The sequence below is a fragment of the Bacteroidota bacterium genome (genome assembly GCA_016699695.1).
GTDB lineage: Bacteria > Bacteroidota > Bacteroidia > Bacteroidales > UBA10428 > UBA10428.
The window spans coordinates 2,941,242-2,998,912 of sequence record CP065006.1 but is presented as its reverse complement, the minus strand read 5'-3'; the positions used below and the strand labels follow the sequence as shown (position 1 = coordinate 2,998,912).

General features: G+C 42.0%; 41 protein-coding genes and 1 tRNA gene (2 of these 42 cut by a window edge). 20 read left to right on the top strand and 22 right to left on the bottom strand.

Going from position 1 to position 57,671, the window contains the following annotated elements:
- From IPM71_12585 to IPM71_12565, 5 genes are all read left to right on the top strand, one after another.
- Positions 1 to 132, top strand: the final stretch of a protein-coding gene (locus tag IPM71_12585; GenBank protein ID QQS50410.1) for a TonB family protein. It extends 2,205 nt beyond the left edge of the window; only the last 132 of its 2,337 coding nucleotides appear in the window; its start codon lies beyond the left edge, outside the window; it ends in the stop codon at positions 130 to 132.
- Between the two features lie 167 nt (positions 133 to 299).
- Positions 300 to 2,798 carry a response regulator gene (locus IPM71_12580; GenBank protein QQS50409.1) on the top strand — a complete coding sequence of 833 codons (2,499 nt, stop codon included), beginning with the start codon at positions 300 to 302 and terminating at the stop codon, positions 2,796 to 2,798.
- A gap of 304 nt (positions 2,799 to 3,102) precedes the next feature.
- Positions 3,103 to 4,185 (top strand): ketoacyl-ACP synthase III, encoded by a 1,083-nt coding sequence (locus IPM71_12575; protein ID QQS50408.1) that lies wholly within the window; start codon positions 3,103 to 3,105, stop codon positions 4,183 to 4,185.
- A 109-nt stretch (positions 4,186 to 4,294) separates the two neighbouring features.
- A complete protein-coding gene (locus IPM71_12570; GenBank protein QQS50407.1) occupies positions 4,295 to 5,557 on the top strand; it encodes a tetratricopeptide repeat protein in 1,263 nt (420 codons plus the stop codon).
- A gap of 2 nt (positions 5,558 to 5,559) precedes the next feature.
- On the top strand, positions 5,560 to 6,420 hold the full coding sequence (locus IPM71_12565) for a hypothetical protein (GenBank protein ID QQS50406.1): 861 nt from the start codon (positions 5,560 to 5,562) through the stop codon (positions 6,418 to 6,420).
- Between the two features lie 158 nt (positions 6,421 to 6,578).
- On the opposite strand, the gene IPM71_12560 is transcribed toward IPM71_12565, so the two are convergent.
- From IPM71_12560 to IPM71_12545, 4 genes are all read right to left on the bottom strand, one after another.
- Complete coding sequence (locus tag IPM71_12560) at positions 6,579 to 7,565, bottom strand: PorP/SprF family type IX secretion system membrane protein (GenBank protein ID QQS50405.1); 987 nt, start codon at positions 7,563 to 7,565, stop codon at positions 6,579 to 6,581.
- An 89-nt stretch (positions 7,566 to 7,654) separates the two neighbouring features.
- The gene (locus IPM71_12555; protein QQS50404.1) at positions 7,655 to 8,704 is read right to left on the bottom strand and encodes a gliding motility-associated C-terminal domain-containing protein; all 1,050 of its coding nucleotides are present in this window, start codon (positions 8,702 to 8,704) and stop codon (positions 7,655 to 7,657) included.
- Between the two features lie 41 nt (positions 8,705 to 8,745).
- Entirely contained in the window at positions 8,746 to 9,675 is a 930-nt protein-coding gene (locus tag IPM71_12550) for a hypothetical protein (protein QQS50403.1), read from the bottom strand.
- Between the two features lie 258 nt (positions 9,676 to 9,933).
- Positions 9,934 to 17,622 (bottom strand): hypothetical protein, encoded by a 7,689-nt coding sequence (locus tag IPM71_12545; protein ID QQS50402.1) that lies wholly within the window; start codon positions 17,620 to 17,622, stop codon positions 9,934 to 9,936.
- Positions 17,623 to 17,803: 181 nt separating this feature from the next.
- Between IPM71_12545 and IPM71_12540 the strand changes: the two genes are divergently transcribed.
- Positions 17,804 to 18,589 (top strand): DUF4382 domain-containing protein, encoded by a 786-nt coding sequence (locus IPM71_12540; protein QQS50401.1) that lies wholly within the window; start codon positions 17,804 to 17,806, stop codon positions 18,587 to 18,589.
- 69 nt (positions 18,590 to 18,658) lie between these two features.
- Here the strand turns inward: IPM71_12540 and IPM71_12535 are convergent, their stop codons facing one another.
- From IPM71_12535 to IPM71_12525, 3 genes are read right to left on the bottom strand one after another with little or no spacing between them, the layout of a single operon-like run.
- Entirely contained in the window at positions 18,659 to 20,050 is a 1,392-nt protein-coding gene (locus IPM71_12535) for an NAD(P)(+) transhydrogenase (Re/Si-specific) subunit beta (GenBank protein QQS52837.1), read from the bottom strand.
- Between the two features lie 42 nt (positions 20,051 to 20,092).
- On the bottom strand, positions 20,093 to 20,413 hold the full coding sequence (locus tag IPM71_12530) for an NAD(P) transhydrogenase subunit alpha (GenBank protein QQS50400.1): 321 nt from the start codon (positions 20,411 to 20,413) through the stop codon (positions 20,093 to 20,095).
- Between the two features lie 4 nt (positions 20,414 to 20,417).
- On the bottom strand, positions 20,418 to 21,545 hold the full coding sequence (locus IPM71_12525) for a Re/Si-specific NAD(P)(+) transhydrogenase subunit alpha (GenBank protein QQS50399.1): 1,128 nt from the start codon (positions 21,543 to 21,545) through the stop codon (positions 20,418 to 20,420).
- Positions 21,546 to 21,774: 229 nt separating this feature from the next.
- Between IPM71_12525 and IPM71_12520 the strand changes: the two genes are divergently transcribed.
- The 4 genes from IPM71_12520 to IPM71_12505 all read left to right on the top strand — a co-directional run bounded on the left by IPM71_12520 (position 21,775) and on the right by IPM71_12505 (position 27,785).
- On the top strand, positions 21,775 to 24,606 hold the full coding sequence (locus IPM71_12520) for a 2-oxoglutarate dehydrogenase E1 component (GenBank protein QQS50398.1): 2,832 nt from the start codon (positions 21,775 to 21,777) through the stop codon (positions 24,604 to 24,606).
- Between the two features lie 71 nt (positions 24,607 to 24,677).
- Positions 24,678 to 25,925, top strand: a complete 1,248-nt coding sequence (gene odhB, locus IPM71_12515; GenBank protein ID QQS50397.1) for a 2-oxoglutarate dehydrogenase complex dihydrolipoyllysine-residue succinyltransferase — start codon at positions 24,678 to 24,680, stop codon at positions 25,923 to 25,925.
- A 135-nt stretch (positions 25,926 to 26,060) separates the two neighbouring features.
- On the top strand, positions 26,061 to 27,185 hold the full coding sequence (locus tag IPM71_12510; protein ID QQS50396.1) for a diaminopropionate ammonia-lyase: 1,125 nt from the start codon (positions 26,061 to 26,063) through the stop codon (positions 27,183 to 27,185).
- Between the two features lie 117 nt (positions 27,186 to 27,302).
- Complete coding sequence (locus tag IPM71_12505; protein QQS50395.1) at positions 27,303 to 27,785, top strand: DUF2062 domain-containing protein; 483 nt, start codon at positions 27,303 to 27,305, stop codon at positions 27,783 to 27,785.
- Here IPM71_12505 and IPM71_12500 read toward each other — a convergent pair.
- Together IPM71_12500 and IPM71_12495 are read right to left on the bottom strand one after the other, a co-directional pair.
- Positions 27,769 to 28,434: a DUF2490 domain-containing protein gene (locus IPM71_12500; protein QQS50394.1), complete on the bottom strand. Its 666-nt coding sequence runs from the start codon at positions 28,432 to 28,434 to the stop codon at positions 27,769 to 27,771. The genes IPM71_12505 and IPM71_12500 overlap by 17 nt on opposite strands.
- Before the next feature lies 1 nt (position 28,435).
- Positions 28,436 to 28,834 carry a hypothetical protein gene (locus tag IPM71_12495; GenBank protein QQS50393.1) on the bottom strand — a complete coding sequence of 133 codons (399 nt, stop codon included), beginning with the start codon at positions 28,832 to 28,834 and terminating at the stop codon, positions 28,436 to 28,438.
- A 247-nt stretch (positions 28,835 to 29,081) separates the two neighbouring features.
- On the opposite strand from IPM71_12495, the gene IPM71_12490 reads away from it, so the two are divergent.
- Entirely contained in the window at positions 29,082 to 29,570 is a 489-nt protein-coding gene (locus IPM71_12490) for a DUF2062 domain-containing protein (GenBank protein ID QQS50392.1), read from the top strand.
- Here IPM71_12490 and IPM71_12485 read toward each other — a convergent pair.
- The gene (locus IPM71_12485; protein QQS50391.1) at positions 29,506 to 30,636 is read right to left on the bottom strand and encodes a glycosyltransferase; all 1,131 of its coding nucleotides are present in this window, start codon (positions 30,634 to 30,636) and stop codon (positions 29,506 to 29,508) included. The two genes, IPM71_12490 and IPM71_12485, sit on opposite strands and share 65 nt — an antisense overlap.
- Positions 30,637 to 30,834: 198 nt before the next feature.
- Here IPM71_12485 and murB point away from each other — a divergent pair, with 198 nt between their 5' ends.
- A complete protein-coding gene (gene murB, locus IPM71_12480) occupies positions 30,835 to 31,845 on the top strand; it encodes a UDP-N-acetylmuramate dehydrogenase (protein ID QQS50390.1) in 1,011 nt (336 codons plus the stop codon).
- On the opposite strand, the gene IPM71_12475 is transcribed toward murB, so the two are convergent.
- The 4 genes from IPM71_12475 to IPM71_12460 all read right to left on the bottom strand — a co-directional run bounded on the left by IPM71_12475 (position 31,846) and on the right by IPM71_12460 (position 36,620).
- Positions 31,846 to 32,547: a PorT family protein gene (locus IPM71_12475; protein QQS50389.1), complete on the bottom strand. Its 702-nt coding sequence runs from the start codon at positions 32,545 to 32,547 to the stop codon at positions 31,846 to 31,848.
- Between the two features lies 1 nt (position 32,548).
- Positions 32,549 to 33,961, bottom strand: a complete 1,413-nt coding sequence (locus tag IPM71_12470) for a phosphoglucomutase/phosphomannomutase family protein (GenBank protein QQS50388.1) — start codon at positions 33,959 to 33,961, stop codon at positions 32,549 to 32,551.
- Between the two features lie 176 nt (positions 33,962 to 34,137).
- Positions 34,138 to 35,184: an endolytic transglycosylase MltG gene (gene mltG, locus IPM71_12465; protein ID QQS50387.1), complete on the bottom strand. Its 1,047-nt coding sequence runs from the start codon at positions 35,182 to 35,184 to the stop codon at positions 34,138 to 34,140.
- A 32-nt stretch (positions 35,185 to 35,216) separates the two neighbouring features.
- Positions 35,217 to 36,620 carry a nodulation protein NfeD gene (locus IPM71_12460; protein QQS50386.1) on the bottom strand — a complete coding sequence of 468 codons (1,404 nt, stop codon included), beginning with the start codon at positions 36,618 to 36,620 and terminating at the stop codon, positions 35,217 to 35,219.
- 284 nt (positions 36,621 to 36,904) lie between these two features.
- Here IPM71_12460 and purB point away from each other — a divergent pair, with 284 nt between their 5' ends.
- Both purB and IPM71_12450 read left to right on the top strand, forming a co-directional pair.
- Positions 36,905 to 38,254, top strand: coding sequence for an adenylosuccinate lyase (purB, locus tag IPM71_12455; protein QQS50385.1), 1,350 nt, complete (start codon positions 36,905 to 36,907; stop codon positions 38,252 to 38,254).
- Entirely contained in the window at positions 38,251 to 40,107 is a 1,857-nt protein-coding gene (locus IPM71_12450; protein QQS50384.1) for an ABC transporter ATP-binding protein, read from the top strand. Before purB ends, IPM71_12450 begins: the two co-directional genes overlap by 4 nt.
- A gap of 139 nt (positions 40,108 to 40,246) precedes the next feature.
- Here the strand turns inward: IPM71_12450 and IPM71_12445 are convergent.
- Positions 40,247 to 40,334, bottom strand: a tRNA-Ser gene (locus IPM71_12445).
- A gap of 443 nt (positions 40,335 to 40,777) precedes the next feature.
- Between IPM71_12445 and IPM71_12440 the strand changes: the two genes are divergently transcribed.
- The 6 genes from IPM71_12440 (at position 40,778) to IPM71_12415 (ending at position 47,137) form a co-directional block, all read left to right on the top strand.
- Positions 40,778 to 41,050 carry an HU family DNA-binding protein gene (locus IPM71_12440; GenBank protein QQS50383.1) on the top strand — a complete coding sequence of 91 codons (273 nt, stop codon included), beginning with the start codon at positions 40,778 to 40,780 and terminating at the stop codon, positions 41,048 to 41,050.
- Between the two features lie 76 nt (positions 41,051 to 41,126).
- Positions 41,127 to 41,807 carry an RNA methyltransferase gene (locus tag IPM71_12435; GenBank protein QQS50382.1) on the top strand — a complete coding sequence of 227 codons (681 nt, stop codon included), beginning with the start codon at positions 41,127 to 41,129 and terminating at the stop codon, positions 41,805 to 41,807.
- A 192-nt stretch (positions 41,808 to 41,999) separates the two neighbouring features.
- Entirely contained in the window at positions 42,000 to 42,701 is a 702-nt protein-coding gene (locus tag IPM71_12430; GenBank protein ID QQS50381.1) for a response regulator transcription factor, read from the top strand.
- A 45-nt stretch (positions 42,702 to 42,746) separates the two neighbouring features.
- Entirely contained in the window at positions 42,747 to 43,577 is an 831-nt protein-coding gene (locus tag IPM71_12425; GenBank protein ID QQS50380.1) for a hypothetical protein, read from the top strand.
- 117 nt (positions 43,578 to 43,694) lie between these two features.
- Complete coding sequence (gene htpG, locus IPM71_12420) at positions 43,695 to 45,740, top strand: molecular chaperone HtpG (protein ID QQS50379.1); 2,046 nt, start codon at positions 43,695 to 43,697, stop codon at positions 45,738 to 45,740.
- A gap of 203 nt (positions 45,741 to 45,943) precedes the next feature.
- The gene (locus IPM71_12415) at positions 45,944 to 47,137 is read left to right on the top strand and encodes a pyridoxal phosphate-dependent aminotransferase (protein QQS50378.1); all 1,194 of its coding nucleotides are present in this window, start codon (positions 45,944 to 45,946) and stop codon (positions 47,135 to 47,137) included.
- A 63-nt stretch (positions 47,138 to 47,200) separates the two neighbouring features.
- Here the strand turns inward: IPM71_12415 and IPM71_12410 are convergent, their stop codons facing one another.
- From IPM71_12410 to IPM71_12380, 7 genes are all read right to left on the bottom strand, one after another.
- Positions 47,201 to 50,506: a GAF domain-containing protein gene (locus IPM71_12410; GenBank protein ID QQS50377.1), complete on the bottom strand. Its 3,306-nt coding sequence runs from the start codon at positions 50,504 to 50,506 to the stop codon at positions 47,201 to 47,203.
- A 32-nt stretch (positions 50,507 to 50,538) separates the two neighbouring features.
- Positions 50,539 to 50,757, bottom strand: a complete 219-nt coding sequence (locus tag IPM71_12405; GenBank protein QQS50376.1) for a transposase — start codon at positions 50,755 to 50,757, stop codon at positions 50,539 to 50,541.
- A 122-nt stretch (positions 50,758 to 50,879) separates the two neighbouring features.
- Entirely contained in the window at positions 50,880 to 51,509 is a 630-nt protein-coding gene (locus IPM71_12400) for a hypothetical protein (GenBank protein QQS50375.1), read from the bottom strand.
- A gap of 173 nt (positions 51,510 to 51,682) precedes the next feature.
- Entirely contained in the window at positions 51,683 to 55,075 is a 3,393-nt protein-coding gene (locus IPM71_12395; protein QQS50374.1) for a GAF domain-containing protein, read from the bottom strand.
- A gap of 437 nt (positions 55,076 to 55,512) precedes the next feature.
- On the bottom strand, positions 55,513 to 56,655 hold the full coding sequence (locus IPM71_12390; GenBank protein ID QQS50373.1) for a WD40 repeat domain-containing protein: 1,143 nt from the start codon (positions 56,653 to 56,655) through the stop codon (positions 55,513 to 55,515).
- 4 nt (positions 56,656 to 56,659) lie between these two features.
- Positions 56,660 to 57,460: a DUF3108 domain-containing protein gene (locus tag IPM71_12385; GenBank protein QQS50372.1), complete on the bottom strand. Its 801-nt coding sequence runs from the start codon at positions 57,458 to 57,460 to the stop codon at positions 56,660 to 56,662.
- 66 nt (positions 57,461 to 57,526) lie between these two features.
- On the bottom strand, positions 57,527 to 57,671 hold the 3' portion of the coding sequence (locus IPM71_12380) for an O-acetyl-ADP-ribose deacetylase (GenBank protein QQS50371.1). The gene runs 359 nt beyond the window's last position; 145 of the gene's 504 nt are visible here — the last part of the coding sequence; its start codon lies beyond the right edge, outside the window; the stop codon is at positions 57,527 to 57,529.

Genomic DNA, 57,671 nt, shown 5'->3' with positions numbered 1-57,671 from the left:
AGAGGTGCACATCCTTTGCTCGACCAGGAAGCCATAAGAGTAATGAATAATACACCCCGATGGACTCCCGGTAGCCAAAATGGAAACCCAGTTAAAACTAGTTTTACTATCCCCATAAAGTTTGATTATTAAAAATAGCACAATACTTTTCTAATAACTTGTAACCCCTAATGCATTTGATTTACAGTTTTTTACAAAATCAAAGCGCATTGGGGGTTCATATTATTCCTTAAACTGTTAATATCTCCGCTGCAGAGTTAGGGAATAAGCCCTAAAATATTTCTATTTTGCCTGCCGGTATGATTATAAGGCAAATTCTAATAGCTCTATCGCTCTTTTGCGCTCAACCTGCAGGGTTCGCAAACCATCCAGACAGTTTTCCAATCGGTCGCACCAGCGGCGATATGAAAGACAGTGTAGACTATTATCTTCTTACCAGCGAAAAATTTATCGATTCCAATCCTACTTTTTCCTCCTCCAATGCAGTAAAAGCAAAAGAACTATCAGCGCGCTATAATTTTCCAGAAAGACTTGCCTATGCATCGCAACTTATAGGACAAGCCAAAATTAATGTGCAGGAATATTACGAAGCCGAGAAATATTTATATACTGCTTGCAATTATTACGATAAAACGAGCCAGGACCAAACTTTGGCAGAAATCCATTTTTTATTAGGGTTGACTCAATATTATCTAGGCAAATACGAGGTTTCACTTCAAAATTATCTGAAAGCCGAGCGTTTGTTTGAAAAAACCAACAAAAAGGAAAAGCAGGCGCTTACCTTTCAAAATATTGGATTGCTTAATAGCAGGATGGGACATTACGCTGAGGCTCAAAAGAATTTCAAGCTGTCGCTTAATTTGTATGCGCAGTTAGATAAAACAGCTAATATGGCTGAGGTTTATCAAAACCTTGGAATTGTGAGTTATACCCAAAAGCAAGATTCATTGGCCATTGCTTATTACCAAAAAGCAATTGACTGTAACTTTCAAACAAACGACCTTAACGGCATAGGTATTAATTATACCAATATAGGATTGGTTTGGCTCGACAAAAAGAAATATGCCACCGCTTATGAGCAATTCGAAAAAGCATACACCCATTTTTCAAAAACAGGCTCAGAGATAGGGCGCATGTGGGCATTGAACAATATGGGTGCAGCAGCTGCGCATTCAGACCGACCAGGGGAAGCCCTTCGCTGTTTTGAGAAAAGCCTCGAATTGGCAAAAAAACTGAATCATACCGAAGGTTTACTCAGTAATTACAGTGACTTGGCGAAACACGCAGAACAAGCAGGGCAAATTCCTAAATCCTTAAGCTATCAGAAGCTTTACAATCAGGTAAACGACTCTGCACTAAGAGCCCAGGCTCAAAGCAAAGTAAAAGAACTGGAATTGCTCTATCAACTAGAAAACAAGGATAAAAATATTCTTCAGGCTGAAGTAAAATCTAAACAGCGAATCACCCAATTATTTGCCATAATCAGCATTTTACTCATTGTAGCCTTTGCCCTAATAATAGTAACATCGGTTTACTATCAGAAACGAAAAGCCGAGAAGCGATTGGCGCAACATAAATTAAATCTCGATACCCTTACCGAAAAGCGCTCCGTAGAACTTCACAAGCTGGAAACAGACAGAAGAATTGCAGAAGAATCGGACAAATTGAAATCGGCCTTTTTGGCCAATATGTCTCACGAACTGCGCACCCCGATGAACGCCATTATTGCTTTTTCGAATTTCCTGCGCGAACCAGACTTAAACAACGAACAAAAAGAAGAATACCTCGATCATATTACCACTGCAGGCGATTCGCTGCTTAGCTTGATAGACGATATTATCGACATTGCAAAAATCGAATCGCAACAATTAAAACTCTTTATTCAACCCACCAACATTAGTAAATTGTTGCAGGATTTGTATAAAGTTTATAGCCAGATAAAAACCCAGAAACACCACAATCATTTAAGGTTTAAGCTGAATATTGCCGACAATTACAGCTATATTATCAATACCGATGGAAGCCGGCTAAAACAAATTCTCTCCAACCTTCTCGAAAACGCCTTTAAATATACCGAACAAGGAGAAATTGAAATTGGGTTCGAAACATCCGATGCATCGGTTACATTTTATGTTTCCGATACCGGAATCGGGATACCGAAAGAAAAACACGAATTAATCTTTGACCGCTTCTATCAGCTAAGATCGGCTAATGAGCGCCAGACAATAAAAGGAGCCGGATTAGGGCTTACTATCAGCAAAAACCTTGTGATGCTTATGGGTGGTAAAATATGGCTCAATTCTGAACCCGGTAAAGGCAGCAGGTTTATGATTCGTATTCCAGTAGAATCGATTAAAAAGCAAGTGAATATTACCTATAAAGAACAGAAAAAAGAGGTTGATTCAATTCGTAATAAATACAATTTCAGCAACCTTACGATTTTAATAGCAGAAGATGAAGACTTGAATTATAAAGTACTCGACACTTGTTTATCGCAAACCAAAGCCAATATTATCAGGGCAATCGATGGTAAATCGGCTGTAGAGATTTGCCACAATCAGAAAGTTGACATTGTACTAATGGATATTCAATTGCCCGGAATGGATGGTTATGAAGCAACACAGCATATAAAAAGCCTTAATAACCGCATACCAGTTATCGCACAGACTTCTTTTGCGATGAAAGGAGAAAAAGAGAGATGTCTGCAGGCTGGCTGCGACGATTTTATTACCAAACCGCTCAACATAGAGCTATTACTCCAAAAGATCCAAAATCACATGCTGATTAAAGTAAAATGAAGATTCATAATTTCACCCTAATGTATATTCTCGGGTGTTTTTAACAAACTCAAACTGTAAGCGAAGGCTTATTAACACCAACTTTGAAACCAGCTAATGAGATGAATGAAACATATGCAATAGCCATGAAATCAGCGATACTCATTTTAACAATACATAAAAACAAGGAAGAACAGGAATATAAAAGCGCATTTTTTTATCCCTAATAAGAGCTCGTTTAACCCATATTAACCAGATAAATTCTTTCGTTCAGCGAATTATAACTAATTTCGCATCCATCTATAATTAAAAGTCTTTCTATTAAATGAATCAAATTTATTCCGTCATCATTGGAACTGGAAGTTATATTCCGGAGCGCGTAATAAAAAACACGGATTTTGTAAACCACAATTTTTTCGACGAGAGCGGTTCGAAAATTGAATCACCCACAGCGGAAATTATTGAGAAATTCACGCAGATAACCGAGATCAAGGAACGCCGGCATGTGGAACCTGAATTAACCACCTCTGACATGGCAGCTTTTGCTTCGCAAAAAGCAATTGAAAAAGCAGGAATCGATGCAGAAAGCCTCGATTACATCATCTTAGCGCACAACTTTGGTGACCTCAAGCACAACTCTACCAGTTCTGATATTCTGCCAAGTCTTGCCTCAAGGGTAAAAGAAATATTGAAAATAAATAACCCCAAAACTATTGCCTACGACATCATTTTTGGATGCCCGGGTTGGGTTCAGGCTATGATTCAGGCAAACTATTACATTCGTTCTGGCGATGCCAAACGTGTATTGGTAATTGGGGCCGATATCCTTTCACGCATTTCCGATCCGCACGATCGCGATAGCATGATCTATGCCGATGGAGCCGGAGCAACCATTCTTGAAGCCCGTGAAAGTGATGTACCAGTTGGAATTTTATCACATTCGGCACGAACAGATGCCAACGGGCAAACCTACAACCTGTTTTTGGGCAAATCTTACAACGAAGAACATAGTCAGGAAAAAGTTTACATCAAAATGTTCGGTCGGAAAATATACAACTATGCACTTACTCATGTTCCTCCGGTTGTAAAAGAAAGCCTCGAAAAGGCAAACACGAAGCTGCTTGACATCAAAAAAATACTCATTCACCAGGCCAATGCCAAAATGGACGAAGCAATACTGGTAAGGTTATTTAAACTGTATGGCGAAACCCACATTCCGCAAGGCATTATGCCCATGACCATCGAAAAGCTGGGGAATTCGTCGGTTGCTACGGTACCTACCCTGCTCGATCTTATCTTGCGGGGCGAATTGCCTAATCAAAGCATCGGGGCAGGTGACAAAATTGTACTTGCATCGGTTGGTGCTGGTATGAACATTAACTCCGTGGTTTATCAATTCCCGGCTTAAGCACTATTTAAGACCCTAAAAAATCCTTTTCACAGGAATAATTCGAAAAGCTGTCATATCCGACAGCTTTTTTTTATCTTTATATACCATCGCTTAAAAACAATGTAATATGAAGAAATCATTCTGGTACCTTATAGCCCTTCTTATTCTTGCACTTTTGGTAGTGCTAATTATTTCAATTAAATCGTACAAAGAAAAAACAGCCACCAAATATGTATTGGAAGGGATAACCCAATTCGAAGCCAAAGATTTTACCTCGGCACAGGCATCGTTCGAAAAGGCCATTAAACTAAATAAACAGCTTTACGAAGCCTACCTGAACCTGTCAAAAACTCAACTCGCACAGGAAAATACCAACGAGGCCATGGCTGTTCTTCAGCAAATGTTCCTATTATTTCCTGATAAGGCGGAGGCATTTTCCATCGAGGGGCAATGCTACCTGAAACTTCAAAAACTTGATTCCTCCCTGGCTTCTTTTAACAAAGCTATAGAACTCGACTCAATGTTAGCTGAAGCCTTTTATTATCGCGGCGCAGTAAAGGCAAGCATGGGTAAACTGGATGAATCGCTTCTCGATTTTAAAAAAGCACAGGAACTCGATCAGAATAAAGTGGAGTATTACGAATCGAGCCTGAGCATCCGCACCGAACTGGCCGATTACAAAGGCATTGTGGCCGATTACAACAAAATCATTGAGCTGGACCCCTCCAACACCGAGGCTTTTTATCAGCGTGGGTATTTCAAACTAAACCTGAACGACTTTGAAGGGGCACTGAATGATTTTGACAATGCGCTTAAACTCGATAATAAACTGGCCAAAGCACATTATTACAAAGGCCTCACCTATGCAAAAAATGGTCGTTATGCCGAGGCTGTTGCAAGCTTCAGAGAAACCATTCAACTAGAGTACAAACTTCACGAAGCATATTTTAATCTTGGACTGGCGCTGCTTAGCGCACAAAAACCTACAGAGGCAAAAGGCGCTTTTAGAAGTAGTATTCAGGCAAATCCGCAAGGCGAAAGGGCTCTTCAGGCAAATTTAAACCTGGGTGTGGTTGAAATGATGAACAATAATTTCGCCGGTGCAATAAAGCACTACACAATAATGCTCGAAGCCTATCCGGGTAATCCTGAAGCGCTTTTTAACAGGGCTTATGCTTATGGAAATTCAAAACAATACGATAAAGCCATCAACGACCTTAGTCAATGTCTTAATACCAACTACAAAACTGCCGATGTGTATTACCTGCGAGCCGCCTATTACATTTCCGCCACTAATTATGATTTGGGATGCCTGGATGCCGACAAAGCTCTTAAACTCGGACATCCCAAAGCCCAGGAATTATTGACCATGTACTGCTCAAAACAATAACTATGAAAAGCTTTCTACTTTCTATTCTCTTTTCTGCTTTGGTGCTAATTCCAGCATTGGTTTCGGGCACCGACGACTCTACTCTGTATGTTAAAACTATTTATCAGCACGAGATATTCAATGGGCGCAATACTGCGCGTAAAGCAGCCATTAAACTGGAAATGAGAGATGCTACAGGCGAACTCTTCCGTGAGTCCTATTTCAATGCAAACACCAAGGCTGAAGAATACATTTTATACTACTACTACAATGCCGACAAAACTATTCGGCTGGTGGAAAAGAACAATCCACTCGAACAACTGATTGAGTATTATACCTACAACTATAAAAAGGGTAAACTTCAGAATATAAAACACTACCAATACCAGGCTGATACGAAAACCTCCTCGTTGATGGATACGCGTAATTACATCCGTAAAAAAAACACCCTGACAATTCACTCTCAAAACGCTGGCGGGGTTTCACTTAAAACTGAGGTAATTACCTACAACAAAATGCAGGAAATTCGCAATGAAATAACCAACCACCTGGCTGATTCTGCCTATAAAACCATATTTAATTTTGAATACAACGACACCCTTCTAACCAACAAATACGAAACAATCATCTCAAAAAATCAGGATTCAATAAAGTACTGGCACAATTACATTTACAACGCTGCTAACCAGCTCGAAAAGATTAATACTTATTTGTTGCCTGCGAATGAAAAAATACACTTCTATACTGTTTTCAAATACATGCCGGGAGGGAGTCTCGAGAATGAGCGTCGTGTAAATGGTACGAATGATTTCTATCTTTATAATTACACCACCAAATACACAGTTTATACCCGTCAATTGCCCCGAAAGGATCCGGTTTTTTAAGGTTTCTATCCATCTTTTAAAAGGTGTTGGTATTGCTAAGCAGGATAATAAACAAGCTGCCAGTAGAGTTAAATGATGGAGAAAAATAGCCAGAATATTCTTCAACCTCAAAAAGAGGATATTACATAGTTGGCAACCAAAGAAAAGTAAATGGAATTTTAATACCGGTTCAACCAGCGGTAACGGCGGGCATTGTCGCCAAAACGAACAGCAGCCATAATTTCATGCGAACCATAACTATATTTCTGAATGCTGCTTAGGCTGTAATCGAACGAATACCCAAAAAAGTATTTATCGACCCGCACCCCACCATACAGAATGATGGCAGCACCACGGCCATTGAGGCTTTCAGTGGAAACCGACGATCCGCCACCTGTGCGGTAGGCCATTCCTGCCCAATAGTCCTCGTTAAAGTAGGCCGTAAGATTCAGATCGAGCTGAGTTGCCACATTCTCACTAAACTTCAAATTAAAAGAGGGTTCCAGAAAAAGCGCACGATCGACCTCATATCGATAACCACCCATAAGCATATATTGGCGTTCGAGTTTTACATCCGAACCATCGCGGTTGTTGAGTTTAAAGAAACTTTCGAAAAGATTATGAACTGAGAAACCACCATAAAAATCTTCGGCAGAGAAATACGAACCAAAATTACCATCAATCACATAGCCATTGGTGCTGGTGATATCCAGAAGGTAATCAGGATTTTCAACTTCCATCTTATCCTTGTCGAGGTGGTATTGCAAGCCGATAAGACTGGCCCCAAACGAAAGCTGAGACTGGTTCATCCCGATGTGATAGGCATAGGTACCCTGAAAGCCTGTTTTGTTAAAGGCACCCAGGTTATCGGTAAATATGTAGCCACCTACTCCTACTTTTCCACCACGGGTCATAGCCTTGCGGCGCTTAACCACATTTTTACCCCGCGAGATATGACTGCTGCGCACCAGCCGGGTTTGTCCGGATACAGCCAATGTACCAGGTGAACCTTTCAGGTTGGCCCATTGCTTGCGTGCCGTAAGGTTAAAGGAAGTATACCCTTCGTGGCCAGCCACAGCGGGGTTTAACAAAAATTTATTGGTCCAGTATTGCGAATACACAGGAAATTGCTGCCCTTTTCCCGGCACAAACAGAAAAGCAGCCAAGACTATAAGCGTAAATTTAAAATGCTGTATTTTCACACTACTTTCTCCCTTCTAAAATTGACTAAACAACATGTGTGTTGTTTCATTTTTTAGCGAACAAGGTTTACAGTGCCGGTAATGGCCTCAAATCCGGCATAATTTAGTTCCAATACAAAGAAATAGGCATCCATAGGCATGGGTCGTCCTTTTGAGGTACCATCCCAAGGCTCTCCAGCCACATTTTTGGAGCGGTATACCAATCGACCCCAGCGGTCGAACACTTCCAGCACTGCATTCGGAAACTGATCCATTTTATGGTCGCGCAAAATAACCCAGGTATCGTTCTCACCATCGCCATTGGGAGTAAAAGTATTGATCATACCATCGAAGATACGGGCCAGACTGCAAGGAAATACCAGCATAGTATCGTACCCGGCACATCCAAATTCGTTGGTTACCCTAATACGAATGGTGTCGGTGTACTCGTTCTGCTGATAAATATAAATGGGGTTGTTAACAAAGTTATCGGTATTGGTGGTCCAGTTGTAGGTAACAAAATCGCCGGCATCAAGCACCAACGGCTCCTCAGCGTTACAAAAAACCGTATCGTTGCCCAGGGTTACTACTGGTGTGGGGTTGGAGACAAACTCAACCGAATCGTAGCGGGTGCATCCCAGGCCATCGGTTACCAATACCCAGATATTTTCAGTAGTATCGGCTGTATAGAATGAATTGGTACTTCCATCGTGCCATAAGTAGGTGGGCACTCCAAAGTAACTGCCGGAAGCATCAAAGTCGTACGATTCTCCTTCGCAAATCTCGTAATTATCAACACCCAGGTCTACATCAGGGGCCTGCACTACTACATCGCCCATTACAGGAAGTCCGAGACAACCTGCAGCAGACAATTCTACTACCTCCATCTGAAAATTACCGGTGGCATATCCCCATTCTACCAACAACGAATCTGTGCCACCTCCCTGCACGATAATACCGCCAGAAAGGGCCCAGATAAAGGTAGAACCAGGCAAGCCGGTAACACCATACAAATGTCTGCTTTGAGCACAGACAGTCCCCAAATCTGAGGACTGTCCGGTGCTTTTGGCAGATAGTATGCTTAATAAGGTAATAACAAGTGCTATGTGTCTGATTAAGCCCAAAATGAGAAATGTATTATGAATACGATTTGCTTTTTTGGGAATTAATTAGCCCACAAGTTCGAAATGTGATAAATAGGTCCGGTAACCGGTACTGGGTTGACTGTAATCACAAGAGTTTCAGCAGTGGTATCGTACCAAGTCCATCCAGTAGCTGCTTGAGTTGGGTTTGCTATATAATCACCTTTACGGCTAATGCGGTCGGTTACACCGCTAATGGTATAGGTATAACGGGTAGGATAATCAACTCCATCAGTAATACACACAAATCCACCCGCAGGCAAAGTAAGGTCATGGGTAGTACCTGTTACCGCTTGCTGATTACCGGCAGTTCCCAGATAAGGTTGGGTTAGAGCAGCAATGTTACCCCAGGTACCATCGCCATTTTGGTTAGTATCGACAGTGAGTGCATATTGTATCTGAAAGCTTGGGGTTGCAGCAAGAACAGCGTTAGCCAAGGTTGCTTGTGCATTGTCGGTACCTAAACGAAGATCTGTTTCGCAAAGATTAAATGGTGCAGCGGCTGAACCAAATATTCCACCTCCATCTGCTGCTGTAAAAGTAACAGTAGAACCAGGAATCACTTCGATGGTAATGGTTTGTCCGCCATCGTCGCAGGATAAGCCTGTGTTGGTTTCTACAACAGTAGTAGTGTAATTACCAGCGGCAGGAGCTGTAAACAGAATAAAGTTTTCGTTCGCTGCAGCTTTAGTAAAAGCTGCTTGGGCAGAGGTCCAGGTCCAGCGTTGGTTTACACCAAGGTTAGTATTGGTGGCAGCATCGTAACTTGGAGAAAAAACAGGGTCGGGCAACACATAGTAACGCATAGTTACACCGGTTGTTACCGTGTCAATTTCTTCAGGTCCACCTACTACTGCCTCAACATAGTCAGTCAGGATTTGTGCATTCACGCTAAGGCCAAAGAAAGTAATGGCCACTGCGGTAAGGACTTTTTGTGTAATTCTTTTGTTCATAATACCTATTTTTGGTTCAACAATAATGATTTACTGTTTTTATTATTCTTTCCTTTTTACTGGGTGAACAATAAAAGGTTACAGCGCTAATTAAATTTAAAGAATATTTTAGATTATTCAGCTCTTTTTTTTTACTAAACTGTTAACTTTTATTTTTTCTCAGAACTATTAAGATAAAAGTAACGTAAATCTCCCTCGCATGTATGGGTAATATTACTTATATGCAGGATATATCTACTCATTTCTTGCATTCTGGCTTTAATTTTCCCATGTGTTGCTAATGTGGTGTGCCGGTCCGGTTACCGGAAGCCTGTTTATTGTGACCGAAAAAGAGTCGGTACCAATGCAGACCCCATCGGTCTCTTCGATACTTATTGTAAATACCCTGGAGAGGGTACCTGCCGGAACCAGGTTGCTCCACAGAACATCCATGGAATTTAAGCCTTGCGCTGTTTGCAAGCTTCCACCTGTTACCGACCATAAAAAAGTATTGGCGTTAGCCGGAGTGGTGTAGGTATCGACAGACTGCTCACACGACACGGCTGCTCCACTTATAAGCGGAGTTGGCACTACCCTTATCACCTGCGATACAGGCACAACCCCCAGGTTGGAATTACACCCTGCCGAACTGGTAACAACTACATCAATTGTGGTTGTACCTACCGGCAAGGTAGCCGTAGTGTAGGTGGCAATGGTACCCGATTGCACTTCCAGGGCTGCTACATAAAAAGCATAGTTAACCCCACCACCCGCTGTAAACACAAGTGTTGTGCCTTCGCAGGATGGGTTTTCTGACGAGCTGAGCGTAGGAATGGGCGTTGCATTAACTGTTATTACTGCATCTGTGTTTCCAACCACAATACCCGCCGTGGGAGTGGCATCGCTCACAGCCGTGAGTGTATAGGTGGTAGTAGTTGCAGGTGTCACAGTATGCATATGCGGACTGGCTGCAGCTACGTATGTCGACCCGTTGAGTGTATAGGTCCAGGGTGCTGTGCCACCTGTAAAGGCAAGCAGAAGGTTGGTCGATGCTCCGGAACAAATAGCCACATCGCCGCTCACGATAGAGGCAGTAATAATGGTTATTGCCTGGCTCGAACCAAGAGTAATATATTGATAGGTATTGTAATTGATGTTGGAATTACACACGATATTACCACTGGTTGCTGTTCCGGTAATGGTATAAGTGCCTCCTACCTGAACCCACTGAGTACCATTCCATCCGACTATAATCAGGTCGGAAAGGTTCGAAACTGCATTGGCCACATCGCTGGAGCCATCGAGGTAAAGTTTTACTTCAGCCTGGGCACCCCCTGCTACGTCTACCGACCAATATTCGGTCTGGCTAACCGTATTGACTCCGGTTCCCAAAGCACTACCCAGGGTGGTTTGCGGGTTGCTGAAAAAATATTCAGTCGACACATCGGTATCCACCCCTGTAATGCCAGTGATGTCCAACACATCCATCAAGCCAAAATTTCCGGATTTACCTACCGGGAAACTGAAATCGTCACCACTGCTCATTACTTTCGTAAGCGGACCATTGATGAAGGCAGAAGCAGAACCGGCTGCCGGAGAAATGGCCGATGTTACCCCAATCCGCAGGGTATCGGTGGCCGATGTAGTAACGATGCCGTTTGTAAGGTAAAGGGTGCCGGCTATGTTTACCGTACCGGATGAGATGGTGATTCCTCCCGGATTATTTACTACCATCGAATGCAACTCATTGGCACCTGTGAAGAAACCGGTAATGTTCTGGTTTACGGTCGAAATAAACGAAATGCGGTTCGCCAGGTCTGTGCCGGCATCGAATGCACCGTTGACCCTGATCAGGTCGCCCCGAAGGGAAATATCCTTGTTGTATTCATTTTTTACAGTAAGGGAAGAGAGGCCATCGATGCGGAAATCGCCATTGAGCTCAATGTTATTGTTAGGTAGCCGGCGCAATTCAGAACCACTGAAGGTCACATTGTTCATCAGTGCCTGTCCGGCCATGGTTTCGTAGGTAGTAGTGCCTCCATACTCAATAGTTCCTCCTGCTGCCGAAAAGAATTGATCATATACCCCGGCAGGAATGCTACCATTTTGGGTATAGATGGAACCTGTTCCGGTTACTTCTCCAAAACGATGCCCGTAGGTAAGGTTTACCTCCACCCTGCCAAACACAGCAGTTGAATAAGATGAAACAAAATTAGATGGAGTATTTACCGTATGAGTAGCATTGATACGTGTAATGGCTCCACGCGGACCACCGGCTACATTGGGGGTCCAGATCGTTCCGGTAGGCCAGGTGCCAGAGGTATTGGTCTCGTAGGCAGGTACCTGGTCGGGAATGGCTCCATTAAATGATGAACCATCGACACCAGCAGTATAATCACCGCTGATCTGATTGTCATCAACACCTGTAAAATCGAATACCAGCCACTCGTTGATTTCATCCACCTTGTCCACATCGTCGAATTTGTTCCAGTTTCCCGAACCGTCGTTTAACAGGCGGGCGGTGATATAGTCGTAAACGTCATAAGGTGCAGTCACCTCAACATCGCCGGGTTCGTAATTAAAATAGGCTGTAGCACTGAATCCTGTAATATCCTGGGCCCTTAAAACCCAATGGTATTGCAAGACATTATCGGCATCGACAATTTCGGGGCTTGGGGCTTCACTGTCTTCCTGAATGCTTGGGTGCAGTTCATCGGCAGCCTTTACAGTAATATAACCTGTTGCACTCGCATTGGCACTGATATCGAACGTTACCGGAGTATATTTTCCACCCGAACCAATAGGGTAAACAAAAGTGCGAGCTCCCGAAGGCAGGTATTTACGCACTCCATAATCGGTAAACGACACATTGGTCTGAATCATGTTGGTAGCAGAAAACGGGTTGTCCTCTTCGATTACCGCATTTACCGTGAGTGTAAGCAGGTTACGACCAATGGCAAACACGCCTGAGCTAAGCTTAAGGGTGTCAGTAACCGTAAAGTTATTCCCCAGAGGTAAAAATACACCCGCGGGGTTATTCACGGTAATCTTTCCAAATACACCAGAACCGGTCAGATCCTGCTCGGTAGTGCCATTAAAGTAAATACCTTCTCCGCCCTGGGCACCATGCAGGTGGGTACCATCGAAGTTACAGTCGCCCAGTAGGGTAACCGTGTTCGAACTATCGCGCAGGCTACCTGCCTGTATATCGAAGGTGTTGGTAACCGTAATGGCTGCATTCCGCAGGGCTAGCCAGAGTTCGGTGGAACTGGTTTTGGTGAGGTTATAAAATGAAGTATTGCCCACAATACGCTGGTTACTAATACCACTGAAAAAAGTTGTATTTCCGGCAGGTACAAAATTACCGCTGTTATAGAGGTTTCCGCCGAGAATAAGATTTAAACCGTTGGCATTAAAAGTAGCCCCCGACTGAATGGTGAGATCGCCCAAAAGAGTGAGTGGAACAATGTTCTGAATTACTGTTGGATTGTTTCCGCTGCTGTTATTCACTACTAAATTCTGAAGCGCAGGCACTGAATAAATTCTCATGCTCTGTGCGGCAGGGGTGGTGGCATTTCCAAAGGTAATGGTAGCGCCGATACCAATTGTTGTGTTAGTCGGATCGAGGTACAAGGCCGGAGCTGCTGGGGCTGTCTGTGCCCTTACAATGGTAATGTTAGCTCCTGCAGCCTGAGTAAAACTACTGCCTGTGTTCAGCACCTCCAACAATCCGCGACGGTTTTCGGGGGCATTGGTTTCGCCTATCACCACCGTTGAATTGGCATGGTTCTGTGCAAAGGTCAGGATTCCATCGTCGGTAATGGTATTGCGGCGTATTTGCGAACCCACACGTAGGGTACCCTGGTCGATCTGAATGCTGGCCGACCCGGAGGCTGAATACCGGATGTAGTTGTTCGATCCCCCGTTGAGCAACCACTGGCTGTTATCGCCCACACGCATCAGACCATCGAGAAAAATACCCGTATTGGTTCCCGAGGCACGCACGGTAGCATTTTGTACCGTGAGACTGCTGGTTGAAGGGATGGCAAATTCAGCTCCTCCGCTTGTAAGAGTAATATCGGTACCTGAACCTAATATAATTAGGTCACCACTAATTAGCTCCAAGGCCTTTGAACCCCCGTTTGTGGGTCCCAGTAATCGAAAGTCGTTATTGAATGTAAAGGAATACCCGACAAGTTTTTCTATAACCAAGCGATAAAGGTCTGTAGCAGGTACACCAGTTTTGCTAAAAGTGCTATTTTCTTCACCGTTTAAAGTTAATACTGCATTATTGGCAGTTCCGGTTCCATTATACAAATCAAGCACACCAACTCCTTGTATAATATCGCCAAAAACTATTAACTGATGTTCTAGGCTTGTTGGAGTAGTATTTACAACCTGCACCTCGCGATAACTTGTTGGCACATAAGCTGCAGCCGACTTAGTAAAATCAAGATCGCCTTCGATTGAAAGTATACGATTTACACCTGAGGTAGGAAACTGTATTTTTGCATCACCCCAATCACCAATATAACAGTTACCTGCAACACTGATATCGCCAGCTGCACCGCTGTTCAACAATAAAATGGAGTTACCTCGTGGATTTAGGTTGTATTTGACATAAATATCCTGCGGAAATATCAAACGAAAGCCTGCAGTATTAGTTTCGGTTGCCAGGTTTGGAAATATAACCTGACTAGTAGGCATCACCACATTATCGTTTTCCGCAACAAATAGGTACCAGCTATATTTTTGGTCTGCGAATTCACCAAAATCACCTGTTACTGTTGGATTATTTGCATTACCCCACCATTGAGTGAACATTCCAGTACCAACTACTTTTCCAAAACCAAAGTTAAAGTTTCCATTAATTTGAACCCGTGGTATATCTTCAAAACCATTAGCCCCTGAAGTTGTATCATGCACAAACTCTAGCCGACCAATAGTGAAACCTGCTGAGGTGGCATTTATTCGATGTCCCCTTCCAACAACACAAACATCCGTTGCACCCGGAAGTGCCCCTCCCGGCCCTCCTCCACTTAGAGGTGGCCCATCATGTGAAGTGAGCGACCACGTCGATTGAGCGTGCCAGTTCATAGCAGCGGTACCAACAATCCATTGGGGACCTACACTATATAAGGTCCTTCGGTTATTAAACTGTCCGGCATTTCCACTGGTAAACTCACCATCTACAAAGCCAAAGCTTGTGTGATTGAATCGTACAATATTATTTGGACCTTCGACATCTGTTCTATACCATTCGCTGCCAATCAAACCATGATCTCTATGTGGACCTGCCTTTGTAAGTCCGGTTGGAAGATAAAAACGGTAAATAACTTCCCCAACAGGAACAGCATCAAAGCCAGATTGTTCTGATACCCAATAATAAGCTAATGCCCCAGCAGGAGCACCTGGGTGAATTGAATTTACTGGTGTTACTCTTACAGTTCCTGAATATGAAGTTGCCCCAAAATTATAACCATCGATGAATATTTCTGCACGGGAATATCCTGTTGGTGAACCAACAGGTATTGTTGCAACAAGGGTATTTGCTCCATAATTTCCTGTGAGTGAAAATGATACGGTTAGTCCTTTGTCTGATGCATTACCGGCTGTCTGAAAGTATCTTGTTGCAGAATATCCTGATATAGTGCCGATTACAGTCAGATTATAAATATCGAGCACAAACATCCCATTGGTTAAAGTTACATTGGCACAATTAATATCGCTCTGAAGAATTGCTCCATTTGCATCATCGAGTTCTATGTGGCCAAAACTTTGTTCCTTTAAAGCAGATCCACTTAATATATGTTGAGAAGATCCACCGGTAAGTTCAATTCTGCCAGGCGAAGCGGCGTCAGCAATAATTTCGCCATCCACTATTTCAATATCTCCATTCAAAGCAAGAGTATATCGATAGGTATTCAGGCTTCCCCTTGTTATTTTGATATTATTCAAGACAGTTAAAGCTGTATTTGCAGCAGCTCCAGCAAGTTCGGAACGACCTGAACTGGATAGCTGGGTTGTATAGAAACCAGAAGGATTAACTTTATCTTTCTCTATGGTTAAATTATAGAAAACAAGATCAGATGGTGTAGTTGTATTAAGGATATTTATCAGAGAGTTTCCGGCTCCTGTAAAATAGGTTGTATTATTACCATGGTTAAAAGTTGCCCCATCAGAAAAAATAAAATCACCCCCTATAAAAAGATCAAAGGAATTTGCGGAAAATGTTGACGTCCCATCAACAGATAAATCGTTCAGCACCTTAAGCGGACTGTATTGCACCACCGTAGTGGCATTGGTAATAGTAAAGTTGTACACCGTGGGAATGATATACACTTCCGTAGAAGCACCTACATCGCAAATCACCTCGCCCCCTGTAACATAATAATTCCCTTCGGCACATTGAATATCGATAGCCCCATAAACATACCCGGTTTGTGCCTGGGCAAAAAGCTGACCACCCGACATGCTAAAATACATATTCGGGTCATTCAGGCTGAAAAGGGCTGCTGTACCGGAAATTTCTCCATTGGCCCGGGCCCTGAAAATACCCCCCGATTGCACATAGCTGTAATAACCTGTGCCGGCTGCACCCGATAACCGGAGTTGCGAAATAGAGATTTCGCCTCCGCTGATTTGTACCGAACCTGCAGCTTCGGGGCGATAGATGAGGCCGGCACTGTTAGCCGTAGAAAAGAAACCATTCTCAACCACCAGGTCGCCATAGACCGAAACTCCCTGGTTACCAGTATTTACATCAATATTCAAAGGTTGCGTATGAGAAAAGCCAGTCCATGAAAATCCTGTCTGGGCAGTAGTGTAAACCTGCACATTTTCGCCATCGAGTACCAGGGCCGCATTGGCACCAATCGACCAATCATTGCCCCCTTCAGAAAGAGAGGGTATCACAATCTCGCCCTTTAGACGTAAAGTGCCTGCCTGCACCCACAAGGCTTTGTCGTGTTGCGGATGTGCCACGGTGCGAGTATAAGCGGCTGAATTGGGCCCGAACAGAGCAAAATAAGCTTTATTGTGCACATAAAGAGAAAGCTCATAAGTTTTGTCGGTGCCCTTGTTTACATGCAAGTTGTACACGTCGGTAGTATTGTACACTTTAAAGTAATTGTCGGCTGCTCCTGTAAAATGAAGGGTTACAGCCCCTGTGGTTGTCTGGTTTAAGTAATCGGGCACTGTTTGGTTGGTTAATCTCACTGCTCCATAACTCACAAAATCGCCCCCGATGTAAAAATCGTGAAAACGGTTGTTATAATTCTGTGCCCCATCATAGGCATTTCCGGTGCCTACGCCAATGGAAGCATCGGCAGAAACTGTTACATTGCCTGCCACATTCAGGTCGAGCAGTGCAGTTGATAGGTTGTTGTTGATTTTAAGCCGTCCCTGAACGAGCGACAAATTGCCATTGATGGTATAATTATTTAAAAGAATGACGGAATCGGTAGGATTGTCGAGTTCTATTTCTACATCATAGAAAGTACGGGCAGCAGACAAGGTATAGTTGGCCGAGTCGAACACCACAGTTCCCTGTCCAAGACCAGCAGAAACAAAATGGCTCGCATCTCCAGCCGGAAAGTTATCGGCCTTGAGCACAATTTTACCACCACCCCGAATTTCGCCAAAACTATGTCCGGTGGTAGCATTTAATTCAATTCGACCGTTCACAGTAAGTCGGGCATTGTTTTTACTATTGGTAGTAACCAGCACATTGTGCCCCGAATTGACCACCACCCGATGGCTGGTACCTGTAACCGCAGTGGTAGGAGTATAATTGCCCGGATTTTTGGGCAGCGAACCCGAGGGGTCAAGTGTCCAGATTGTGGGGTCGTCCCAGTTGCCCGAAGCCAGTGTGTACCAAGTGGTATCCTGCCCATAGGCTGAAAAGGTCCATAAAAAAATAAATAAACTCAGGGAAACTATCCTTTTAATCGATTGAAAATATGTCATACACACTAAGCTTTTAAAGGCTGTTCCTTTATACACAGTCGGGAAAGAAAAGTTTCTAAATTTCCGAAAAACATTTTTAAACTGAATATTATTAAAATACTAAATACTAACATACTAATAATTTGGAACACAAGTCCTTGTTACTGCTATTTTTTTGTACCTTTCAAACAAATTTTAAATCATGAAAAATTCAATATTCTTAATGCTCGTGGCAATTACTGTTTTTGCCCTATCTTGCGACAAAGAGAATGATGATAATGGAGCTGGAAAAGCTACCCTTCAAGTGAGCCTTACCGATTCACCAGCCGAATACGATGCGGTGTTGATTGAAGTAATCGACGTGCGCATTAACCATTCAGAAGACGAAGAAGGATGGGTAAGCCTTGGCAATGTGCAAACCGGAATTTACAACCTTCTTGAGCTTACAGGAGGAATTGACACCCTGATAGCAATTTCGGAAGTGGATGCAGGCAAGATTGGTCAGATAAGGCTGGTTTTAGGAGAGAACAACTCGGTGGTCATCGATGGCGACACAATAGCCCTGAATACACCCAGTGCACAGCAATCGGGCTTAAAAATCAATGTACACGATACGCTTGAGGCTGGTATTACCTACAAGCTTTTGCTCGATTTCGACGCTTCGAAATCGGTTGTGAAAGCCGGAAACTCAGGAAACTATAACCTTAAGCCGGTAATCAGGGCCTATCTCGAAGCCCAGGACGGAGCCATCAGAGGAAATCTGGCCAATTCGGTGCATGCCGTAATAACTGCCATTATCAATGCCGATAGTGCAAGTACCTTTACCGATTCTACAGGATTGTTTTTTATTGGTGGACTAACTGCAGGAAACTACCAGGTGGCCATTGATGCCGATTCGGGTTGGAGCGATACCACACTTACGAATGTGGTGGTAAGTAATGGAATGGTTACCGAACTGGGAACCATTACTTTGTCAGCAGAAGAATAAGACTTAGAAACCATAAAAAAGAGCGCGCCTCAAGATTTGGGGCACGCTCTTTTTTGTTGTATGCTAAAACTATAAATTCTTTATCTCGCTTACAAGTTTTTGCAGCGTCTCCTTGGCATTACCAAAAAGCATACGGGTTTTATCGTTGTAGAAAAGATAATTTTCGATGGCAGCATAGCCTTTTCCCATTCCCCGTTTCATCACAATAATGTTGCGGGCTTCGTGGGCTTTGATAATGGGCATCCCATAAATCGGACTGGAGGGGTCGTCAAGGGCGGCAGGATTTACCACATCGTTGGCACCAATCACAATTACCACATCCGTCTGGGGTAGCACGGGATTGATGTCGTCCATTTCTACCAGTTTATCATAGGGCACATCGGCTTCGGCGAGTAATACATTCATGTGGCCCGGCATACGCCCTGCCACAGGGTGGATGGCATATTTCACTTCCACACCTCTGTCGCTAAGTAATTTGTCGAGGTCGCTGCAAATATGCTGGGCTTGCGCAGAAGCAAGACCATAACCAGGCACAATCACCACCTTTTGGGTGTAGTTCAGTAAAACTGATGCATCGGACAAAGATATCTCGCGCATAGTGCCCGCTACCTTATCGCCAGCAGAGGCATGACTTCCTCCAAAAGAACCAATTATGACATTAATAAGTGAACGGTTCATGGCACGGCACATCAAAATGGTAAGTATAGTACCGGCTGCACCTACCAGAATACCACCCAAAATCATGGCATTGTTGGCATAAATAAAGCCTGCCATGGCTGCGGCAATACCCGTAAGGGAATTGAGCAGGGAAATAACCACAGGCATATCGGCACCGCCAATGGGCATTACAAAGCTGATTCCATAAATAAGCGAAAGTGCAAACAACAGATAGAACAGAACCATCATGTTGGACGAGGGTGCCGGATCGATTGAAATAAGTACCACAGCCACTATGATGAGGGCCAGAAACAAGAGGTTGATATAGGTAAGAGATTTGTAAAACCAATCGCCTACCTTGCCATCGAGCTTTCCATAAGCAATCATGCTTCCACTAAAGGCTATGCTTCCGACAACCATCCCGAGTATGGTGACCAACGTCGAAGAATTCTCAGGGTTGCCAAACTCGATAAAAGATACCAGTGCAGAAGCCAGTCCGCCGGTAGCATTGTAAAAGGATACCAGTTGCGGCATCGCAGTCATTTTCACCCTTCGTGCAATGATTGACCCAACTACAGTAGCCAGCGAGATGACTACTACAATCAGAATGGCATTCGCGAGCGGAATGTATTGACCTTGTTCATTCTGGTAAAAAAATAGTGTGGTAAGCATAGCCAGCACCATTCCTGCACCAGCCCAAAAGTTTCCTTTACGCGATGTATCGGGTTTGCTCATTAATTTAAGCCCAATTACAAACATAATGGCTGCAAGTAGGTAACTATATTCGAGCAACAATTGTATTATTTCGTTATGATTCATCTTTTAGTTGAAATTAAATAAGTAGCCTTAGTTTTTAGGTTTTTTCTTTTTAAACATTTCGAGCATACGGTCGGTAACCACAAACCCACCTGCCACATTGAGCGTGGCAAAAAAAACTGCCGATATACCCAAGATAAGTTTTGCATTGAATGAGTTTAAATCGACATGTCCCAACAAAATGATTCCACCAATGATAATTACCCCGCTGATGGCATTCGCACCAGACATCAGAGGAGTGTGGAGCACAGAGGGCACATGCGAGATTACCTCTATACCGAGGAAAACCGACAGGGCAATAATGAATATCTCTTGCTGGTAATTTTTTAAAAATTCAAGTATCAGTTCCATCTCACTAGTTTTTATAGGATAATTTAACACGTTCGTTCATTAGTTCGCCTTCGTGGGTAAGGCAGGCGCCCTTGATAATTTCATCAGAAAAATCGAGCTTAAGTGCGCCCTGCTCACTAATGAATAGTTTGAGCAGATTCACTACATTCCGGCCAAACATGGCACTGGCATCAACCGCCATTTGGTTGGTATAATTTGAATTGCCTATAATCTTAACTCCGTGTACCTCCACCACTTTATTAAACTCGGTAAGCTCGCAGTTACCACCGGTAGAAGCTGCGAGGTCGATAATCAGTGAACCCGGTTTCATGGCGGCTACGGTTTCTTTGGTAACCAGAACAGGGGCTTTTTTGCCGGGTATCTGGGCAGTACATAGAATGACATCGGCATTACGGGCATGAGTTTGAATAAGTTCGGCCTGGCGTTTCTTAAAATCCTCACTTTGCTCAATGGCATATCCACCTGCAGAGGCATCTTCGACGGCTCCGGCCACTTCTACAAATTTACCTCCTAGGCTGAGTACTTCTTCCTTCACCGCCGAACGCACATCAAAAACTTCGACAATGGCTCCAAGTTTTCGTGCAATGGCAAGGGCCTGCAAGCCAGCCACTCCGGCTCCTAATATCAGCATACGTGCCGGCTTAATGGTTCCTGCAGCCGACATAAACATAGGAAAAAACCGCGGCAGCTGATAGGCCGCATCGAGCACCGCTTTGTAGCCTGCCACAGTAGCCATCGAAGAAAGAATATCCATCGATTGCGCACGGGTTATTCTTGGCACCAGCTCAAGACTAAAGGAAGTTAGTTTGGAGCTTTGCAATTGATCAATCAAAGCCTTATTATGAAAGGGGTTTAGGGCTCCAATCAGAATTTTTGAGGAATCGACCGACTTCAATTCGTTTACCTCAGGCGGGTTGATTGTTACTATTAAGTCAGACTCTTTATAAAGCTGGTTTCTATTGACTAATTGTGCTCCAGCCTTTTCGTACTCCGCATCGGATACAAAGGCTCCTGATCCGGCACTGCGTTCCACCAGCACTTCTGCCTTGAGCTCCAACAAGGCTTTCACAGCTTCGGGTAAAAGCGCCACCCGCTTTTCTGGTTCTTTTTCTTTTAAAACACCTATTTTCACGTGTATTGAATTAATGATTAATTAAAGTTTACTACAAAAAAAATCCTCTGTGTTTTGGTTAACAATAACAGGATTTTGGTTGGATTGTTCAGCACCAAAGAAAGTTTCCGCCTTACTTTTAAACAAATTGCCGGCAGTTTTGTTAAAAGTGTTTATTTTGGCCAAGAACCATTGAAAAACATGGCAATTATACTATCTTCAAAACACAAATAAAAATCTGATCGCTGTAATGAGCAAATTCGATTTCTTAGGGGCTTTAGATCCATCATTAATTGACGATTTTTACCAGCAGTACCTGCAAAATCCCGATTCGGTTGATAAAGAATGGCAAAGTTTTTTTCTGGGCTTTGAATTTGCACGAAAAAATTATACCGAGGCAGTCCCCGACAACATCGACAAAGAGTTTAAGGTCATAAATTTTATCGAAGCCTTTCGCAGGCGTGGCCATCTCTTTACCGAAACCAACCCAGTGCGCACAAGGCGGCAGTATTTTCCTCCATTGAGTCTTGAATATTATGGCCTTTCCGAAGCTGACTTAAATACCGTTTTTCAGGCTGGGAAAGAAATTGGAATTGGGGCGGCTCCACTGAAAGATATCCTTCAGTTATTGAACGATACTTACCGCAGTTCAATCGGATCGGAGTTTTTATTTATCCGGCATCCTGAAAAAACAGGCTGGCTTCAAAAAAAGCTTGAAGGAACTAGAAACAGAACCCAATTTGCTGCCAACGAAAAAAAGAAAATATTTCAACTTTTAAACCAGGCTTGTGGCTTTGAACAATTTATCCATAAAAAGTTTGTGGGTCAGAAACGTTTTTCGCTCGAAGGCTCCGAGGCCCTTATCCCTGCTTTGCATTACCTTATGTTAAGCGGGTCTAATGCAGGTGTGCAAGAATACCTCATTGGCATGGCCCATCGAGGAAGGCTGAATGTGCTGGCCAATGTCATGCAAAAACCTGCAGAAAATATTTTCCAGGAATTTGTTGCCGAAGCTTATGAAGACCGCATATCCCTTGGCGATGTAAAATATCATCTTGGTTACAGCAACAAAGTAATGCTCGAAAACGGCAAAGAGATATCGCTTCACCTGGCACCCAATCCCTCCCACCTCGAAACGGTTGGGCCCATTATCCAAGGTATTTGCAGGGCAAAGGTCGATCATAAATATGGCGGAGATAAAAGCAAACTTCTACCCATACTCATTCACGGCGATGCAGCTATTGCCGGGCAAGGAGTAGTTTACGAGGTAGCCCAAATGATGGACCTCGAAGGCTATGGCAATGGAGGAACCATTCACATTGTAATCAACAACCAGGTTGGTTTTACCACCAATTACCTCGATGCCCGTAGCAGCACCTATTGCACCGACATTGGCAAAGTAACCAAATGCCCGATTTTTCACATCAATGGCGACGATATCGAAGCCCTTGTGCACACCATTAACCTGGCAATCGAATACCGCACCACCTTTCATACCGATGTGTATATCGATATCCTCTCGTACCGGAAACATGGGCACAACGAGAGCGACGAACCCCGATATTCTCAACCTACGCTTTACAAAGCTATTGCCGAGCATCCGAACCCGAGAGAGATTTATGCAAAAAAACTCATAGACGAAGGTGTTTACACCCAAAGCGAAGTAGATGCCATTAAAGAAGCATACGAGCTTGCACTCGAGGAGAAATTAAGCTTGTCGAAAAAACTGGGCAAGGTAAAAATCCCTCAGTTTATGCACGATTTATGGCAGGGCTATAAATATGCCACACAGGAAGATTTTGATAAAAGCTATGAACTGCATCTGGACAGAAATATGCTTTTTGAATTAGGAAAAAAAATCTGTGACTTGCCGGCCGATAAGGCCTTTATCAAAAAAACCATAAAACTGGTCGATGATCGTAAGAAAATGCTGGCAGAAAACCAGGTAGACTGGGCCATGGCCGAGTTACTTTCCTATAGCACGCTTTTAAAAGAAGGATTTGCTGTAAGGCTAAGTGGTCAGGATTCGATACGTGGTACATTTGCCCATCGCCATGCAGAACATGTCATTGAAGATACCGATCAGAAATATTCGCCGCTTAAAAATCTAGCCCCGGATCAAGCTCCATTCTTCGTGTATAACTCACCTCTGAATGAATACGGTGTAATGGGCTTTGAATATGGCTATGCACTTGCCAAACCCGACGGATTAACCATTTGGGAAGCCCAGTTCGGAGATTTTCATAATGTGGCACAGGTAATTATCGACCAGTATATTGCCTCTGCAGAAGAGAAATGGGGCTTAATGAATGGACTGGTACTTTTTCTGCCACACGGTTTCGAAGGACAGGGTCCAGAACATTCCAGTGCAAGAGTAGAACGTTTTCTATTGTTGGCAGCCCGCAATAACATGCAAATTGTGAAGCCCTCTACACCTGCCAACATTTACCATATTTTGCGTGAACACATGCACCGTAACTTCCGGATTCCGCTCATCATCTTCACACCCAAGAGTCTGCTGCGGCACGCAAAGTGTGTGAGTACCCTCGATGAGCTGGCAAAGGGCTCGTTTATGGAGGTAATTGACGACCCGGATGTAGACACCGAACAGGTAAGGCGCATTGTTTTTTGCACCGGAAAAATGTACTACGACCTGCTCGAAGAAAAGGAAAAACACAAAGCCCGCGACATAGCATTGGTACGGATCGAACAACTTCACCCTTTTCCAACGAAACAAGTTGAAAAGATAGTAGCTAAATATAAAAACTCCATGCTAAACCTTTGGTTACAGGAAGAACCTATTAACATGGGTGCCTGGAGACATGTACGCGACGAATTTAAAAACATAGAGGTATCGCCCATTTGCCGTCAGGCCAGTGGAAGCCCTGCAACCGGATTGAACAAAATACACCAGGTACAACAAGCAGAATTGATATCAAAAGTTTTCCGCGAATGTGTGTGTGAACTCAACCGCACCTATTGCGGGTTGCAATGCACCGATGGAAGTTTGCAAAAACAAATATTGAAACAATACAAATATTTCATGGAACCAGAACTTCCAGAGGTAAAACGATTGAAATAAAAGAATTTATTTTATTCTAAGCGGTTTAACATTCAAATATCCTGAAAAATAAGAATATAAATCCTCCAAGCATGATTGTTGAGATTAAAATACCCAGCCCAGGTGAATCGATTTCGGAAGTTGAAATTACCCAATGGCTTGTAGCAAATGGCGATTATGTTCAAAAAGACCAGGAACTGGCTGAAATAGAATCCGACAAGGCAACCCTTCCTTTGTTGGCAGCAGAAGCCGGAAGCATTAAAATTCTGGCTGAAACAGGTAAAAGTGTTGCCGTTGGCTCCGTAGCCTGTACCATTGATACAACGGCAGCAGCAACCCCTGCCAGCCCTGCTGCAAAAACGAAAAAACAAGAACCCGTTGCCGATAAAAGTAAATCAGTTATAGTTAGCGAAGCCATTACTGTCTCGCAATCACAGCCTGTGGCAGAGTCTTCGCATACCAAGGTTACTCCGCTTGCAAAAAAAATTATGCAGGAAAACAATTTATCGATAGACGATGTAGTAAAAGGATTACGGAAAATAAGTAAATCGGATATCGAGAATCTTATCGAGCAATCGACAAATCCAACCAAGGGGAGCGGCGAGATTAAAAGGGAACTAAGCCGCGAAAGAATGAGTGCCCTGCGTCGCAAACTCAGTCAGCGTCTTGTGGCTGTAAAAAACGAAACAGCCATGCTCACCACTTTCAACGAAGTGGATATGACTGCCATAATGGACCTGCGGCAGAAATACCAGAAAAACTTTGTCGATAAGTATGGAATCAAGCTTGGCTTCATGTCATTCTTTACACGGGCCTGTGCCATTGCCCTTCAGCGTTTCCCCAAAATAAATTCTTACCTCGAGGGAGATGAAATGGTAATGCCTAACTACGTGGATATTGCCATTGCAGTGCAAACCGATAAAGGGCTAATGGTTCCTGTACTTCGGAATGTGGAAAGCCTGGGTATTGCTGAAACTGAACTACTCATCGCGCAGATGGCCCAAAAAGCCCGAAGCTTTAAAATCACACCCGAAGAAATGAGTGGCGGGACCTTTACCATCACCAACGGGGGTGTTTTTGGAAGTCTTCTATCGACCCCTATTCTTAATCCTCCTCAATCGGGTATACTGGGCATGCACAACATAGTAGACCGCCCAATAGCCTTCAACGGACAAGTGGTCATACGTCCCATGATGTACATTGCCCTCTCGTACGACCACCGTTTGGTAGACGGACGCGATTCGGTGAGTTTCCTGGTAGCAGTGAAGGAAATGCTTGAATCGCCACAAACTATGCTATTAGCGGGAAAGAATCCTGAAACACTCTTGCTGGGGCTTTAAAGTATTTATGGAATTGGTTTTAATTGAACTAAGGAAGATATAATTTTCTGATATACTTTTCTTTTCCTCATTAGGTGGAGTTAGTAAAATAGCAAATAGATTCTTACCTTTATTTCATACCAAGATCTGAAAACCATGAGCGCAACCGGATACCTCATAAATCAACGGTCTGCCTATCAACCAGTGTTTACGGAAGACACCACCCCGGTGTTGAATGATTTTGAAAGTGCCTACCATTATCATCAGACTTTAGCAGATTATAAACCCACTCCCCTGATAGAGCTTCCAACCCTGGCAAAAAAATGCGGCATCGGGAAATTGCTCCTAAAAGACGAAGGGCAACGATTTGGCACCGGAGCACTTAAGATACTGGGAGCCAGTTATGCTGTGCATCATTTTACCCAAAGCGAGCCGGTAATTGGTATTTGCACCGCCACCGACGGAAACCACGGTCGCGCAGTAGCCTGGGCAGCTAAACATAAGGGTTACAAATCGGTTGTGTTCGTGCCACACTTTACCAAACCAGGCCGTATAAAAGCCATTGAACGCGAAGGTGGAAAAGTAATTGTAAGTGCTGGCGACTACGATACTGCCGTGAAAGAGGCAGCCTATTTTGCACGCGAAAAAAATTTCAAACTCATTCAGGATACAGCCTGGAAAGAATACCTCGATGTACCGGCAACCATTACTTCTGGCTATTACACCGAAATGCAGGAACTTCTGAATCAAACCAATAGATTCAGTAAACCCCATATTGATGTTGTATTTCTTCAGGCTGGGGTAGGTAGCTGGCCTTCGGCGGTAGTTCATTTTTTTCGCAAATATCTGAACAACCAATCGGTTAAAATTGTGTGCGTGGAGCCTTTTGAGAGCGATTGTATTTACGAATCGATAAAAAGCAAGTCTTTGGCCACTACCCGTAAAAGCCAGAAAACCATTATGGCTGGTTTAAATTGCGGCACGCCCTCACTACTTGCATTTGAAATACTTCAGCAGGGAGCCGATGCCTTTATGCTTATCTCGGACCATTTTACCATCGATGCTATTAAATACCTTAATGCACCCATGCCAGGCGACCCTTATGTGGCTTCCGGCGAATCGGGCGCTTCTGGTCTAGGTGCTCTTTTGGCACTTATGCAAGAAAAAAGTCTGCTAGACCTAAAACGTTTCCTCCAGATTAACGAGAATAGCAATATATTGATATTCAATACAGAAAATGTGACTGACGCAGAATCGATCTCCTCGGTCATTCAAGCTTAATCAGTAACCTCCTCTCTTGCTTTACAACCGTGAGATTAACAATAAGATAAACTTGGCTTAACCCGGAGAATACAATGGCGCACTAACTTCGTAATAGGTTTGAATTTACAATTAGGCATGTCATTGAAACGTTACAGACTTTTTAAGGAGAAGGTTAAGTTACTTTTATTTGAGGGGATTTCACCTCAAAAGGCTGCTATGGCTGTTACCTTGGGATTGGTGCTGGGCACTATGCCTATCCTAGGTTTATCTACAGTTTTGTTGGCACTTCTGGCTATTATCTTCCGGCTCAACATTCTGCTTATCCAGCTCTCGAATTACCTGATTTATCCCCTTCAACTTATTTTATACCTTCCCTTTTTAAAAACCGGGAGCTTGCTGGCAGGCCGATCGGGTTATGAACCAGTTTACTATAAAATCTGGTCGATTTTACAATCAGCAGGTCACCTCGAATTAGGAGAAATTTTTTACCTGCATCTTTGGGCCCTGATTAGCTGGATTTCTTTAGGCTTGCCTGTTTTTGTTTCTCTTTACTATGTGATATTGAATGTCCTTAAAAGTCGGATCAAGGGTGTAAGGCTTTCTACAAGCGGTAGCTGATGCTTGTAGATAAAATATAGGCCTGAAGAGGATTGTTCTGGTAAAATTCCTGCTGGTATTTAAAGTCGAGGGATAGGCTAAGCTTTTTATTAACCTTATAATTTACCCCAGCGCTTGCACGAAGTTTTTCTGCATAGGCAAGTGATCCATATCCAAGTTGATCAAAAATCTCCAGCGATACCTCAGGTTCAATCTTCCATTTTTTCTTACTGTACGAAGCCGAAAAGCGGTGGCGCAGCATATCGTCAGGTTCCTTGCCGTTTTCGCGGGTTTGCATGCCTATGTATTCGCGCTGAAACACCAGGCGATAATCGAGTGTAAACTTTCCGGGGTTTGCCCTAAGCCTGCCAAATACTGAGAACCTCTGCCCAATATACATTTCCTCGGATTGGATCTGTTCGAAACGGTATTTGATGCCTGTTCTGAAATAGTTTGTAACCGGAACAGATGCATCCACTTCGGTAAGAAAGGCCGCATACATGCTGCTGTTTTCGATAAACCTTACTTCAGGAACTACCGAAATATCGACTTTATCGTAGAGTTCTGTGCTAAACTCAGCAGACCACCAGGTTCGAAAATCTTTCTCCTGGGCAAATACCTGAAAAGTGAAGCCAAGAACAACAAAAACTAAAAGGGATCGCTTCATCATATCAATCAATCACAATAATTTCAGGAACTTCAACCACCTGTTTCTTTCCGCTAACCTCCAATGTTTTAACCACAGGCACTAATTCGTTGGTTAAAAGATTATTGGTATCTTTTGATAAAGCATAAACCGAGTAGCTTCCCTCGCGCAGGTATGTAAATTCGTACTTTCCATCGGCTCCGGTCTGAAAGCGGTCGCCATAGATTTCATCGTTGCCATATACAATGTAAACATCGATATCCTGTCCAGGGTACTCCCCTATTTTTTGGGTGAAGTCTTTGTTGTATTCCCACACCGTAACACTCCCTTTAATGGTGTTGGTTCCACCCTTTCCTTCTTCTTTCGAACAGGAAACACCTATCATACCTGCCACAAATACAATGGCCAAAAGCTTTTTGATCATAAACTACATTTTTTAAACGTTCAATATTTCCTACAATTTTTTGTGGCAAAAGTAACCTTTCTGTTAAATCTATCGAACATAATTGTTAATAAATAGTTAAGAAGGAGCATCGAAAGAAACATGCCATAGCTGATATTTGTTGAGTTGAATAAAAAAGTCTAATTTTAGGCAATTATTAAAGGGATAGAGGTAACCAAACAAAAATTTGGCCGTACACAAGCCCGAACAAGTTAAGCAGAGTTCTTGTATGATGAGATTATTGAAGCGAAAGGTTTTACTCCCCATTCGAAAAGCATTAAAAAACGGATTATCGCACAGAAAGCTGGCACTTTCGCTGGCACTTGGAATAACCATTGGTTTGATGCCATTTTATGGAATTACCACAATATTGGTAGGCATTCTGGCTTATGCCATGAAACTTGATTTTGTGATTACCCAAGCGGTTCATTATCTGGTACATCCTCTGCAAATTGCCCTTTTTGTTCCCTTCTTCAAACTTGGAAATTATTTAGTAGGTTCGGGTACCTCCAACTATTCATTTTCAGAAGTTATGTTGCTTTTCCGCGAAAATTTCTGGATGGCATTAGTTGAACTTTGGAAATTAAATATGCTGGCCATTGCTATTTGGGGACTTTTGGCAATACCCATTTTTTATGGCTTGTACCGACTGTTTATTTTTTCGATTGGCCGTTACGCTGTTTTGCTAGTTCGTAAGCCTCTTGGTATAAAGCGATAAGCTCCTTTTCTTCGTTTTGCCAGCATAATTTTCTTGCAGCAAGCTGTAATTTTTCGCGATCAGAATCTTTCTCAAAATAATCATGCTCAGCCCGAAGAATGGTTTCAGCCAGTTTCTCAGGGCTGCGTTCGTTTAACACATAGCCAATTTCATAGCTTTCCACCAGATTTCTCATCTCAGGCAGATCCGGCACTACAACCGGAATACGGGCTTGAACATAATCGAACAATTTATTGGGTAAGGAATACCTGTAATTGAGTCCCAAATCTTCCTCCAGTGAAATACCAATATGCGCTTTGGATGTATATTGAAAGAGGTCGGCAATCTGCACACGTCCAAAAAAGATGACCTTCTCTGCCAAATGCAGGGCTAAAACCTTTTTCTTAAGTTCCTGCTCAATGTCGCCAACACCCACAATCCAGAGTTTCATATGAGGCAACAACGGCATGGTTTCGAGCATAAGTTCCAGTCCGCGTCCCTGATTGAGTGCCCCCTGGTATATAATTATTGTCTCCTCCGATTTTTTATTGAATAAAAAATTACTGCGATAGAAAGCGGCATTGCGCACCAACTGAAAGTTTTTCCTATAGTTTAGCGCATAATAATTCTGAATAGAAGGAGAAACTGTATAGCCAAAATCGACACCTGGTAGGAGCATTTTTTCCAGCCGCAACCATACCTTCCGGATTATGAGACGATTGGTAAGTTCTGGCACTTCTGTAAACAACTCGTGACTGTCGAATACCAATACTTTTCTGCGCAATTTAGCCGCTAACCAGCAGGCCGGTAGGGTATCAAGGTCGTTGGCTACTACAATGTCTACCCTTGCCCGAATCAGGTAGAAAAACAAACGCAAATTCAGGTTTGCATAAAAAAGGGCAGAATGGTTAAACCAAAGCTTAAAACGATTTACCTGAACCCCGGTTCGAAGGTATGGTTCCGAATAGGGCAGGCACCTACCTACAAGACCTACCTGAAAACCCATATTTCTGAGACTTTCAGACACTTTGTAAACCCGGTTATCGGTAACCAGATCGTTGCTAACTGCCAAAATTATTTTAAGCAAAGCCTCTTTTTGTTTTGGTAAGAAATTAACACAAATCTAATTTTTTTTAGCTTGGTTTAATGCTCCGCGCTGCATATAGGTTGATTTCTTACTGAAAACAAACAGGGAAATACTTAGATTCATTATGTTTGAATCAGATGACTGGTTTTTTGAAAGTATGCTTAGTTTTGCAGCAGTTTAAAGTTTAACAAACACAAAATGACCATAAAACCCGATGCATCGCTAAAAACATACAACAGCTTTGGCCTCGATGTAAAAGCCCGCTACCTGGTCGAACTTGAAAAACCAGAGGATATAGAAGCATTTAGTCGGCATGAACTTGTAAAAGAAAACATGATCTATATCCTTGGCGGTGGGAGCAATATTCTTTTCACCGGCGATTTTGGGGGAGTTTTACTGCATCCGAAATTCGACAGCCTCGACATTGTAGCTGAAGATGAGAAAATGGTAAGCCTTCGTTGCGGAAGCGGTTTAAATTGGGATTATCTGGTCGAATACTGTGTTAGCCATGGATGGGGTGGTTTGGAGAATCTTTCAGCCATTCCGGGAAATGTAGGTGCCGCACCAGTGCAAAATATTGGGGCTTATGGCGTAGAAGCAAAAGACAGCATTACACTGGTCGAAGGTTTGGACTATCTCACAGGCAAACCTTTTAGTCTCTCAAACCAAGCTTGCCTTTTTGGCTACCGCGAGAGTATTTTTAAAAAACCTGAATTTTCGAGCCATTTGATAACTCATGTAAGTTTCAGCCTAAAAAAGCAACCGGAACTTATTACCCATTATGGCCAGGTGGAGGAGGAACTCAATCGCATGGGTGAGCGCAATATTCAAAACCTTCGGAAAGCTATCACTTTCATCCGCTTGTCGAAATTACCGAAAGTAGAAGAATTGGGCAGTGCCGGAAGTTTCTTTAAAAATCCTATCGTCGATGCGCAAACACTTAATTCCCTGAAGGAAATCTATCCTGACATTCCCTTCTATTTACAAGCCAACGGCAATTATAAACTGGCTTCGGCCTGGCTGATTGACAAGGCTGGACTTAAAGGAATCCGGAAAGGTGATGTAGGCACCTATCCGAATCAAGCCCTTGTGATTGTAAACTATGGTAATGCTACAGGAAAGGAAATTGCTGATTTTTCGTACGAAATTGTTTCCAGGGTGATGGATAAATTTGGTATTTCCCTCGAACCCGAGGTAATTTTCAAGTAGCTACTTTTTTTTACGCAGGTTGATATTGTATTGGTAAGATACACCCACGAAAAAATTGCGCCAGGGCGAAGAGCGGAACTGCCCTTCGGGATATTCGGTGAAAATACTGGTTACCCCATGCGAATACCTGGCCTTTACCATAAAAAGCCCTGCTGAGGTTTGATATCCCAGTCCGGCATCGAGGGCAAAACCAAGTTCCAGAAGGTTATCAACCCTTTTACCAAAATAATTATTGGTGTCTGGTTCAGGCAATACTGTTTGAGCATCGAATGGTTCAAAACTCTCTTGATAGCTGCGGTGAATGCCCAGGTAAGGTCCCAGGTTAAACACATACCGAAAATGTTTCTTCCCAAACCGAAGGTGCGTAAGCAGCGGTATTTCAAAATAATCGACCGTGCGTACATAAGTATAACTGCTGTCCATTATTTCCTTCCAACCGCGGTTTGCAAAATTAAGTTCAACCTGAATACCGGCATATGGTTCGGCTATAAAACACAGGTAAGCCCCCACCATAGGCCTATTTATCGAATGATAGGTTATTTCAGGGTCGCGTTTGCCAGGAACAAAGTTTACAAAGGAATTATTCAAACCTCCCTGCACACCAAAACTCACTTGTGGGATAAACTCCTCTTGTGCAGGTAACAAAGACGAAAACAAAATCAAAAATCCAAATGAAAGGAGTATTTTATTTCTAAACATCATTCTATAATTCTTTATTAATGCGCACTACAGCTTCCTGAATAAGCTCCCTGACCCTGTTGTGGCTGGGTGCTTCGGCATACAACCTTACCAGGGGATGAATGGTAGAGGGGCGCAGTAATATCCATTCATCATCGGAAAAATAAAACTTATACCCATCTGTATCGTCTGTCTTTAATACTTTGCAGGAACCAAACTCCGTAAACAGTCCATTTTTACAGCAATCGAGAATTTTATTACGTTCGTTGCGGTTGAGTGCCAGATCGGTTTTATCGAAAGCAAAAGACCCGGTAATGGCTTCAACCTCTGCCAATAGTTCATCAAGTGGTTTTTGGCATTCGTGCAGCCACGACCATATTTGAATACCCATCCACACAGCGTCCCGTTCAGGCAAATTACCTCCAAGAGAAAATCCACCTGTTTCCTGTCCGGAGGCGAGAATTTCTTCATTCAGCATAATTTCGGCGTTATAGTTAAAGCCTATTTTAGTACGCTGCACAAAAACTCCATGATGAGCACAGAGTTTTTCTATTTTTCCGGTCATTGAAAAACCAGCCAGCACCTTACCCGACAGGCCTTTGTATTTGACCAGGTAATGGATGATTAATAGAAAAATCTTATGGCTATTGATATAACTTCCGTGGCTATCGAAAAAAGCCAGCCGGTCGCCATCGGCATCGACAGCAAAGGCTGCATCAATGTCTTTCTGCTGAAGAATGTGTTCGGCTAATTCATGCAAATTCCGATACAAGGGATCAGGAGGCATGTTGTTAAACGAGGGGTTCACCTGGCTGTGAAAATGCTTTGCCTGAGGAAAGAGCTTGCGCATAACCTGCTGCGAACTGCCATACATCGAATCGAATCCAAAGCGTGTTGAAGGTTGTTGCAAGGCAGAAATTTCAAAACTATCGTGTATGTGTTTGAGGTAAATTGATTCAAGGTTGATGTATTGGATTTTGCCTTGCTCGAGCAGGTAATTCCAATTCAGCATTTCGAGGTCGAACTCATAATCAGAAGTAATGAGGTTTTGAATATTATCGAGGTCGTTCTTTAGCATGGCCCCTCCATAAGCACCTTTGAGCTTAATGCCATTGTAGGGTGAAGCGTTATGACTGGCCGTAATTACAATGCCACATTGAGCTTTCAGCTTTAAAACGCCTAATGATACCATGGGCGATGTAACAAAGCTTTCGGAAATGTATACCTGAACACCTTTTGAAGCAATTATTTTTGCCATCGCTTCCATAAACATTTCCCCGCCAAAACGGGTATCATAACCCAGCACCACAGCCGAATCACGTTGTTTACTTGTTGTCCAGCGAGCTACCGCATAGGCCACCTTGGCAACATTTGCAATGGTGAAGTCTTTAGCAATTATACCCCACCATCCATCATTTCCAAATTTTATTTTATCCATTAATCAGGTCTGATTTTTAAGTAAATGATTGCAATAGCCTGCTGTCTTCTTCGGAAAACTAAATTACACTTTTCTGTTTATTCAAATCACCGGCAAATGTGTTTTGAACTATAAATTGTTTTTATTGGGTAACCCAGCTTACTAATCGAATTGACAAGTAAAATTTTCGTTGTTCTTTAATTGTATATCTTTCTTTTATTTAGTTCTTTCCTGTATGCTTCAGCATTACGGTTATGAGCCTCGAGAGTGGTAGCAAAGTTATGGTAACCTGAAAAGTCTGGTTTGGCGCACATATAAATATAATTGTGCCTTTCGTAGTTAAGCACAGCATCGATAGAAGCAATATCGGGAATGCAAATCGGACCAGGAGGCAAGCCGTCGTTTAGGTATGTATTGTAAGGAGAATCGATTTGCCTGTGATAATTCAACACACGATGGATAGAGTAATCGCCCCAGGCAAAAATCAGGGTTGGATCGGCCTGTAATCGAATGCCTTTTTCAAGCCTGTTGATATACAAACCTGCCACACGCGGTTTTTCACTATCGAAAGAAGTTTCCTTGTTTACAATCGAAGCAAGTGTAATTACCTCTACCCTTGTCATGTTTAACTTTTCGGCCTTTGCCTGCCTTAAACGAGTCCAGAACCGGTTGTATTCGCGGTACATTCTTTCCATAAACTGTTCAGGCGTAGTATTCCAATACATCTCGTAGGTATTGGGTATAAACATTGCCGGAAGTGTTTGCGTGGTAAAATCGTAACGATTCAAAACACTTGTATCTGACATTTGTGCTAATAGAGCATCGGATTTAAATTCCAACTGAACGGCTACCCGGTCGGCAAGGTTTTTAAGTGTATTGGTGTTGTTGAAGGTAAGCATTACAGGTTCCTGACGTCCCGAACGAAGAAGGTTAACCAGTTCGTTATTCGACATGCGGTTTTTTACCAGATAACGTCCGGGTTTAATGTGATCGGGATACTTTTTTTTATGGGCTGTCCATTCGAAAGTTTTTTCATTCTTGAGCATTTCTTTTTTCTTAAGCAGCCCAAAAACCTCGGCAAAGCTCGAACCTGTGTACACATAGAAATAGGTTTCGCGTGAGTCCTTCACCTGAATATTAGGGGTAAAAGCTTTGTGATAAATATCGAGGCCTTTTATACCCGCAATAAGCAAGGACAACACAAAAAACAGAAGTAAAAGCTTAATTACCCTTGTGGCGCTCATGGAAACAGATTTGGGTTTTAGGAGTTGTTGTTTCAGGCTTTAACTACATAGAGCTGGCCAGATTCCTCGCGAATCACCTTCACTGCCTGTCCTTTATCAATATAGCCTATTTCCGATATTGCATCGAATAATTCGGAGTCAACACTCACTTTTCCGGAAGGTCTGAGTACAGTAAAGGCCTCTCCTGTTTTGCCCACCATTTCTTTCTGGTGCATATCGATGCTCACATAGCCTTGATCCGATGGCTGAGAGGCTTCGAGTGCAATACCTTTGAACCAGCCCGAAGTACCAACCTTTTTACTGAAATAAAGCGACAAACCGAAGGCAGCCAGTATGGTAAATATAATCCGAACCATATGTACCATCAATCGGTTAAATGCTTTGATACCCTCGAATTCGAAAATAACATTATCAACCAGGCTCATGGTAAGTCCTACAAGCACAAGCATAATACCTGCAATACCTGCAATGCCAAATCCAGGTAGCACAAAAACTTCGACCCCAAGCAGTATCAGGCCGACAACAAATGCAATCACTTCCCAGTTCTGGGCCAATCCTTCGAAGTAAAGCGGGGCAAAATAGAGCAAAGCTCCAAGCACAGCCAGGCCCAGGGGTAATCCTATTCCGGGTGCTTGAAGTTCAAAATAAATACCCCCGATAATGAGAAGTATGAGAATACTTTGTACTGTTGTACTCAGTAAAAAGCCTATTATTTTTTCGGTTGTGTCTTTCTCATAGTAAACAACCTTTGCCTGTGCCAAACCATTTTTCTCCAACAAGCTGGTGATATTTTCGGCAAGACCTTCGCAATAATTGTTACGAATGGCTTCTTCGGCAGTAAAAGTCAATACCTGACCGGTATCGATAATACCTTTTATATAAATAGCCGGATCGACCATAGCCTCGGCAATTTTTGGGTCACGTCGCCATACATACACTGTATCCTCACCCTGAATAAGGGTGTCTTTTCCATGAGTCTCGGCAGTAGCACGCATGGTAGAACGCATAAATGACTGGTATTTGTCGGGTACTACCTCGCCCGTCTGGTTCACTACAGTAGCTGCCCCTATGCTGCCTCCGGGACGCATAAAGATGCTGTCGCAGGCAATGGATATCAGCGAACCGGCCGAGATAGCCTGATTATCGATAAATACCATTACAGGGATGTGTGAGTTAATTATTTTGGTGCGAATGGAATCAGCCAGGTCAACGCGTCCGCCATAAGTATTGATATGAATAAGAATATAATCGGCATTCATTTCTGTGGCCTCTGTCATGGCTCTTTGAGTAGTGCGCCATGCCGGCTTGGCAATTTCGTCCATGATTTCGAACACATACACCACGGTCGAAGTGTCGGACTGTGCTTTTAAATAAGGAACAAAGAGCAGACTCAGGAACAATGCAATGCCCAAAGGTCTGAAAAAGGAATTTTTCATAGTAGAATTTTATAACGACGAAATTAAGCAAAGTCGATGAACCTGCAAGTAAAGCATTCGTTTTTACCTTAAAGACAAGTAAAAGGCACGAACGCTTTTTTAATTACGAAACTTAAACCGCCCATTTTTTTTCTACCTTTGCAGGCTGTGAAAAGTGGAACATACCTTTGCCCAAAAAGCAGCTTGTTCACCATTACACACATTATTCAGTGATCGATTTAAAAGTTGCACGAATTGGGTTAATGCCACAAATTCAGCAGCAAGAAAAATAAAATAAGGAGCGTATGAAATTGGATGAATTATCAGCCATTAGTCCTGTTGACGGACGATACCGCGGAAAAGCCGAGGAACTGGCGGTATATCTTTCGGAATTCGGCTTGATAAAATACAGAGTACGGGTTGAGATAGAATACTTTATTGCCCTTTGCCGATATAAAATCCCACAGCTTACAAGCATTGACCGTCAGAAATTTGAAGATCTCCGTAAACTCTACGTCGATTTTTCAGCAGAGGATGCATTGGAAATAAAAGAAATTGAACGCACAACCAACCACGATGTAAAAGCAGTTGAATATTTCATCAAAAAACATTTCGACCGTCTCGGCCTACAAGCCTATAAAGAGTTTGTGCATTTCGGGCTTACTTCTCAGGATATCAACAACACTGCTGTTCCTCTGTCCTACAAAGAGGCGCTTCTATCGGGCTATTTCCCGCTGATGGAAGAAACCATACTTGAACTCATTACTCTGGCAGAGCTTTGGAAAGATATTCCAATGCTGGCAAGAACACACGGGCAACCGGCTTCGCCCACACGTTTAGGAAAAGAGATTTTCGTTTTTGTGGAGCGTCTGAAAACACAACTGGCCCAGTTACGACAGCTTCCGTATTCGGCAAAATTTGGCGGTGCTACCGGCAACTTCAATGCGCATTGTGTGGCCTATCCGCACATCGACTGGGCAGAATTCGGAAATGCCTTTGTAAACCATGTGCTGGGTCTCGACAGGCTTCAGACCACTACCCAGATCGAACATTATGACAACCTGGCTGCCTCCTTCCAGAATATATCACGAATCAATACTATACTTATCGATTTATGCCGCGATATGTGGACTTACATATCGATGGATTATTTTAAACAAAAAATAAAAACCGGCGAGGTAGGTTCTTCTGCTATGCCGCATAAAGTAAACCCCATCGACTTCGAAAATGCCGAGGGCAATTTAGGCATTGCCAATGCACTTTTTGAGCACATGGCCTCTAAATTGCCGATTTCGCGTCTTCAGCGCGATTTAACCGATTCGACAGTATTGCGAAACATAGGTGTACCCCTGGCGCATACATTCATTGCAATAAAATCTCTCCGAAAAGGAATGGAGAAACTCCTTCTTAATCCGGAAAAAATAGAAAGTGACCTAGCGAACAACTGGCTTGTAGTAGCTGAAGCCCTGCAAACCATTCTTCGTCGCGAGGGTTATCCAAATCCCTACGAGGCATTGCGCGACCTTACGAGAACTAACCGCAAAATCGGACAACAGGAAATCAGCACATTCATCGAATCGCTTGACATTGACGAACAGGTTAAAAAAGAGCTAAAGCAAATTACTCCATTTAATTATACAGGAATTACCTTATGAGGGATGCAATAAAAATTTTCGGCCGGTTTCTGCCACCATACAAAAAGCTGATCGCTCTGAATATCTTCCTGAATTTCTTTGGGGCCATTTTTGGGGTTTTTTCTCTGGTTACCATGATTCCAATTTTGAATATACTGCTCGACAAAGCCCAGGTCGTATACACATACCAATCAGTAGACTTCTCGATTATTCCATGGAATATTCCCACGGATGCATTGAAAAATAATTTCTACACCTTTATTTCCGATCTTGCTATTCAATATGGCGAACAAAAGACGCTAATCATAATTGGCATTGTACTTATTTTTCTGGTACTCTTAAAGACAGGCTTTACATTTCTGGCAAGCGTCACGATGGTATTGTTACGAAACAATGTGGTGCGTGATATACGCAACATGATGTACAACAAAATATTGGATTTGCATTTAGGCTTTTTTTCCGACGAACGCAAAGGCGATATTATTGCCCGTACAACAGGCGACGTGGCAGAATTAGAGTTTTCGGTGATGTCATCGCTCGATATGTTCTTCAAGAACCCGATCATTATTTTAATCACCATTGCCATGATGATTTTCATCAGCTGGCAACTGACTTTGTTTATTTTTATATTGCTACCCATTGCCGGAACCCTTATTGGCTATATTGGCAAAACCCTGAAACGTTCTTCTTTAAAGGCCCAAAACAAAATGGGCGAAATACTTTCGACCATCGATGAAACCATCGGAGGCTTGCGTATCATCAAAGGCTTCAATGCCGAAGCATACATGAAACGCCGCCAGGGCGGCCAGAACGAAGAATTTCGCAAAGTTGCCAATTCCCTCATGATAAGGCACGCATCGGCCAGTCCAACCAGCGAATTTCTTGGTACCACAGTATTTGTTATACTGATGTGGTACGGAGGAAGCTTAATACTCAGCAACGACGAAAGCATAAAATTTGAAGAGTTTATAGTCTATCTGGGCCTGTTTTTTAATATCATCAACCCGGCTAAAGCATTTGCTTCTGCCTTTTACAGCATTCAAAAAGGACTGGCCTCGATGTCGCGCATCGACAAAATTCTTCAAACTCCTTCGGCCATACAAAACAAGCCCGATGCTATTACCAATGCTGCAATGAATCAGAAAATCGAATATCGGAATGTATCATTCCGTTATGGTGAAGAATTTGTACTTAAGAACATCAACCTCACCATTGAAAAAGGCAAAACAATTGCACTGGTAGGCCAATCCGGTTCGGGTAAATCAACTATGGTCGATTTGCTGCCACGCTTTTACGATGTAGTGCAAGGTGAAATCAGTATTGATGGTATTAATGTAAAAGACATTCGCTTGCACGAACTGCGCAAACTGATGGGAATTGTAAACCAGGATCCCATCCTCTTTAACGACACTATCTTTAATAACATTGCATTTGGCATAGACAATGCCCGCGAAGAAGACGTAATCGCAGCAGCCCGGATTGCCAATGCGCATGAATTCATTCTTCTAACTCCCGAAGGCTACCAAACCAATATTGGCGACCGGGGTACCAAATTGTCCGGAGGTCAGCGCCAAAGAATAAGTATTGCCCGGGCGATTTTAAAAAACCCACCCATTCTTATTCTCGACGAAGCTACCTCGGCACTCGATACCGAATCGGAGCGCTTTGTGCAAGATGCCCTGATCAAACTTATGGCCAACCGAACCTCGGTAGTCATTGCACACAGGCTTTCGACCATTGTGCATGCCGATGAAATAGTGGTTTTACGCGAAGGGGAGATAGTAGAAAGAGGGAAGCACGACAAGCTACTGGCACTCGGAGGCGAATATTCAAAATTCTACCAATTGCAAAATTTCCAGGACCAGACTTCTTGATTTTCCTGAAGCAATTAAACGAAAGCGCAATAAGCAGGATTCTGCCAAAAGTAATAGAAAGTTACAATTTGCATTGAAGGCTACTTCAACAAGAAAAATAAAAAAACCCGGCTCATTTTTAAGCCGGGTTTTTTATTCTTGGCGGAGAAAGAGGGATTCGAACCCCCGGTACCTTGCGGTACAACGGTTTTCAAGACCGCCGCATTCGACCGCTCTGCCATTTCTCCGGGCGCAAAAGTAGTACTTTTTTTTATTCTCTCAAGCACTTCCCGAAAAAATCTCAAAGCCAGGTGTATAATAAATCGCTGAGTTAAAATTTTGGCGCAAAAACCAAAAAAAGCCAGTAAATACAAGCCTTTTGGAAAGAAAAATTATTAACAGCCAAAAGACCTTAATCAGCAAGCCCTTGACCAGAGCGTTCTTTTCCTTTCTACAGCGGGTTACAATTTGTATATCAACATCTTACAACGAACATGAATTGTACACTATTCAACCCTCAGGAAGCTAAAAATCAAAAGAAATGAACATTGAAAAAGCATAAAAAGGACGGAAATCTTACGCTGGCGGGCGAAAAAAGTAGTTCTAAATTTGCTGGGCATGCTAAAAAGTCTATATTTGTAAATACATTTACTTCTGTAAAAAAATATTACTAACCCTAAATTTGTTTAACATGAACAAAGCAGAATTAATCGATGCAATCGCTGGCACTGCTGGTCTTACAAAAGCTGACGCAAAAAAAGCTCTTGATGCATTTATTTCAACTACAACCGCAGCCCTTAAAAAAGGTGACCGTGTTGCTTTAGTTGGTTTTGGATCTTTCTCTGTTGCTGAAAGAAGCGCCAGAACTGGAAGAAACCCTCAAACAGGTAAAGAAATTAAAATCTCAGCCAAGAAAGTTGTAAAATTCAAAGCTGGTAGCGAACTGGGTGAAGTTGTTAACTAGTTTGCCCTAAAGATTTAGAAGAGGGAGCCATTGCGCTCCCTTTTTTTTTACCATAATCCTCTAGGCTCCCATACAAATGATTACCCCTCTGATTGAATACCTGAGTGGCTTTGTAAGCGAACACAAGATTGAACTCTTTAAAAGAGTTATTGATTTTCGAACCCGCTACCTTACGGTGGTGCTCGAAAACATTTACCAAGCTCAAAATGCAAGTGCTGTAATACGCTCCTGCGAATGTTTTGGAATTCAGGATTTGCATATTATCGAAAACAACAATAATTACCGTATTAACCCCGATGTGGCCTTGGGTTCGCATCAATGGCTTAATATCTACCGATACAACCAGCACAAAAACAATACAAGCGAAGCCCTGAAACAGTTAAGGGAAAAGGGATACAGAATTGTGGCAACTACCCCGCACCATAGCCAGGTAAACCTCGATGCATTTGATTTAGAAAAGGGAAAGGCTGCCTTCTTCTTTGGCAACGAGCACCATGGACTAAGTCCCGAGGTTCTGGACTCTGCCGACGAATACCTCACCATTCCCATGTTTGGTTTTACCGAAAGCCTGAACATTTCGGTTTCTGCAGCAATTGTCTTAAACAATCTTTGTAAGCGACTTCGCATGGATAATCACATAGACTGGCAACTCAATTTGTTGGAGCAGCAGGAAATTCTACTCCAATGGTACAAGAATGCTATAAAAGATGCCGATGGAATTATACGCCATTATTTTAGCAAGCATACTGAAGAATAACAATTTAGCCTGTGAATTATTTTTAAGTCTGATATCTCAGAATTTTTATATATTTGAGTTTTTGATTGACGAAGTATAAATTCAGATTGATGAACCACATTTTGCTTGCAAATCTAACATGCAAACAAACTAAAGAGATAGTTTTTAGTCTGACCTTACTGATGGAATATATACAGATGAAACAAAAATAATATGAATTGTATTATTATTGATGACGACTTAATGTCGAGGCGCGTAATTGAAGAGTTTGTAGGTCGTACCGAACAATTGAACCTTCTAAACTCATACGAAAATGCCGTTGATGCCATCAATGCATTTAATACGGGAGAAGATGTGGATTTAATCTTCCTCGATATCGAGATGCCGGAAATGAGTGGAATCGATTTTTTGGATACGCTTCAGAACCCACCTCAGATTATCATAGTTTCATCGAAAGAAAAGTATGCCCTCGAGGCTTTCAATTACGATGTGACAGACTACCTTTTAAAACCTGTCACCTACAGCCGCTTTTTCAAGGCAATTAACAAGGCCAATGTGCGTTTTAAAACCAAAGTCGATTCCAAAGACGACGAAATCTTTATCAAGAAAAATTCAGCGCTTGTACGCCTGAAATACGAACAGATATTGTGGATAGAAGCCCTTGAAAACTATGTGATTTTTAACACATTCAACGATAAATACACCATTCACTTTACAATGAAGTCGATCGAACAAAAATTACCCTCTAATATGTTCACCCGGGTACACCGTTCGTTTATCGTCAATACACGCAGCATAAATATCATCGAAGACAATTCAATTATTATAAACACCAAAGAAGGCAATAAGACTATTCCCATTGGCAAGTCTTACAAAGACAAATTAATGGGCGATATCAACCTGATCGTAAAATAAATCAGTGGCTTTTTAGTTATACTAACTAAGGCATCATACTTACTTATGCACAGGTTTATTTTATTGCTGTTTTCGCTATTTTATTTCTTGTCAATCTCCACAGCCCAACTGGCAGATAGTATCTATTTTGCATCCAGGCAGCGCATGCTTAAGTTGTTGTATGTTCAGTTGCAGGAAACGGACGGCCCGGAAAAGCAACAAGCAGAGCTTGTATTCAGAGATTCGCTGTTTCAGGTGGTTTCTTCACCCGGTTCTGAGCAATTCAATTTCGATTCACTCCCTTTTATTGGCCGCATTGCTTCGATAGACAAGAAGCTGATCATCTACTCATGGAATATTCCGCAACCCGAAGGATATCATCATTACTTTTGTATTGCCCAGTATTATCTGAAGGAAGAAAAAAGGTATAAAAGCACCCTATTTATTGAAGAACCTGGTTTCATAAACAAAAGCCCACAAGGACAAGCCACCAGCCTTTTCTGGCCTGGTGCCCTGTATTACGAGATTGTTTCGACACGCTACAAGGGTAAGGAGTATTTCACTTTGCTGGGTTATGATTTCAACCATTTACTTTCGAACCGCAAGTTGATCGAAGTGCTCGGATTTTCCGTGGAGGGCTTACCTTTCTTTGAGCCGAAGGCTATTTTTTATGATGGTAAGCCGCATAACCGCCTGATTTTTGAGTACAACGAGCGCGCCCAGATGATGCTGCGATACAGCAAAGCCGACCGGATGATTGTTTTCGACCATCTATCGCCAGCGAAACTATCGCTCGAAGGACAATTTCAATTTTATGGACCCGACCTTTCTTTCGATGGCCTGGTTTTCGAGGAAGGAATCTGGAAACATAAAACCGATATACTTCCGACATTCTGATATTTTTTCAGTTTTAGTTATCCGTTGTTCTCTTTTTCCTGCCTCTTTGTCACAGTCCCAGAGGTGGCACGCCCTTTGAAAAGAAGCGCGCCAGAATAAACTATAAAAATAAATACTATGTCAAAGGGTACTATTGGTGTTACCACCGAGAACATTTTTCCAATTATTAAAAAGTTCCTGTATTCCGATCACGAGATTTTCCTGCGCGAGCTGGTTTCGAATGCAGTAGATGCCACACAAAAACTTAAAACCCTTGCCAATACCGGCGATTATAAAGGTGAGCTTAATGATTTAACCATCAGGATTACACTCGACAGCAATGCAGGAACGCTTACCATTTCCGATGCGGGTATTGGTATGACTGAAGAAGAAGTGATGAAATACATCAACCAGATTGCTTTTTCGAGCGCCGAAGATTTTCTGGAAAAATACAAAGACAAGGCAAACGCAATCATTGGGCATTTTGGCCTTGGCTTTTATTCGTCCTTTATGGTGTCTGACCGTGTAGAACTCATCACACGATCATACCAGGATGGTGCCAAAGCGGTTAAATGGAGCTGCGACGGATCGCCTGAATACACGCTGGAAAGTGCAGAAAAAGAAACACGCGGTACTGAGATAATTTTATACATCGATAAAGATTCAAAAGAATTTCTCGAGAAAAATCGTATTGAAAATCTTCTCAAAAAATACTGTCGTTTCCTGCCGGTGGAAATAGCTTTTGGTAAAGAAACCGAATGGAAGGACGGGAAAGAAGTTGAACTCGAAAAGGACAGGGTTATTAACGAAACCAACCCCTTGTGGACCAGAAAACCAGCCGACCTCAAGGAAGAGGAATACAACAAGTTTTACAACGACCTCTATCCCTTTACCGACGAGCCACTGTTTCATATTCACCTGAATGTAGATTATCCCTTCAACTTAACGGGTATTCTCTATTTCCCAAAGATTAAAAACAATTTTGAGGTACAACGCAATAAAATTCAGCTCTATAGTAACCAGGTATTTGTAACCGATGCGGTAGAAGGCATTGTGCCGGAGTTCCTGACCCTTTTACATGGAGTGATAGATTCACCTGACATTCCGTTGAATGTATCGCGCAGTTACCTGCAAAGCGATTCGAATGTAAAAAAGATATCCAATCATATCACTAAAAAAGTAGCCGACCGGTTGCAGGATATTTTCAAAAAAGACCGTGAGCAATTCGAAAGTAAATGGGACGATTTGAAGTTGTTTATTGCCTATGGAATGATTTCGGATGAAAAATTCTACGAAAAGGCAGAAAAATTTGCCCTATTCAAAAACACCGATGCCAAATATTTCACTTTTGAAGAATATGAGCAAAAGATAAAAGAAAACCAGACCGATAAGCACAAGAGCCTTATTTACCTCTATGCCACCGATGCCGAAGCTCAGTTTACATTTATCGAAGCGGCAAAAAACAAAGGTTATGATGTGTTGCTAATGGATGGGCAGTTCGATGCCCATTATATAAACAGTCTCGAGCAGAAATTTAAAGAAAGCCGCTTTGTAAGGGTTGATTCCGATGTGGTAGACAAGCTAATTGAAAAAGAAGCCAGTACAGAAATTAAGCTATCGGCACAACAACAAGACTGGCTTACACCAGTTTTCAGAAGTCATTTACCCGAAAAAGCCAATTTTTTGGTTATGTTCGAAGGTATGTCGGAAAACGATAGCCCGGTAACCATTACGCAGAGCGAATTTATGCGCCGTATGAAAGATATGTCTGCACTTGGGGGAGGCATGAATTTTTATGGTTCATTGCCAGACAGCTATAACCTGGTTGTCAATGGCAATCATCCTCTGGTGTTAAAAATTAGCGAACAATTGGCCGAAAAAACAGGTGCAGAGCTTTTAAAAGTAGAGGACAAACTCAACTCCATTAAAGCCAACAAAGCCGATTTGGATACTGCCAATAAAGATAAAAAGGCTGAAGAAATAGGCCAGGCCGATAAAGACCGCTTAGCCGAATTGGAGAAAAAGATTAAAGAGCTTACTGATAAAAAGGAAAAACAACTATCTAAATTCGGCAAAGAGAGCCAGATGGTAAAACAAATCATCGACCTGGCTTTACTGGCCAATAACATGCTTAAAGGAGAAGACCTTTCGAAATTTGTAAAACGAAGCATCGAATTGCTTTAGTAAATATTTTTCCTGTAGCCAAAAAAGCCTTGTAATAAAAAACAAGGCTTTTTTCTTTTAAACATAAACCCAAAGCCATGCGTTATGAAAAATACTGTATTTTTGCCCAGGGAATGAAATATTTTTCTTTTCAGAACAAAACCTTCGCGCAAGAGATTAAACTTTAAGCCTGAAAAAATTAACCTAAAAATTGATATACAGATATGGAAAAAGTAGCAGCACGGATTAGTGCAATGGCACCCTCGGCAACAATGGCCATGAACCAGGCCACACGCGATTTAAAAGCCAAAGGTATTGATGTGATAAACCTCAGCGTTGGTGAACCGGATTTTAATACCCCCGATCACATTAAGAAGGCTGCCAAAGATGCCATCGACAACAACCAGTCATTTTATCCGCCGGCACCCGGAATACCGGAATTGCTTAAAGCCGTATCGCAAAAATTCAAACGCGAAAATAACCTCGATTATTCCCCCGATCAGGTAGTGGTATCTGCCGGAGCCAAGAACTCACTGGCGCAGGTAATTTTAGCACTTATTGACAAGGGCGACGAGGTAATAGTGCCATCGCCTTATTGGGTTACCTATGTAGAACTTGTAACTCTTGCAGAAGGCGTGAATGTAATCATTAAAGGTGCCTTTGAGAACGATTTCAAGGTAACTCCTGAACAAATCGAAGCCGCCATTACCCCTAAGACCAAAGCCCTCCTTCTTTGTTCCCCCTCTAACCCAACCGGAAGTGTATACAGCAAAGAAGAGCTTGCTGCCATTGCAAAAGTGATTGAAAAACATAAAAACGTATTTGTGATTACCGACGAAATATATGAACACATCAACTTTGTAGGTAAACACGAATCGATTGCACAGTTTGACGCCATTAAGGACAGGGTGGTAGTAATCAATGGCGTATCGAAAGCCTATGCCATGACCGGTTACAGGATTGGTTATATTGGTGCCCCTGTATGGGTTGCCAAAGCTGTAATTAAACTGCAGGGGCAGCTTTTAACAGGTCCTGCCACTATGGCACAAGTAGCTGCAGCCCATGCCTTAAATGCCGACCAGAGTTGTGTGAAGGAGATGCTTGTTTCTTTCAAACGCAGAAAAGACCTTGTGATTAAACTTTTAAGTGAAATGCCCGGTGTTGAAGTGACCAATCCTGAAGGTGCTTTCTATGCTTTTCCAAGAATTAGCTCGTATTTCGGAAAGAAATACAATGGACATACCATCAACACTTCGAACGACCTGGCTTTGTACCTGCTTAACGAGGGACACATTGGCACGGTTCCGGGCGAATCTTTTGGCGATCCGGACTGCATCCGTATCTCATTTGCTACCTCGGACGAGAACCTGGTAGAGGCCATGGCACGCATGAAAAAAGCCTTGGCAAAACTTTCATAAGGCCTTTGATAAAAGCATAAAAAAACGCCCTCTTTCTAAAGAGGGCGTTTTTTTGTGGATGACTTATCGTTTTGTTTTAAGTGTTTCTAACTCGGCCTTTAAGGTTCTGATCTCATCTTCGAGCGATTCCTTGTTTTGGGTCAGATCTTCGCGTTCTTTTTTCCATTCCTCTTCACGTCTGCTCATTTCTTCCTGGGTAGCATACATTTCTTCCATGTTCTGCCTCATTTCTTCTTCCTGCGACCGCAACTCTTCAGTTTGCTGATGCGACTGTTCAAGAAGTTCGTTCAGTCGCTCGCTGGTCTTGCGTATGGAAATCACTGAAGTAAGGTTCTCGCCTATTTTCTCAATAAATCGAATTTTGTATGCTTCAAGTTCCTCAAGCGAAGCTATTTCAATAATCCCCTGCTTATTATTGAGCTGCATGGCTGGCACAAGGTAAAGAAATCCAGGCTGAACTTCGCCAAGGCCTGAGGTAAATCTTGCATATCCTGGTGGCAGATTATTTACGGTTATTGTTTTTCCCTCGGCAAAACTGGTACCCACATAACCCTCTCCCACTTTCAAAATTTGTTTATCACCTTCGGTAATATCCACTGCATAAGATCCAAACAATTCGAGGTAACCGCCATCGCTGTTTTCGTGGTAAATATAAAGTACTCCCATCGAAGCACCTACATAAGATACCAGCTCGGAGATAATTTGTCGCGAGAGGTCTTTAAAATTATCGTTGGCTGAAGTGAGAATGTTAGAAAATTTGGCAAGTCCTTCGTTAGAGAACCTAAGTTCATGCTCTTCAATATCTCGTTTTTTAATTTCTTCCTGTTGCTTTTCAACTTCTCTTACTTTTTCAGCAATAATCAGCTCCCCTTCACGGATCTTTCCTTCGAGCAGTTCCTTGTCGCGCCTGACACCTTCGGTACGGCGCTCGTAAATTTTATAGGCAATATAGGCCAGAAGCATTAGTACCAAAATTCTGAACCACCAGGTTGCCCACCAGGGAGGCAATATTTTTATTTTTATTGCGGTTCCTATTTCATTCCAAATGTCATCGCTATTTGATGCTTTTACTTTAAAAACGTATTCACCAGCATCAAGATTTGTATAAGTTGCATATCGGCGTGAAGAGTTCGTATAATTCCATTTTTCATCATATCCTTCCATTTTATAAGCATATTGAGCTTTTTCAGGATAAGTAAAATTTATAGCTGAAAAACCAAATGAAAATACAGATTGCTTATTGGATAAAACAATTTCTTTCGTTTCTGTAATAGATTGTTTTAATGGAGAATTGGGAGTATTGATGTTTACAGATTCATTAAAAATCTGAAATTCATCGATATAGACTGGTGGAATAACACTATTTACCTTTATATCATCTGGATTGAATACGTTAAATCCATTATAACCACCAATATAAATATTTCCATCTTTATCCTTTAAGCGGGCAAATCTTGTAAATTGTGTTCCTTGTAAGCCATCAGAAATGGTGAAATTACGGAATTGCTTTGTTTGAACTATATATTTTGTTAAACCAGAAGCAGTTAAAATCCACATATTTCCATGATTATCTTCGAGTATACCAGAAACCGAGTTAGACAAAAAACCATTTGTTTCATTATGCTCTTCAATTTTCCCATCGGGTGTCGATATGATTAATCCTTTATCTAATGTCGCTGCCCAATAATTTCCCTTTTTATCAAGATATACATCTGTTAATTTATATCCTGTCAATCGTTTTTCTTCTTTAAGCTCATTAGTAACCTCATCGAGCTCAAAATACCCATTGATTGTTGCAAAGCCTTGTTTTTCATTGGTTTGTCGAAGAATACGATGAACAAAGCTATTAAAAACAAAAGCTGGATCAGAAGCGTTAGCACTGTATTTTTTTATTACACCCTGCTGAACATTAAATACATCTAGCTCAAGCGTATTGTAAGATATCCAAATATTTCCATCGTTATCTAAGAACAAATTAATAATATTCACATTTGATATGGCATTAGGATCATTCGGATTTGATGTATAATGATAAAATTTTTCGGTTTTTCTGTCAAAGCGATTCAAACCTTCGCCCCATGTTCCAAGCCAGATATCATGGTTTCTATCTTCGCAAATTGACAAGATGGCATTACCACTCAAGCTGTAAGGGTCATTAGGATCATGTTCGTAATTTTTAAATGTTTTCAATTTCGGATCGAAAACGCTTACACCTCCACCATCTGTTCCAATCCATATTAATCCTTTCGAATCCTCGAAAAATTTAAATACAACATTATAAATCAGTGAATTTTCATCATTTGCAATATGCTTATAAGTTTTAAACCGATCTTCCAGTGGATTGTAAATATTTAACCCAGCTACTGAAGTACCAACGTATAGAATACCCTCATTATCTTTGTAGACTGTCCAGACAGCGTTAGTATTTAAAGTATTTTCTTTTTTTTCGTCCGACACATGGTAATAAAAGGTTTTAGTCTCTATATCAAGCTTATTAACACCTCCAAGATCAACTGCTATATAGAGAAAGCGATCGCCATCCAAAAATAAATCTTTAATTGATTTGCCATTCGTTCCTTTTCCATCTCCATTGGTATTGTATTGTTGGAAGTTTTTATTAATTGGATCGAATGAATAGAGCCCGTTTCCTTCGGTCCCTATCCAAATCATTCCTGAATTATCTATCAATAGCTTTTTGAGTAATCCGGTTGTTGAAGTAAATAATGAATCAGTAAAATTACTGAATTGCAAGGATCGTGTATCAAAACACCAAAGCTTATTATCTCTTGTAACAAGCCAAAGAAATTCATTAGCATCCATTCTTATGCAATCTATTATATTCGATTGAATATTAGATTTTTCTGATGGATAAAACTTTTCAAAAGTATCTTTTTCCCTGTCCCATTTATTAAACCCGTTTGTGGTCGATATCCACATATTCCCTTTTTCATCTTCATAAATGTTTGTTATTGAGTTTCCACTAATACTATTTGCTGATTCGGTTTTGTATCGTTTAAAGGTTTCCGTATTCCTGTTAAATAAATTGAGGCCATCATTGGTCCCAACCCATAATTGACTTAAATGGTCTTCATAAATACACAATATTGTATTATTAGATAATGAATTATTGAGTAATTCATTGTTCTTATAAATGGTAATTTTCATTCCATCAAATCTATTCAATCCATTTTCGGTACCTATCCACAAATATCCTCTACTATCGCGTAATACGGCTGAAACTCGATTATTAGATAATCCTAAATCTGCTGTAAAATATTTAAACTTATAGTCATGAATTTGAGATTTTACCTTCTCTGTATGCACGATTAATAATGCACAAACTAAAATAAAAACAGGTTTAATTCTCATTTGCTTAATATTTAAATCCTATATCCTTAATTCTATCTTAACCCATTAATTTTGGCAATTACAAGCCTGTCAAGAATTTTATTCCCAAAGTATCGACTTTTTAATTTGTAAACAAATTCGTTTAGATATAATTGCAGATACTTTCCTTTAGTTTTATGATAATTGCCTAGGAAGCTTCGTTTTGCATTGCTAATCGTGATATACACCCATCGAAGCGTTTCTTTAGTTGTTTGTTTGTCAGATTTTTCCATTCTATGAAGCTCAATAAAATCTGAAATATTAACATAAGACTTGCTCTTGTCTTAAAAAACAATACACTTGTGGTCCAGTGAGTAAATTACGAGCTCATTGATTTCCTCTTATGCATTGCGTGTTAATACTTTGGGTATAATACCTGCAGTGCATCGCTGGTTCTGACCCATAAGGTATCATCGTTGCTACGCTGTATTCCTGTAACCATGTTAGAGGCCAGGCTTTCGAATTTTCCATCGGCAAGATCGTTTGTAAACTCCTCACTTTTAGGGTCAAAGCGAGACAAACCACCATCATAGGTTCCAATCCATAATATCCCTTCACTGTCTTCGTAGAGGGTATAAATTCGGTTGGCCTTCAATGAATTTGGATTTGCCGGATCGGAAGGCCAATTTTTAAAGCTGTTCGATACCGGATCGAAGCGGGCTATACCACTGCTGTTGGTGCCAATCCATAAACTACCGTCGGCAGAAGGGCATAAAGCATAAATGAAATTATCGGGCAGGGAGGATTGGTCGTTTCGGATGTTTCGGTATTGTTTGAATTCGTAACCATCGAACTTGTTGAGGCCGTCTTCGGTACCAATCCATATAAATCCTTCCTGGTCCTGAACAATTGAACGGACAACCTGCTGTGACAAACCATCTTCGCTGGTATAGCGTTTAAAAGCCGCATAAGGTGAAATTAACTGGGCAGCAATCAGTTGCACACTTATAACAAGTATACTGAATATGGATAGGCGCTTGAGCATGTGAAGGTTTTTTAATACAAATAGAAATATAGCTAAATATTGTATAAGTTACCATTGCTGACTTCCTAAAAAAGTTAACAATGCTTAATTACCTTATTACAAGCTGGGAGTAAACAGGAATAAGTTGCAGTCTGTTTCGAGAAAAAAGACATCATTCAATTTAAATTCAGAAATCAAGTAGATTCTTTTTCGTCAATCATCTGCTTGAGCTTCTTATTCTCTTCCACCAGTTCTGCCTCGCGTTGCAACATCTTTTCGCGTTCCCGTTTCCAATCTTCTTCGCGACGACTTGTCTCTTCCTGGGTTGCCAGCATCTCTTCCATGTTCTGCCTCATTTCCTCTTCCTGCGAACGTAATTCTTCTGTTTGCTGATGCGATTGTTCGAGCAGATAGTTTAATTTTTCTCCTGCTTTTCGCACCGTGATTATGGAAGTCATATTCTCACTGATTTTCTCCATAAACTTCACCTTGTAAGGTTCTAGTGCTTTGAGTGTGGCTATTTCGAGTATGCCTTGCTTGTTATCGCGTTGCATTATGGGAACCAGGTAGATATGCGAAGGCGAAACGGATCCAAGTCCCGAACCAAGGCGTGCATAAGTCTCAGGTACATGGTCAATACTAATGGTTTTTCCTTCGAGAAAGCTTGTTCCTACATAACCCTCACCAATGTGGATGTGTGTTTTGCTGAGTGTTTCGGCATCGGCCGCGTATGATGCATAAAGTTCGAGAATTCCGTCTTCGCTGTTTTCTTGAAAAAGGTACACTACCCCCATTACACCGCCCACATATCCTACCATTTCTGATACAATACTTTTCGATAATTTGTGAAGGTCATCCTCACTGGAAGAAAGTACTTCGGAGAAATGCGCCATACCCTGATTGGCAAACCGCATCTCGGCTTCTTCTATATCACGCTTTCTGATTTGCTCTTTCTGAAGCTCAACTTCCTGCACTTTCTCCGCAATCAGTTTTTCTCCTTCGTTAATTTTACCCTCGAGCAGTCGCTTGTCTTGTTCAATCATGGCCCGCCTGCGGTTGTAAAATTCATAGGCTATTAAACCTATCACGATTAGTACAAATATTCTGAACAACCATCTTTTCCAAAAGGGAGGTCGGATGACAATTCTTAGTTCACGCGGGGTTTCTGTCCAGATTCCATCGTAATTAGAGGCATCTACCTTGAAAGTATATTTTCCATGATTCAGGTTGGTATAGGAAGCAAAGCGTTTTTTACTGTCAACCTCAATCCAGTCCTCATCGAAACCCTCCATCATATATCGATACCGGTTGTTTTCGGGAAATGCATAATGCAGTCCGGAGAATTCGATTGAAAAAACATTCTCGCGGTGTGTAAGCACAATTTTGCTGGTCTGATTAATCCCTTTCTTCAGGATAATATTTTTATTTACTTTCTGGCCTACCTGCAAGGATTGATTCATTACTTTTAAGTCAGTAAAAACTATTTCCGGCTTAGTCTCGTCTTGCACTATTTCAGAAGAGTTGAACATATTAAATCCATTGATGCCTCCAAACAACAACTCTCCATTTAATCCTATAGCGCGAGCTCCCCAGAAAAACTGATTGGCTTGCAATCCATCGTTGACATCGTAATTAATGAATTTTTCGGTAGCTGGATCGAAGCAGGACAGTCCATGATTAGTACTTAACCAGATTTTTCCTTCTGGATCAGAAAGCATGGTATACACTACATCATTGGGCAAACCTTCTGATCGTGTATATACTTTTATAAGTGGGGTTTCTTTTCCTTTCTCTCCAAACTTAATGCGGTTGAGACCGCTTCCGTAAGTACCAGCATAGATTTCGTTAGTGTTTATCTTGCGATTATAATAGAGAGAAATAATGCGGTTATCACTAATAGAATTTTCATTTTCAGGATCGTTCAAATAACGAATAAAAGTGTAATCAACATCAAAGGAATTGATTTCCTTATCTTTTGGTACCATTTGAGTTAGGCCTCCCCAGGTGCCTACCCAAATATTTCCAAAGGCATCTTCAACAATGGTGTTGGCTTGCACTCCATAAGGTGCAAGCGAATTGGGATTATTGGGGTTATGCCTAAAAGTACGCACCATGCCGGTGTTAGGGTTATATAAATCAAGTGAAGTTTCAGTGCCAATCCAGAAATTACCATGACGATCTTCGTAGATTGCCTGAATAATGTTTTCGCTTAGTGTCACATCCTTATTGTCTGTTCCAAATGTAATGACATCCTCCGGCGATCCGCCCCGGAGCATGACCATTCCCTGACCCCAGCTTGCTATCCAGATATTGCGTTTGGAATCTTCGAAAAGAACTGTAATATTAGAGTTAAAAAAGTCGAAACGATTGTCGTTTACACGCTGATACTTACCTGTAACATAATCTCTCGTAAGCCTGTCGAGCATGGAGTTAACACTCACCCAGATGGTATAATCCGAATCGACCAGAAGTGCCCGTATTGTATTTCCCCTGATGCTGTTTGGGTCGCTTAGATCGTTTTTGAAATGTTGAAATTTTTTCCGGTTTATGTTAAGCTTACTTATTCCAATGCTGTTACTTCCAAGCCAGAGGGAGCCGGTCTTGTCCTGAATTAATGCAAGAATGCCACCGGGGGCAAGACTGGCCGGATTCGAAGGGTTGTGCCTGAAATTGACCACTGAGTAATTTCGTTTGTCGAAAAGGAAAATACCCTCGCCCATACTGGAAACCCAGAGGTAATTGTCGTTAAGCGAAGCGACATCGAGCAGCAATAGATTTTCGGCTGTGAAATTACTGAAAGGTATCAGTTCCTCCTGCCCTGTAAGAGTATTGTAACGCAGTAAGACTGCCCCAACCGAGGTCCATATATCCTGATTTTGATCGAGTATAAAAGAATTTCGGATATCGGTAGATGGAGTGAACACTGTGGCATTGGCAGTGTTAAAAGTTTCAGTGAGTGGATCGAATTTTTGGATATTCTCATTGGTACGTATCCAAAGTGCACCCTGCCGGTCGGAGAGGATACCTAATACTGTATTTGATGCTATAGTCCCTGGCTTTCCGGAATACATATATCGATTAACTTGGCCTGTATTAGGATTCAAACGGCAAAGGCCACCGCCATTAGTACCTACCCAAACCGTGCCAGTAGTGTCTTCGTAAATAGATTCGATACGGTTATCGGAAATACTGTTTACGTTATCTGCCTGGTATTGAAACCGGATAAATTTATTGGTTGAGGCATCGTACTTAGCAAGTCCGGCGCTATTGGTGCCCACCCATACCCCACCATCGTTAGCAGGGGCCAGGGCTTGTATAAAGTTGTCGGGAAGAGACTGATCGTCGTTACGTATACTACGAAACTGCTTGAACTCATATCCGTCGAACTTATTCAACCCATCTTCGGTACCTACCCATATAAACCCTTCTGTATCCTGAATAATGGCCCTTACAACCTGCTGCGATAAACCTTCTTTGCTGGTGTAGTGATAAAACGGAGCATCGGAAGGAATAACCTGAGCCATCGTAGCAAGAAGATTGAGAATGCTGCCGACCAGGACTACAAAAAAACTTTTCATTTGAATCATATCCTTAATGTTTTATACCCGCTTTGATCAACTAGCCCTGCAGAACAATTATGGCTGAAGGACTTGTTTTACAGTTTGCTTTACAATCAACTCATTAGCTTTTGTTGGAAGCATCATTTCGTTGTAAAGAATACAGACAGTTAACGAATTTAATAAAAACTTCCTATAATCTGCACGCTTCCTTGTTAAATCCACCATGTTTTATAAGCAGTGTAATCTTTCAGAATGGAATTTATTATCTGCCTGCATATTTGCAAAAGAAATCAGCTTATCGACATCGGAACAGTTATTGGCTTTGGGTAGATTGTCAATTGTTGCATCTCGCTGCACAGCATCCAATTTTCAATTATCGGTGCAGTGTTGCATTGAATTCTCTAAAAATGCATATCCATTTTTTCTTCTGCAATCATGTTCTTCAATGAGGTAACTGCTTCCTGTTAAGGGATATTCTTGTTATTCTTACTTTGGGTATACTGCTGATAATACTTCTCAATCAGCAGCTTCTCAGCAACTCTGGCTTCCTGCAATCTCTGCTGCCAGGCTTCTTTCGATTCACCTTTCTGGCGGGCTTGAAAAAGGGGGGTTTCTGCCTTTTCATTTTCAAGTTTATCTTTATAATAGGTGTCTACTGCAATCACAGCTGCCGATTTCCATAAAATCACCCTTCCATCGTCGCCGGCGGTGGCTACCATCATTCCATCGGAACTCACTGCCAGGGCATTGACACTTCCGGTATGTTCGACAAAGCTGTAAAGCTTCTGGCCTGTTGCTACCTCCCAGATGATAACAGTGCCGTCTATGGAGGCGCTATAAAGAAAAAAACCATCCGGCGAAAAAGCAATATCCATCACAGCTCCCTGATGTCCCGCATATGTTTTTACCAACTCTTTCTGATCCACATCCCATAAGCGAATGGTTTTATCGTCTGATGCTGAGGCCAGGTAGCGCGTATTGGGATGATACTGCAGGTCGTAAATGTTTCCGGAGTGTTTTTCGAATGTATGCAACAACAAGCCGTTCTGAGCATTCCATATTTTTATACTCTGGTCTCTCGATCCGGTGGCTAAGTAATTTTCGTCGAGGCTGAACACAGACACAAGAGCAGTTTTTTCATGACCAGTCAGCTCAAAGTCTATATTCATAGTAGCTACATCCCATACTTTCACCCTACGGTCATAAGAACCGGAAGTTAGCTTATTACGCTCAGGTGCATAATCGATTGACCAGATGTGGGTGGCACAACCCTGGTATAAGGCCACTGTTTCACCATTTAGGTTGATTAGTTTGATGTCGCTACCAGACGAAACAAACAATTGTTCGGAACCAAAAAATTCAAGGTCCTTTACCGGGTAATAGTTCTCAGTCAGCTGCAATGAAGGACTATCAGAACCTATTAAACGCACCACAATGCTTTTATCTTCTCCACCTGAAGCCAGCCTGCCTGACGATGCATCGAAAGCCAGGGTATTTACCTTGTCCTGATGTTCTTTGTACTCATAAATCAGATATTCTGCATCCTGGGCGTGGATTGAAAATACAAATAACAAAACCTTTAAAGAAAGAAAGACAAATCGCTTCATAGTATCAGAAATATTTAATTGGATGCCGTAAACCTTTTGTGCCAGACAGATAGGCCTTTACCGACCCCACTAAAATCTTAGATTCTACCAACACAGGAATCCTGTTGGCATCGTCGGTAACCCATACAAACATATCTTCGCCCCCCTTAAAAATGGTGCCTTCTACCAACAAAGCCGAAAATTTGATGCAGGCAAATTCTTTTCCGTTCCGGTCTGTAATCTTCTCTCGTCCCAGATATCGGATATAAAGGTTGTAAACAGTAGTATCAATAATGGTAATTACAGGAAGTTTGTCGCCTGTTTTCATGTTGTCGAAATCCACGTTACGGGCATAGTATATAAGCGAGAGCAGGTCGAAGGTACAAGCGGGTAAAGTTACAGTATCGATAGAGAAGGCCTTTTTGCTGTTTTGGGTATAGGCATAGGCTTCTTTTTTTTTCCAGTTGAATACATACCGGTCATCAACTTCGTAACCACCTTCGTAATTCTTTCGATGAAAATACAGCGGCTGAAGGCTTTCCTTATGAAGACAAGAGCGATAATGGTCGCGCACTTTGTAAAGCCAATCGTATGAGTTATGGCTCGATCCGTAGGAATCGAGCAGATAGCAATCGTACTTATTAAAAAGGGTATCTTTTACCTGAAACCGCACCCATCCGGCATTGAGCCAGACAAAGCCCCAGTTGTAATAGACTTCGTACTCGATAGACTCGCCGGTGGCAAAGGTGGTATTTCTGAAAACACATTGGCTTTGACCTGTGATCCCAAGAATAAGAAAGCCGGATATTAGGATGGTTTTCAGCAAAGTAATTGGTATTGTAAGAAAAACTTAAGCCTGAAATGGATAAGCTGTCAGATTATCTACAAGCTATCAAGTCAGCAGCTTTTGGTAAATATCGTAATTTTCCTCGTCGAAAGCCACAAATATTACCTGTTCAATTTGCGTAAAACTCATGGCCGCCTCCTTCACTGTCTCTATGGCAATAATAGCCGCCCTGTCTTTCGGAAAGCCATAA

Bases quoted from the DNA above. Each gene is read 5' to 3' on its own strand.
- IPM71_12470 (QQS50388.1), bottom strand. From the start codon at position 33,961: ATGGATAAAATAAAATTTGGAAATGATGGATGGTGGGGTATAATTGCT.
- IPM71_12440 (QQS50383.1), top strand. From the start codon at position 40,778: ATGAACAAAGCAGAATTAATCGATGCAATCGCTGGCACTGCTGGTCTT.
- IPM71_12575 (QQS50408.1), top strand. From the start codon at position 3,103: ATGAATCAAATTTATTCCGTCATCATTGGAACTGGAAGTTATATTCCG.
- IPM71_12410 (QQS50377.1), bottom strand. From the start codon at position 50,506: ATGAGAATTAAACCTGTTTTTATTTTAGTTTGTGCATTATTAATCGTG.
- IPM71_12460 (QQS50386.1), bottom strand. From the start codon at position 36,620: ATGAAAAATTCCTTTTTCAGACCTTTGGGCATTGCATTGTTCCTGAGT.
- IPM71_12395 (QQS50374.1), bottom strand. From the start codon at position 55,075: ATGATTCAAATGAAAAGTTTTTTTGTAGTCCTGGTCGGCAGCATTCTC.
- IPM71_12435 (QQS50382.1), top strand. From the start codon at position 41,127: ATGATTACCCCTCTGATTGAATACCTGAGTGGCTTTGTAAGCGAACAC.
- IPM71_12580 (QQS50409.1), top strand. From the start codon at position 300: ATGATTATAAGGCAAATTCTAATAGCTCTATCGCTCTTTTGCGCTCAA.
- IPM71_12570 (QQS50407.1), top strand. From the start codon at position 4,295: ATGAAGAAATCATTCTGGTACCTTATAGCCCTTCTTATTCTTGCACTT.
- IPM71_12415 (QQS50378.1), top strand. From the start codon at position 45,944: ATGGAAAAAGTAGCAGCACGGATTAGTGCAATGGCACCCTCGGCAACA.
- htpG (QQS50379.1), top strand. From the start codon at position 43,695: ATGTCAAAGGGTACTATTGGTGTTACCACCGAGAACATTTTTCCAATT.
- IPM71_12425 (QQS50380.1), top strand. From the start codon at position 42,747: ATGCACAGGTTTATTTTATTGCTGTTTTCGCTATTTTATTTCTTGTCA.
- purB (QQS50385.1), top strand. From the start codon at position 36,905: ATGAAATTGGATGAATTATCAGCCATTAGTCCTGTTGACGGACGATAC.
- IPM71_12430 (QQS50381.1), top strand. From the start codon at position 42,000: ATGAATTGTATTATTATTGATGACGACTTAATGTCGAGGCGCGTAATT.
- IPM71_12550 (QQS50403.1), bottom strand. From the start codon at position 9,675: ATGAACAAAAGAATTACACAAAAAGTCCTTACCGCAGTGGCCATTACT.
- IPM71_12540 (QQS50401.1), top strand. From the start codon at position 17,804: ATGAAAAATTCAATATTCTTAATGCTCGTGGCAATTACTGTTTTTGCC.
- IPM71_12505 (QQS50395.1), top strand. From the start codon at position 27,303: ATGTCATTGAAACGTTACAGACTTTTTAAGGAGAAGGTTAAGTTACTT.
- IPM71_12545 (QQS50402.1), bottom strand. From the start codon at position 17,622: ATGACATATTTTCAATCGATTAAAAGGATAGTTTCCCTGAGTTTATTT.
- IPM71_12530 (QQS50400.1), bottom strand. From the start codon at position 20,413: ATGGAACTGATACTTGAATTTTTAAAAAATTACCAGCAAGAGATATTC.
- IPM71_12390 (QQS50373.1), bottom strand. From the start codon at position 56,655: ATGAAGCGATTTGTCTTTCTTTCTTTAAAGGTTTTGTTATTTGTATTT.
- IPM71_12475 (QQS50389.1), bottom strand. From the start codon at position 32,547: ATGATGTTTAGAAATAAAATACTCCTTTCATTTGGATTTTTGATTTTG.
- murB (QQS50390.1), top strand. From the start codon at position 30,835: ATGACCATAAAACCCGATGCATCGCTAAAAACATACAACAGCTTTGGC.
- IPM71_12520 (QQS50398.1), top strand. From the start codon at position 21,775: ATGAGCAAATTCGATTTCTTAGGGGCTTTAGATCCATCATTAATTGAC.
- IPM71_12490 (QQS50392.1), top strand. From the start codon at position 29,082: ATGATGAGATTATTGAAGCGAAAGGTTTTACTCCCCATTCGAAAAGCA.
- odhB (QQS50397.1), top strand. From the start codon at position 24,678: ATGATTGTTGAGATTAAAATACCCAGCCCAGGTGAATCGATTTCGGAA.
- IPM71_12450 (QQS50384.1), top strand. From the start codon at position 38,251: ATGAGGGATGCAATAAAAATTTTCGGCCGGTTTCTGCCACCATACAAA.
- IPM71_12400 (QQS50375.1), bottom strand. From the start codon at position 51,509: ATGCTCAAGCGCCTATCCATATTCAGTATACTTGTTATAAGTGTGCAA.
- IPM71_12510 (QQS50396.1), top strand. From the start codon at position 26,061: ATGAGCGCAACCGGATACCTCATAAATCAACGGTCTGCCTATCAACCA.
- IPM71_12405 (QQS50376.1), bottom strand. From the start codon at position 50,757: ATGGAAAAATCTGACAAACAAACAACTAAAGAAACGCTTCGATGGGTG.
- IPM71_12565 (QQS50406.1), top strand. From the start codon at position 5,560: ATGAAAAGCTTTCTACTTTCTATTCTCTTTTCTGCTTTGGTGCTAATT.
- IPM71_12495 (QQS50393.1), bottom strand. From the start codon at position 28,834: ATGATCAAAAAGCTTTTGGCCATTGTATTTGTGGCAGGTATGATAGGT.
- IPM71_12500 (QQS50394.1), bottom strand. From the start codon at position 28,434: ATGATGAAGCGATCCCTTTTAGTTTTTGTTGTTCTTGGCTTCACTTTT.
- mltG (QQS50387.1), bottom strand. From the start codon at position 35,184: ATGAGCGCCACAAGGGTAATTAAGCTTTTACTTCTGTTTTTTGTGTTG.